The organism is Snodgrassella sp. ESL0323 (assembly GCF_013346865.1).
Taxonomy (GTDB): domain Bacteria; phylum Pseudomonadota; class Gammaproteobacteria; order Burkholderiales; family Neisseriaceae; genus Snodgrassella; species Snodgrassella alvi.
Map to the genome: position 1 here is coordinate 173,014 of NZ_JAAEDT010000020.1, position 57,671 is coordinate 230,684.

Annotated in this window: 50 protein-coding genes and 2 tRNA genes (2 of these 52 only partly in view); 21 read left to right on the forward strand and 31 right to left on the reverse strand. The window is 42.4% G+C overall.

The annotated features are described in order from the left end of the window. The 3 genes from atoS to GY065_RS09455 all read left to right on the forward strand — a co-directional run. On the forward strand, positions 1 to 26 hold the final stretch of the coding sequence (gene atoS, locus GY065_RS09445) for a two-component system sensor histidine kinase AtoS (protein ID WP_174833913.1). Its footprint begins 1,795 nt before the window's first position; the window shows 26 of its 1,821 coding nt (coding positions 1,796-1,821); its start codon lies off the left edge, out of view; its stop codon occupies positions 24 to 26. A 20-nt stretch (positions 27 to 46) separates the two neighbouring features. Beyond that, positions 47 to 1,441 carry a sigma 54-interacting transcriptional regulator gene (locus GY065_RS09450; protein WP_084553761.1) on the forward strand — a complete coding sequence of 465 codons (1,395 nt, stop codon included), beginning with the start codon at positions 47 to 49 and terminating at the stop codon, positions 1,439 to 1,441. A 116-nt stretch (positions 1,442 to 1,557) separates the two neighbouring features. Beyond that, positions 1,558 to 1,746: a hypothetical protein gene (locus GY065_RS09455; protein WP_174833914.1), complete on the forward strand. Its 189-nt coding sequence runs from the start codon at positions 1,558 to 1,560 to the stop codon at positions 1,744 to 1,746. Here GY065_RS09455 and GY065_RS09460 read toward each other — a convergent pair. Beyond that, the gene (locus tag GY065_RS09460) at positions 1,725 to 2,510 is read right to left on the reverse strand and encodes an exodeoxyribonuclease III (protein WP_174833915.1); all 786 of its coding nucleotides are present in this window, start codon (positions 2,508 to 2,510) and stop codon (positions 1,725 to 1,727) included. The genes GY065_RS09455 and GY065_RS09460 overlap by 22 nt on opposite strands. A gap of 76 nt (positions 2,511 to 2,586) precedes the next feature. Here GY065_RS09460 and pyrE point away from each other — a divergent pair, with 76 nt between their 5' ends. Beyond that, positions 2,587 to 3,225 carry an orotate phosphoribosyltransferase gene (pyrE, locus tag GY065_RS09465; protein ID WP_174833916.1) on the forward strand — a complete coding sequence of 213 codons (639 nt, stop codon included), beginning with the start codon at positions 2,587 to 2,589 and terminating at the stop codon, positions 3,223 to 3,225. 90 nt (positions 3,226 to 3,315) lie between these two features. Beyond that, the gene (locus GY065_RS09470; protein WP_084562686.1) at positions 3,316 to 3,879 is read left to right on the forward strand and encodes a DedA family protein; all 564 of its coding nucleotides are present in this window, start codon (positions 3,316 to 3,318) and stop codon (positions 3,877 to 3,879) included. A gap of 177 nt (positions 3,880 to 4,056) precedes the next feature. Here the strand turns inward: GY065_RS09470 and GY065_RS09475 are convergent, their stop codons facing one another. From GY065_RS09475 to GY065_RS09485, 3 genes are all read right to left on the reverse strand, one after another. Next, entirely contained in the window at positions 4,057 to 5,241 is a 1,185-nt protein-coding gene (locus tag GY065_RS09475) for a porin (protein WP_174833917.1), read from the reverse strand. An 831-nt stretch (positions 5,242 to 6,072) separates the two neighbouring features. Further along, the gene (locus tag GY065_RS09480) at positions 6,073 to 7,272 is read right to left on the reverse strand and encodes a porin (RefSeq protein WP_174833918.1); all 1,200 of its coding nucleotides are present in this window, start codon (positions 7,270 to 7,272) and stop codon (positions 6,073 to 6,075) included. Between the two features lie 501 nt (positions 7,273 to 7,773). After that, positions 7,774 to 10,530 (reverse strand): Rne/Rng family ribonuclease, encoded by a 2,757-nt coding sequence (locus GY065_RS09485; protein WP_174833919.1) that lies wholly within the window; start codon positions 10,528 to 10,530, stop codon positions 7,774 to 7,776. Between the two features lie 565 nt (positions 10,531 to 11,095). On the opposite strand from GY065_RS09485, the gene GY065_RS09490 reads away from it, so the two are divergent. After that, on the forward strand, positions 11,096 to 12,088 hold the full coding sequence (locus tag GY065_RS09490; protein WP_174833920.1) for an RluA family pseudouridine synthase: 993 nt from the start codon (positions 11,096 to 11,098) through the stop codon (positions 12,086 to 12,088). 31 nt (positions 12,089 to 12,119) lie between these two features. Here GY065_RS09490 and galU read toward each other — a convergent pair whose 3' ends face one another. Both galU and GY065_RS09500 read right to left on the reverse strand, forming a co-directional pair. After that, positions 12,120 to 13,001, reverse strand: a complete 882-nt coding sequence (galU, locus tag GY065_RS09495) for a UTP--glucose-1-phosphate uridylyltransferase GalU (RefSeq protein ID WP_174833921.1) — start codon at positions 12,999 to 13,001, stop codon at positions 12,120 to 12,122. A 166-nt stretch (positions 13,002 to 13,167) separates the two neighbouring features. Beyond that, complete coding sequence (locus GY065_RS09500) at positions 13,168 to 14,811, reverse strand: dihydroxyacetone kinase subunit DhaK (protein WP_174833922.1); 1,644 nt, start codon at positions 14,809 to 14,811, stop codon at positions 13,168 to 13,170. A 461-nt stretch (positions 14,812 to 15,272) separates the two neighbouring features. Between GY065_RS09500 and sppA the strand changes: the two genes are divergently transcribed. From sppA to cysE, 4 genes are all read left to right on the forward strand, one after another. Next, the gene (gene sppA / locus GY065_RS09505) at positions 15,273 to 16,232 is read left to right on the forward strand and encodes a signal peptide peptidase SppA (RefSeq protein ID WP_174833923.1); all 960 of its coding nucleotides are present in this window, start codon (positions 15,273 to 15,275) and stop codon (positions 16,230 to 16,232) included. A gap of 295 nt (positions 16,233 to 16,527) precedes the next feature. Beyond that, positions 16,528 to 17,598, forward strand: a complete 1,071-nt coding sequence (locus GY065_RS09510) for a quinone-dependent dihydroorotate dehydrogenase (RefSeq protein WP_174833924.1) — start codon at positions 16,528 to 16,530, stop codon at positions 17,596 to 17,598. 217 nt (positions 17,599 to 17,815) lie between these two features. After that, on the forward strand, positions 17,816 to 19,312 hold the full coding sequence (gene rng, locus GY065_RS09515) for a ribonuclease G (RefSeq protein WP_174833925.1): 1,497 nt from the start codon (positions 17,816 to 17,818) through the stop codon (positions 19,310 to 19,312). A gap of 29 nt (positions 19,313 to 19,341) precedes the next feature. Further along, positions 19,342 to 20,136, forward strand: coding sequence for a serine O-acetyltransferase (cysE, locus tag GY065_RS09520; RefSeq protein ID WP_025331328.1), 795 nt, complete (start codon positions 19,342 to 19,344; stop codon positions 20,134 to 20,136). A 230-nt stretch (positions 20,137 to 20,366) separates the two neighbouring features. Here the strand turns inward: cysE and GY065_RS09525 are convergent. After that, a tRNA-Met gene (locus GY065_RS09525) sits at positions 20,367 to 20,443 on the reverse strand. 262 nt (positions 20,444 to 20,705) lie between these two features. On the opposite strand from GY065_RS09525, the gene ychF reads away from it, so the two are divergent. The 3 genes from ychF (at position 20,706) to argG (ending at position 24,909) form a co-directional block, all read left to right on the forward strand. Then, positions 20,706 to 21,797, forward strand: a complete 1,092-nt coding sequence (gene ychF / locus GY065_RS09530; protein ID WP_174833926.1) for a redox-regulated ATPase YchF — start codon at positions 20,706 to 20,708, stop codon at positions 21,795 to 21,797. Between the two features lie 453 nt (positions 21,798 to 22,250). Continuing rightward, the gene (gene tyrS / locus GY065_RS09535; RefSeq protein ID WP_174833927.1) at positions 22,251 to 23,516 is read left to right on the forward strand and encodes a tyrosine--tRNA ligase; all 1,266 of its coding nucleotides are present in this window, start codon (positions 22,251 to 22,253) and stop codon (positions 23,514 to 23,516) included. 40 nt (positions 23,517 to 23,556) lie between these two features. Beyond that, positions 23,557 to 24,909 (forward strand): argininosuccinate synthase, encoded by a 1,353-nt coding sequence (gene argG, locus GY065_RS09540; RefSeq protein WP_037393055.1) that lies wholly within the window; start codon positions 23,557 to 23,559, stop codon positions 24,907 to 24,909. A gap of 377 nt (positions 24,910 to 25,286) precedes the next feature. Here argG and GY065_RS09545 read toward each other — a convergent pair whose 3' ends face one another. After that, on the reverse strand, positions 25,287 to 26,384 hold the full coding sequence (locus tag GY065_RS09545) for a DUF695 domain-containing protein (protein WP_174833928.1): 1,098 nt from the start codon (positions 26,382 to 26,384) through the stop codon (positions 25,287 to 25,289). Between the two features lie 559 nt (positions 26,385 to 26,943). Here GY065_RS09545 and GY065_RS09550 point away from each other — a divergent pair. Further along, complete coding sequence (locus tag GY065_RS09550; protein ID WP_174833929.1) at positions 26,944 to 27,621, forward strand: phytanoyl-CoA dioxygenase family protein; 678 nt, start codon at positions 26,944 to 26,946, stop codon at positions 27,619 to 27,621. A 218-nt stretch (positions 27,622 to 27,839) separates the two neighbouring features. Here GY065_RS09550 and GY065_RS09555 read toward each other — a convergent pair whose 3' ends face one another. Together GY065_RS09555 and GY065_RS09560 are read right to left on the reverse strand one after the other, a co-directional pair. Beyond that, positions 27,840 to 28,637: a YiiX/YebB-like N1pC/P60 family cysteine hydrolase gene (locus tag GY065_RS09555; RefSeq protein ID WP_174833930.1), complete on the reverse strand. Its 798-nt coding sequence runs from the start codon at positions 28,635 to 28,637 to the stop codon at positions 27,840 to 27,842. A 405-nt stretch (positions 28,638 to 29,042) separates the two neighbouring features. Next, complete coding sequence (locus GY065_RS09560; protein ID WP_174833931.1) at positions 29,043 to 29,774, reverse strand: OmpA family protein; 732 nt, start codon at positions 29,772 to 29,774, stop codon at positions 29,043 to 29,045. 467 nt (positions 29,775 to 30,241) lie between these two features. On the opposite strand from GY065_RS09560, the gene GY065_RS09565 reads away from it, so the two are divergent. Continuing rightward, positions 30,242 to 31,192 (forward strand): CysB family HTH-type transcriptional regulator, encoded by a 951-nt coding sequence (locus GY065_RS09565; protein ID WP_037474826.1) that lies wholly within the window; start codon positions 30,242 to 30,244, stop codon positions 31,190 to 31,192. 79 nt (positions 31,193 to 31,271) lie between these two features. Here GY065_RS09565 and fabG read toward each other — a convergent pair whose 3' ends face one another. The 8 genes from fabG to GY065_RS09605 form a co-directional block, all read right to left on the reverse strand. Continuing rightward, positions 31,272 to 32,015, reverse strand: coding sequence for a 3-oxoacyl-ACP reductase FabG (gene fabG / locus GY065_RS09570; protein ID WP_037474829.1), 744 nt, complete (start codon positions 32,013 to 32,015; stop codon positions 31,272 to 31,274). 11 nt (positions 32,016 to 32,026) lie between these two features. Next, positions 32,027 to 32,971: an ACP S-malonyltransferase gene (gene fabD, locus GY065_RS09575; RefSeq protein ID WP_174833932.1), complete on the reverse strand. Its 945-nt coding sequence runs from the start codon at positions 32,969 to 32,971 to the stop codon at positions 32,027 to 32,029. Between the two features lie 38 nt (positions 32,972 to 33,009). After that, a complete protein-coding gene (locus GY065_RS09580; RefSeq protein ID WP_174833933.1) occupies positions 33,010 to 33,873 on the reverse strand; it encodes a hypothetical protein in 864 nt (287 codons plus the stop codon). A 24-nt stretch (positions 33,874 to 33,897) separates the two neighbouring features. Then, positions 33,898 to 34,860, reverse strand: a complete 963-nt coding sequence (locus tag GY065_RS09585; RefSeq protein ID WP_025331341.1) for a beta-ketoacyl-ACP synthase III — start codon at positions 34,858 to 34,860, stop codon at positions 33,898 to 33,900. Between the two features lie 79 nt (positions 34,861 to 34,939). Next, the gene (plsX, locus tag GY065_RS09590) at positions 34,940 to 35,959 is read right to left on the reverse strand and encodes a phosphate acyltransferase PlsX (RefSeq protein WP_037474763.1); all 1,020 of its coding nucleotides are present in this window, start codon (positions 35,957 to 35,959) and stop codon (positions 34,940 to 34,942) included. A gap of 9 nt (positions 35,960 to 35,968) precedes the next feature. Further along, complete coding sequence (locus GY065_RS09595) at positions 35,969 to 36,496, reverse strand: phosphoribosyltransferase (RefSeq protein WP_174833934.1); 528 nt, start codon at positions 36,494 to 36,496, stop codon at positions 35,969 to 35,971. A gap of 163 nt (positions 36,497 to 36,659) precedes the next feature. Further along, on the reverse strand, positions 36,660 to 36,839 hold the full coding sequence (gene rpmF, locus GY065_RS09600) for a 50S ribosomal protein L32 (protein WP_025331343.1): 180 nt from the start codon (positions 36,837 to 36,839) through the stop codon (positions 36,660 to 36,662). A 32-nt stretch (positions 36,840 to 36,871) separates the two neighbouring features. Then, on the reverse strand, positions 36,872 to 37,375 hold the full coding sequence (locus GY065_RS09605) for a DUF177 domain-containing protein (RefSeq protein WP_174833935.1): 504 nt from the start codon (positions 37,373 to 37,375) through the stop codon (positions 36,872 to 36,874). A 51-nt stretch (positions 37,376 to 37,426) separates the two neighbouring features. Here GY065_RS09605 and GY065_RS09610 point away from each other — a divergent pair, with 51 nt between their 5' ends. From GY065_RS09610 to GY065_RS09625, 4 genes are all read left to right on the forward strand, one after another. Continuing rightward, the gene (locus GY065_RS09610) at positions 37,427 to 38,017 is read left to right on the forward strand and encodes a nucleoside triphosphate pyrophosphatase (protein WP_037474754.1); all 591 of its coding nucleotides are present in this window, start codon (positions 37,427 to 37,429) and stop codon (positions 38,015 to 38,017) included. Beyond that, on the forward strand, positions 38,014 to 38,727 hold the full coding sequence (locus GY065_RS09615; protein WP_174833936.1) for an SAM-dependent methyltransferase: 714 nt from the start codon (positions 38,014 to 38,016) through the stop codon (positions 38,725 to 38,727). Before GY065_RS09610 ends, GY065_RS09615 begins: the two co-directional genes overlap by 4 nt. A gap of 82 nt (positions 38,728 to 38,809) precedes the next feature. Further along, positions 38,810 to 38,886: transfer RNA gene (locus tag GY065_RS09620), tRNA-Pro, on the forward strand. A gap of 336 nt (positions 38,887 to 39,222) precedes the next feature. Then, positions 39,223 to 40,509, forward strand: a complete 1,287-nt coding sequence (locus GY065_RS09625) for a dicarboxylate/amino acid:cation symporter (protein WP_078475366.1) — start codon at positions 39,223 to 39,225, stop codon at positions 40,507 to 40,509. 145 nt (positions 40,510 to 40,654) lie between these two features. Here the strand turns inward: GY065_RS09625 and metG are convergent, their stop codons facing one another. From metG to GY065_RS09670, 9 genes are all read right to left on the reverse strand, one after another. Continuing rightward, positions 40,655 to 42,712, reverse strand: coding sequence for a methionine--tRNA ligase (gene metG / locus GY065_RS09630; RefSeq protein WP_174833937.1), 2,058 nt, complete (start codon positions 42,710 to 42,712; stop codon positions 40,655 to 40,657). Positions 42,713 to 42,812: 100 nt separating this feature from the next. Then, on the reverse strand, positions 42,813 to 43,376 hold the full coding sequence (locus GY065_RS09635; protein ID WP_174833938.1) for an SCP2 domain-containing protein: 564 nt from the start codon (positions 43,374 to 43,376) through the stop codon (positions 42,813 to 42,815). After that, complete coding sequence (locus GY065_RS09640; protein WP_025331350.1) at positions 43,370 to 43,975, reverse strand: TIGR00730 family Rossman fold protein; 606 nt, start codon at positions 43,973 to 43,975, stop codon at positions 43,370 to 43,372. The genes GY065_RS09635 and GY065_RS09640 overlap by 7 nt, the downstream gene beginning before the upstream one ends. Before the next feature lie 63 nt (positions 43,976 to 44,038). After that, complete coding sequence (gene pheA, locus GY065_RS09645) at positions 44,039 to 45,115, reverse strand: prephenate dehydratase (RefSeq protein ID WP_037393084.1); 1,077 nt, start codon at positions 45,113 to 45,115, stop codon at positions 44,039 to 44,041. Positions 45,116 to 45,185: 70 nt separating this feature from the next. After that, a complete protein-coding gene (locus GY065_RS09650; protein WP_025331352.1) occupies positions 45,186 to 46,409 on the reverse strand; it encodes a multidrug effflux MFS transporter in 1,224 nt (407 codons plus the stop codon). 35 nt (positions 46,410 to 46,444) lie between these two features. Further along, on the reverse strand, positions 46,445 to 47,443 hold the full coding sequence (argF, locus tag GY065_RS09655) for an ornithine carbamoyltransferase (protein ID WP_370521180.1): 999 nt from the start codon (positions 47,441 to 47,443) through the stop codon (positions 46,445 to 46,447). Positions 47,444 to 47,453: 10 nt separating this feature from the next. Continuing rightward, positions 47,454 to 48,611, reverse strand: a complete 1,158-nt coding sequence (gene dapE / locus GY065_RS09660) for a succinyl-diaminopimelate desuccinylase (RefSeq protein WP_174833939.1) — start codon at positions 48,609 to 48,611, stop codon at positions 47,454 to 47,456. A 120-nt stretch (positions 48,612 to 48,731) separates the two neighbouring features. Continuing rightward, positions 48,732 to 49,790, reverse strand: coding sequence for an alanine racemase (gene alr / locus GY065_RS09665; RefSeq protein ID WP_174834008.1), 1,059 nt, complete (start codon positions 49,788 to 49,790; stop codon positions 48,732 to 48,734). A 257-nt stretch (positions 49,791 to 50,047) separates the two neighbouring features. Next, positions 50,048 to 51,304, reverse strand: a complete 1,257-nt coding sequence (locus GY065_RS09670; protein ID WP_174833940.1) for a D-amino acid dehydrogenase — start codon at positions 51,302 to 51,304, stop codon at positions 50,048 to 50,050. A gap of 177 nt (positions 51,305 to 51,481) precedes the next feature. Here GY065_RS09670 and GY065_RS09675 point away from each other — a divergent pair, with 177 nt between their 5' ends. Further along, positions 51,482 to 51,946 (forward strand): Lrp/AsnC ligand binding domain-containing protein, encoded by a 465-nt coding sequence (locus GY065_RS09675; RefSeq protein WP_037474892.1) that lies wholly within the window; start codon positions 51,482 to 51,484, stop codon positions 51,944 to 51,946. 1,547 nt (positions 51,947 to 53,493) lie between these two features. Here GY065_RS09675 and GY065_RS09680 read toward each other — a convergent pair. Next, positions 53,494 to 54,375, reverse strand: a complete 882-nt coding sequence (locus GY065_RS09680) for a LysR family transcriptional regulator (protein ID WP_174833941.1) — start codon at positions 54,373 to 54,375, stop codon at positions 53,494 to 53,496. A gap of 121 nt (positions 54,376 to 54,496) precedes the next feature. On the opposite strand from GY065_RS09680, the gene GY065_RS09685 reads away from it, so the two are divergent. Beyond that, positions 54,497 to 55,000 carry a phenolic acid decarboxylase gene (locus GY065_RS09685; protein ID WP_084548358.1) on the forward strand — a complete coding sequence of 168 codons (504 nt, stop codon included), beginning with the start codon at positions 54,497 to 54,499 and terminating at the stop codon, positions 54,998 to 55,000. Between the two features lie 292 nt (positions 55,001 to 55,292). Here GY065_RS09685 and GY065_RS09690 read toward each other — a convergent pair whose 3' ends face one another. From GY065_RS09690 to GY065_RS09700, 3 genes are all read right to left on the reverse strand, one after another. Next, a complete protein-coding gene (locus GY065_RS09690) occupies positions 55,293 to 55,703 on the reverse strand; it encodes an ACT domain-containing protein (RefSeq protein WP_194241850.1) in 411 nt (136 codons plus the stop codon). A gap of 587 nt (positions 55,704 to 56,290) precedes the next feature. Further along, on the reverse strand, positions 56,291 to 57,154 hold the full coding sequence (locus GY065_RS09695) for a prephenate dehydrogenase/arogenate dehydrogenase family protein (RefSeq protein WP_100117213.1): 864 nt from the start codon (positions 57,152 to 57,154) through the stop codon (positions 56,291 to 56,293). Between the two features lie 58 nt (positions 57,155 to 57,212). Then, positions 57,213 to 57,671: the 3' portion of a 3'-5' exonuclease gene (locus GY065_RS09700; protein WP_174833942.1), read on the reverse strand. It continues 339 nt past the right edge of the window; 459 of the gene's 798 nt are visible here — the last part of the coding sequence; the start codon falls outside the window, past its right edge — the gene reads right to left on this strand; the stop codon is at positions 57,213 to 57,215.

Consider the following 57,671-nt stretch of genomic DNA (forward strand, 5'->3'; position numbering starts at 1 on the left):
TTGAAGTAGCACTTCCCGTTAACTGATACACAATAATCCGGAATTTATGTCAGAAAAAATCTTAATTGTCGAAGATGAATTAAATCTGCGCAAACTGTTATCTATTTTTTTATCACAGGAACATTATCAGGTTATTGCTGTTGATAATGCAGAAGACGCTATTGAAACCTTAGAGCAGCAATCGGTTGATTTAATTTTAATGGATAATCGCCTGCCTCAGATGAGCGGACTGGAAGCACTGAAAATAATTAAACAGAACTATACGGATATATCCATCATTCTTATGACTGCCTATGCCGGTGTGGATACGGCGGTAGAAGCATTAAAACTCGGTGCAATTGATTATATTGTTAAACCCTTTGACCTGAATGAACTCAAAGCACTGATAAAACGTACCCTGGAGTTGAGCAAAGCTAAAAAAGAGGGAATGGATTTATCGCCAAAAATAGAATTATTCAGCTCGGATAATAAGGGTCATATTCTGACTAACAGCCCGAATATGATGGAACTGTGCCGCAATATTGCCAAAATTTCACAAACCAAAACCACCGTATTGATTACTGGTGAAAGCGGTACGGGTAAAGAATTAGTCGCCAAAACCATTCATTATTACAGTACCCGCTCAACCGGCCCGTTTATCAAAGTAAACTGCGGTGCATTACCGGAAACCTTGCTGGAAAGTACTTTGTTCGGACATGAAAAAGGATCATTTACCGGAGCTTATCAACGCCAGATTGGTTTATTTGAGCGGGCACACCAAGGGACACTTTTTCTGGATGAAGTAGCTGAAATGTCAACCAATCTTCAGGTTAAGCTTCTGCGGGTAATCCAGGAAAGAGAATTCGAACCAATCGGTGGCAGCAGATTAATTAAAACTGATTTCAGGCTGATTGCCGCTACCAATCGTAGCCTTCAGGATATGATCAGCACTGGTGAATTCCGCGAAGATTTATTCTACAGACTGAACGTAATGGAATTAAGCTTACCACCCTTACGTGACCGGAAAAATGATGTCATGCTACTGGCGCGCTATTTTGCCAATCAGTTTTGCCATGAAAATAATAAGGAATTACTGGATTTTTCGATTAGTGCGGTAGAAGTACTTAATCAATACCCATGGCCGGGCAATGTACGTGAATTGTCTAATGCCATCGAACATGCAGTGGTCATGTCCAACGGACTGTTTATCTATCCGCAAGATTTGCCCGCACAAATTATTGCTCATAAAAAAACACCTGATTTTCATCCTGATTTTAGTGAAGATGAACAGCTGGGTGCTACCTTAAAAGAAAAAGTCAAAATTTATGAAAAAGAATTAATCATTAATGAATTGAGGCTGAATAACGGACACCGGGAAAATACCGCCCGCTCACTAGGCGTCAGCAAAAGAACATTATTATATAAAATGCAGGAATACGAGATTGTAGAGACAATTAATTAAATCACATTAACTCAGTTCCATGAATACCGGTTCCTGATATTCCCATATTTATTACCACGGCAAATATCAGTCTGCCATCAGACAATCAATATACAGGCGTTTACTGAACGCTTTAAATGAATACAATTAATGTAGTGATGGGAGATAGAATTTATCATAAGCGGATAGAGCATGCAGCCCTACCCGCTTCTGCCTATTCACTGGTAGCCGGATTAAATATATTACCGGTCATGCAAGCTACCCGCTGTTCAGATTGTTATATGACTGCCGAAAACCAATTGCATTACTTTGTGCACTTTATTTGATAGTCATAATCAACAATCAAAGGCGCATGATCAGAAAATTTTTCTTCTTTATAGATCGTAGCAGTTTGTGCACAGGCAGCCAGTGCCGGCGTAGCCATCTGATAATCAATACGCCAGCCTACATCTTTGGCATAAGCCTGCCCGCGATTACTCCACCAGGTATAACCGGGAATCTCAGGATACAGCGTACGCCAGATATCCACCCAGCCAAGCTCATTGATAATCTGGCTCAGCCATTCACGCTCTTCCGGCAAAAAACCGGAATTTTTCAGATTGCCGCGCCAGTTTTTTAAATCAATATTCTGGTGCGCTATATTCCAGTCGCCACAGATTACGATATCGCGCTGTAAGGCCTGCAATTCACGCAGAACCGGTAAAAATTTATCCAGAAAACAGAATTTAGCCTGCTGCCGTTCTTCCGAACTGCTTCCGGACGGCAGATATACTGAAATAACACTGAGCTTGCCAAAATCAGCACGTACATAGCGGCCTTCATGATCAAAATCTTCCCATCCTAAGCCGATTTGCACATCATCAGGCTGCTGTTTACTGTAAATTGCCACACCACTATAGCCACGTTTCACTGCGGTATGCCACGCACCATACATACCCAGCGGATGCTTCATCTGCTCTGTCAAATCCGCTTCCTGGGCTTTTAACTCCTGAACACACACAATATCAGCCTGTGCCTGCGCCAGATAATCAATAAAACCCTTACTGGTAGCTGAACGTATTCCATTTACATTGGCTGAAATAATGCGCATCCGCATGTCCTTTCGATTAATGATAAAATTTACATCTTAAAATTTTTAATCTGCCATTTTACCATTAAGGATCATTATGTCTGATTTCCGTCAGGATTTTCTGCACTTCGCTCTGCAACAACATGTTTTAAAATTTGGCCAGTTCACAACCAAAGCCGGCAGACAATCACCTTATTTTTTCAATGCCGGACTGTTTAACGATGGCTATAGTATTCTGCAACTGGCACGTTTTTATGCACGCTCGATTCTTGCCAGCGGTATTGAATTTGATATGCTGTTCGGACCGGCCTATAAAGGCATTATTCTGGCCGCAGCAACAGCCATGATGCTGGCGGAAGAAGGGCGTAATGTACCATATGCCTATAACCGTAAAGAAGCAAAAGACCATGGCGAAGGTGGCGTACTGGTTGGTGCACCGCTTAAAGGTCGTGTACTGATTATAGATGATGTTATTTCAGCCGGTACTTCCGTACGTGAATCGGTTGCCATCATTCAGCGTGAAGGCGCGGTTACCGCAGGTGTAGCCATTGCACTTGACCGCATGGAAAAAGGTCAGGGAAATCAATCCGCCGTTCAGGAAGTCGAACAACAGTATCAAATACCGGTAACGGCCATTGCCACATTGGAAGATTTACTGCTGTTATTAGAAAATGACTCAACACTGGCTGATTATCGCCAGCCGGTAGCAGAATACCGTAAACAATATGGCGTGTAAATTTTGTCTGGTTCTGGCAAAACAGATTGCCAGAACGGTTTAAACAACCTTATGTTTAACAAATGATTTCTTTCTAACTCTATTAAACAGATGAATGTTGAGCAATTACTGAATCACTATGGCTACCTGGCTATATTTATCGGCAGCATTCTTGAAGGTGAAACCATACTGACCCTGGCCGGCTTTTTCGTACACAAAGGCTATTTATTATTTGTGCCTTCAATCCTGTGTGCGGCAGCCGGCGGGATGCTGGGTGACCAGATATGTTTTTTGCTCGGCCGTTATTATGGTAAACACCTATTGCAGCATTTCCCTAAACTGGATCCGATGGTAGCCAAAACTGATCGTTTGCTGTGTAAACACAGCTCTGTCATTATTATCGGAGTACGCTTCATGTATGGTTTGCGTATTGCCGGCCCGATTGCCATCGGTATGAGTAAAGTAACATTCCATCGGTTTCTGTTATTTAATGCATTGGGCGCTTTACTCTGGGCAACCATTATCGTTAGTTTTGGTTATCTGTTCGGACAATCAGCGCAATGGCTGTTTGCAGAGTTTCAACAATATACGAAACTGCTCTTTGTTGTTATTCTGATAGTAGCTGTATTTGCTTTGCTGATATACTGGTATATCAAACGGCATCGTAATAAATAAAACAGAAACAAAAACGGCTTTTAAGCAAAATCAGTAATTAAATAATTATGCAAATATGATTGCAAATACAAAGTACAGATGTATTTTATTTTAATAATTAACTGGTTAGATTTACCGGATATAAAAAATAAACCCCGCTGCTGCGGGGTTTTTTCCAAAATCAGCTACAAAGCCTGATTAGAAAGTATGTTTCAGACCAACACCAAATGCAGTAGTTTTGGTTTTACCTTTACCCACCATGATGGGCTCGTTGTTCGGTCCTATATCCCCACTAATATCATCGGGACCGTTACCTTCACGCAACCAGCCGGCCTGTACATTTGCAGTAGTACGTTTAGAGAAGGAATAATCAGCACCGATTACGATCTGATCGTATTTGGTATTTTTATCTTTACTACCGTCAGTTTTAACATCCCAGCCATGAGCATAAGTCAGTTTCGGGAAAATATTACCAAAGTGATAACCAACAGTTAAAACAGCTTCCTGCCCACTATTATCTGTGACTACATTATGATCTCCAACTGGAGCGATTGCCTCAATGCCAGTCTGATCTGCATTTAGACGAGAAGGGTGAATACCATTTACATATTCACTATATGAACCTGTATTTTTGCTATATTGATAACCCACACCTACAAACAGATTATTAGCATCATAACCAGCTTCAATACGATGTACCTGACCATCTTTAAATTCATTTATACCTTCTTCATTAAGCAAAACAGCTGAATTTTTCAAGTAATCAAAACCATATTTTGCGTAATATCCGGCATTGTGATAATTCAGACCAAGACTGTATTTATCACCTGCACCCATGTTATAGTCATACTCTTTATTCCGCTCACCAGCATTAACATTATCGCGCGGAGAATATAATACGTTGAAGTTGAAACCAGACCATTCCGGAGAATCATAGGCAATACCTACATAACGCTGACCAGTGCGGGTAAATTTACCCAAACCCAGTGCTTCGTTGTTGTATTGCCATGGATCAACAGTATCCATATTGGCCTTCATCTGGTTACTGATGCGACCGGCGCGAAACTTACCATATGGAGTTTCCAAACCTATGAAAGAGTCACGGTTAGCCCAGCTATCACCCTTATCATTGCTGTTACCCAAATGAATAGCAGATTCAACCTGCCAGATGACTTTCAAGCCATGTTCCAGATCTTCAGAACCCTTTAAGCCGATACGTGAACCATAGTCGGCAATACCATTCTGGTACGGACCACGGCTGTCACTACCGTATTTCGTAGAAGAAGCTTCATAGCCTGCTTTCATTTGACCATACAAAACAACCTCAGCCATAGAAGCAACCGGCAGAGCGGTTAAGGCCAAAGCAATCAGGGTTTTTTTCATTATAGTATTCCTTGTCTAAACATCAAAAATACAAACCTCAAAACTTTAATGCAGCGCTTTTGAAGTTTACATCAATCGTCATATGACGGACTCTAAAAATATACTGGTTGGGTAATAAAAAAGCAAACAATGACTTTTGATTAATCAATCCGGGAAATTTCTATTATTAAAGATTAGGTTAAATAAGCATCAGAAACGTATTTAAATGCAGATTAAATACTTTATTTTGATTATAAAAACCATTTAAATATACATATTTTAACAAATCTTAATAATTTTCTTTATTAAAGGATATTTATTTAAATTTTCGAAATTATTATTAAATGAAGTTATTTACAACAACAAAAATAAATGCGTATGGATAATCTTGACAGAATCAACAATCAGAATTTGGGTTATTTATTTTATGATTTTAGAATTTAAACATATTGTATTTATATTTTCAAATATTGCTTAATTCTTATTTTATTAACATTTTTGTAATATATTAAAAAAGTAATTTATAGATATTTTATTTTAATCCAGTAGTATTACTATTTTTAATATCTTCCACAATTTCTCTTTATTCAAGTCTCTTAATACAGATATTATGGGTAGTCATTCCACAGCATAGATATATGTGCAGATCATCTAATCTGCTTTACTCTTTAAGAGCCTGAGCACACAACCTTACTAAGGTCGTTGTCCAAATAATTCAATTTTAAATCAACACCGCTTACATTTTATCTTATTATACAGACATCATGTTTTCGCTATAAAATAATCCCTGATTGAATTGTTATTCAATCAGGGATTAAATTTAAATTCTAATTAATCAGAATTAAGCGCTAATTAGAAAGTGTGTTTCAGACCAACACCGAAAGCGGTAGTTTTTGTTTTACCATTATTGTAAAACTCATCCTTCACGCTGTCATACTCGTAACCACGACCTTCACGCAACCAGCCTGCCTGTACATTTGCAGTAGTACGTTTAGAGAAAGCATAATCAGCACCAATTACGATCTGATCGTATTTGGTATTTTTCTCTTTAGTACCATTTATTTTAGCATCCCATCCGTGAGCATAGGAAATTTTCGGGAAGATGTTACCAAAATGGTAGCCAACAGTCAGAGCAGCTTCCTGACCTTGATTAGAGATACCCATTTTATGGTCACCAGCCACTAAATCTCCAGGGTGGGCGCCGGCAATTACAGCAAGTGACCCTGCAATTTCATCACCAATTTCATTCACATATCTATTATAAGAGCTAGCATTTTTAGTGTATTGATATCCAACACCTACAAACCAGTTATTGGCATCATAACCGCCTTCAAAACGATGTACCTGACCATCCTTGCGGCTAGTATTAATTAGCAAATCACCAGTATTAGGCTCTTGGGTGATACTGTTGACATGGATAGCAGAATTTTTCAGGTAGTCAAAACCGTATTTAGCAAACCAGCCAGAGTTTTTGTAGTTCAAACCCAAGCTGTATTTATCACCAGAGTGAATAAAGTATTCACTATCACGATCGCGACCATTTACATTATCGCGAGGAGAGTATAATAAGTTGAAGCTGAAACCTGCCCATTCCGGAGAATCATAAGCGATACCTACATAACGGGCATCAGTACGGGTGAATTTACCCAAGCCCAATGCTTCATTGTTATATTCCCAGGTATCAATATCATCCATATTAGCATTCATCTGGTTGCTGATGCGACCAGCACGAACCTTACCATATGGAGTTTCCAAACCTATGAAAGAGTCACGGGTTGCCCAGCTATCCCCTCTATCATTGCTGTTACCCAAATGAACAGCAGATTCAACCTGCCAGATAACTTTCAAACCATGTCCCAGATCTTCAGAACCTTTGACACCGATACGTGAACCATAGTCGGCGATACCATTCAGGTAGGGATCACGGCTTTCACCAGTGTCTTTAGTAGAAGAAACTTCATAGCCAGCTTTCATTTGGCCATATAAAACAACCTCAGCCATAGCGGCAACCGGCAAAGTGGTCAAAGCCAAAGCAATCAGGGTTTTTTTCATTGCTGTATTCCTTTTCTATGTCGAAAAAACAAACTTCAAAAACCTAATAAGCATTTAAAGTTTTGCATTAATCGCCGCGTTAGCGATTTCATGGCTGTTAATATAATGCTTCAGTTGCAAAAAAACAAATTCATTTGCAAACACACAACACTTTTCAACAACCTTTCAGCGGCAATCAATGGATAAATAAAAATATTTATTAAAAAATTCAATGCATTATAAAATAAATAATACATTAATATAAAATACATTCTGCGTTTAAATGTGTTGTAGTTTTTCAACACAATAACTGAATTCAATAATCAACCAGAACAATCACTACAACAGAATTAATCGGTTAGCAATTATATCAAGCTTTTTACAAATTCGTTCTGACCGGTTCTCTGTATTAAACGATATCATTTTAAAATTAACGCATTCTATAAACATTAAACACTGTTTTTAATTCAGCAAATATCCGAATCAAAAATACGGATTACGATCAGACATAAATCAATCTTGCTATATCCTGGTTTCAATCTGTTCCAATGCTGCAGGTGTGATTATTGTATTATCTGCTTTGTCCGGCACAATATCCTTACGCCGCAATTTAGGCTGTTCCTGCACTGTATCAATGGCATTAGTGGTAAATACTGCTTTATCTGCATTGGTTTCAACCAGTATCAACCCGCCTTGACGGGCAATATGGCTTAGATTGATATCTGCCACTGCCTCCGTAACCGCCGCTTCTGACGAAGTTATATCTGATTCTCTGGTCTGGATAACAGCCTCTGTATCCACAACGATTGCTTTATCAACAGCAGCTGTCTGCAGCGCCTGCTCTGACTGTGCAAGAACCCGGGCAATAGCCTGTTCTGCCAGTGCTACTGCTTGTTGCACCATCATATCATCAGTTTCAGGGATCGGTTCAGAATATGGTGCAGCAATGTTATTGAGTTTTTTTTCAGGATTCAGTACATGCTCTGCAGTCAGTTGTATTTGAGCAGTGATGGTCCGGATATCAATATTCCGGCTGATTTTCCTGGCAGAGATAATGTAACTGCGTTTTTTCTTGCCATTCTGCCGGCGACTGTTTTTGTCATGCCGTGTTTTATGCCGTTCATTTTTCGACTCAGTATCCGCCAGGGTAATAATCAGAGGATCATTAACCTGAACTCCGTCAGTGGCACTAATGGTATTTACATTCTGCACCGGAGTGTCATTTTTACCTGATGCCCGCTGACGACGTCTGCGCGAAGTATTCTGTTCCTGTTTAAAGCTACTTTTTTCCTGAGCAGCATCAGCCGACATATCTAATTGAGCATTCGCATATCTGTCGGCACGCTTTTCTTCACGCCGGTTGCGGTTTTCACTGGCTGACCGGTTGGTGAGTGCTGAATCGGCCGGTGTTTTAGCTTCATTTACAGTCTGAGCTTTTTGCGCTGAGTTGTTATTTTTAGCCAGCCGGCCGGCACGTGCCTGACGGCGTTCCTGTGTCTGGGATTTCTGATTTTTTTTCTGATGCGTGGTTTTGATGGTTTTTTCTGCCGCCGCACGATCTGCCGTGGCAGATTCAACCGCTTTTCCGCCCAGCAGATTACCCAGCCAGCCGGTCAGTTTTTTCCACATACCCGCTGATTCGGTTTTACCTGCAGTGGTCTTCTCAATAACCGGGGCAGGCTGAGTATGATGAATCCCTTTAACAGCAGCCTCTGGCTTAACTGGTTTATTCTGACCAATAGAAAAAGGCAGTTCGCCAATATTTTCCGGTTCCTGTACCTGATGGTAGCTGGGAACGGTATTTTCTTCCACATTATCGGTACGTACACGGGTCACGCTGTAATGCGGATTTTCCAGATGAATATTCGGAATCAGCAATACACATACATCCAGACGCTCTTCCAGACCAAACAGTTCAGCACGTTTTTCATTCAGCAGAAAAGTAGCCACATCCACCGGTACCTGTACCCGTACTTCGGCTGTGTTGTCTTTCATTGATTCTTCCTGAATGATGCGCAGGATATGTAATGCAGTTGATTCAATACTGCGGATAAAACCAGTGCCGGCACAGCGAGGGCAAATGGTATGACTGCTTTCTCCCAATGATGGTTTCAGGCGCTGTCTGGATAATTCCATTAAACCAAAGCGGGACAATTTAGCCATTTGTACCCGGGCACGGTCTTTTTTCAGTGCTTCACGCAGGGTGATTTCTACATCACGCTGATTTTTACTGTTCTCCATATCAATGAAGTCAATAACCACCAGTCCGCCCAGGTCACGCACACGCATCTGTCGTGCAACCTCTTCTGCGGCCTCCATATTGGTTTTGAAAGCAGTATCTTCAATATCTGCACCACGGGTTGCTCTGGCAGAGTTCACATCTATGGATACCAGCGCTTCGGTGTGGTCGATAACTATCGCTCCTCCGGATGGCAGGGCGACTTCTCGTGAAAATGCAGATTCGATCTGCTGCTCTATCTGAAAACGGGAAAACAGTGGGATATGATCGGTATAATGCCGCAGCCGGTTGATATAGGCAGGCATCACGTAAGACATAAATTCACGGATCTGATCATAAACTTCCTGAGAATCAATCAGAATTTCCCCGATATCTGGCTGGAAATAATCGCGAATGGCACGAATAAGTAAGGAACTTTCCATAAACAGCAGGTAAGGTTCACTATGCTGCTGCGCCGCCTGCTCAATTGCCCGCCACAACTGAATCAGATAATTAAGATCCCACTGTAATTCTTCGGTACTGCGGCCAATACCGGCTGTACGAGCAATCAGACTCATTCCGCGCGGTGTATCCAGCTCACTCATTGCCTGCTTGAGTTCCTGCCGGTCCTCCCCTTCAATACGGCGGGAAACACCGCCGCCACGCGGATTGTTCGGCATCAGTACCAGATAGCGCCCGGCCAGACTGATAAAAGTGGTCAGAGCTGCGCCTTTATTACCGCGCTCATCTTTTTCCACCTGTACAATGACTTCTATACCTTCTGTAAGTACATCCTGAATCCGGACACGACCGCCTTCATAATTCTGAAAATAGCTGCGTGAGATTTCTTTAAATGGTAAAAAACCATGACGATCTGTGCCATAGTCTACAAAACATGCTTCCAGAGAAGGTTCGATACGGGTAATGACACCTTTATAGATATTACCTTTACGCTGCTCTTTTCCCAGCGTTTCGATGTCAAGGTCAAGCAGACTTTGCCCATCCACAATAGCCACACGCAGCTCTTCTGCCTGTGTAGCGTTGAATAACATTCGTTTCATGAGAACCTCGTTATGTGCACTGACGAGGCGTGGTAATTAGTATTTGACACCCATAGCCCTGCCTGACTAAATCATTCGCGGCAAACTTAAAGGCTTTCATCATAAAGAAGGTGTAAAGATCATATCCGCTATTCAGCATCACACGATACCTGCTAAACAGCGTGTGTCCGGTATCCGATCAGTATGGACCGGACACTTAACTGGGGTAGCCATTCTTCTGTTATTCTGCCAGGTGCTCGGGCACAGTAGCGGCTGCGTTTTCAGGTTTTGTCCTGCCTGATCACGTCTGAAGCCGTGGCTTGCCACCTGATGGAGTCAAACTTAATCACTAACCCTTGCTGCTGACGGCTGGTCAGCAACACGGGGAAATACGCCTGCAACAGTGCGTTTTTCCGGTAAATACGTTAACATTTCATTATTTACAGCCAAATTGCGCTTTCAGGCACTTTTCAGCTTCGGGCAAAATGCGGCCATTTTTGGTTCAGTTCAGTCTGCCAACACGATATTTGGTCATGACCACTGATGACTTTTATTTATTTATAAAAGCTTACGGATTATAAGCAATATGACGGTTTTAAGCAAAGATTCAGTGCAGTTTTTATCTGTCTGTGCAGAAAGTGCCGGTCAGAGACTGGATAATTATTTAATAAGGGAATTAAAAGGAGTACCGAAAAGTCATATTCAGCGCATTATCCGTAACGGAGAAGTCCGTCTGAACAAAAAGCGCTGTAAAGGAACAGACCGGATTCAGGTCAATGATGAAATTCGTTTACCCCCGATTCGTACTGCTGCCAGATACCCATCCGCAACAACTTTGACTATTCCTGCTCAGGAATTTACGGTTGTGTATGAAGATGATGTATTACTTGTGATTAACAAACCGGCCGGTATTGCGGTACATGGCGGCAGTGGTATTAGTTTTGGCGTTATTGAGCAACTGCGCCGCGCCCGCCCTGAATCCCGTTATCTGGAGCTGGTTCACAGGCTGGATAAAGATACCAGCGGCTTGCTGATGATAGCCAAAAAACGCAGTGCACTGGTCAAACTGCATGAATCAATTCGCCAGAATCATCCGCATAAAGTGTATCTGGCTCTGGCCATTGGCAACTGGCCGGAAAATATACGGCAAGTTAAACTTCCGCTACTGAAATATACCGGTGCACAAGGGGAAAAGATGGTACGTATCGCCGGCAACACGCAGGAAGGACAACGGGCGCATACGCAGTTCCGGATACTGCAGCGTTATGCAGGTGAGCAATTACACCATATGGGAATCAGAGCATTGACACTTATGGAAGCGACACTTAAAACAGGCCGTACCCACCAAATACGTGTCCATATGCAATCACAGTCATGCCCTATTGCCGGAGATGAGCGTTATGGTGATTATCAGATAAATAAGCGCCTGCAAAAAGCCGGGCTGAAAAGAATGTTTTTACATGCTGCTGAATTAACGCTGGCTCATCCGGTTAGTGGCGATATTTTACAGCTTACCGCTCCTTTACCGGATGATCTGCAGCTATTCCTGAGTCATTTACCAATAGTACCCTGCAAATGATAATTGATGCTTATATCCGTATTTGCCTGCATTAGAATGCTTGCTTTTGCAGCCACTGTTTGAGTTGAGAACCACACTGATGATGGCGCAGACTATATTCAATGAATGTTTTCATATAGCCAAGTTTGTCTCCGCAATCATGTGAACAGCCCTGAATCACAAAAGCATCTACAGCTTCATGCTGCATCAGGGCAGCAATGGCATCAGTAAGCTGAATCTCGCCTCCTGCACCGGGTAAGGTTTTTTCCAGCAAAGGCCAGATAGCAGCTGAAAGCACATAGCGGCCAACCACAGCCAGATCAGATGGAGCCTGTCCGGTCGCCGGTTTTTCCACAATAGCACTCATACTGATGCTGTTTCCGGAATCAGCCTGCTGACTATTACAATCGACAATGCCATATTTATTAACCTCACTCATCGGCACACGTTCAACCATAATCTGGCTGCGCTGTGTATTCCGGAACTGTTTTAGCATTGCTGCCAGATTATCTGTGGACAGATTACAGGTATTTTCATCGATCAGTACATCAGACAGCAATACCGCAAATGGTTCATCACCAATCACAGAACGTGCACACAAGATAGCATGTCCCAAACCTTTAGCTTCACTCTGACGTACCTGAATGATTTGCATTCCATTGGGCAATACACTACGCGTTTCACTCAGTAAAGCCGTTTTACCTTTACTCTGTAACTGTGTTTCCAGCTCAAAAGCCGTATCAAAATGGTTTTCTATAACAGTTTTAGATGCATGATTAACGAGAACAATTTCATTAATTCCTGCTGCCGCACATTCTTGAACGATATATTGAATTAAAGGTTTATCGGCTACGGTCAGCATTTCTTTAGGAATGGCTTTTGTGGCCGGTAACATACGTGTGCCAAAACCAGCCACAGGAATCACAGCTTTCATTTAATTTTTTCCATTCTGTTGAAATCGTTATACAAATATAAAATATATGTAATATAAAAAATAAATGCAGATAATTATCCGATTAACTTGACTGACAATCCATCAGGGATATTATCGATTTATTATTCCTAATAAAAATAAATTTAAAAGTAACAATCTGATGTTCTTAAGCTTGCAGCTTACTCAGTGCAGTCAATACCTCAGCTACCGCTACTGCACCCGGATCAGCCACTCCGGCGAGATTTTGCTGATTAACATAAGATGAGCGCCCTGCTCCGGCTTTATGCATATCAGCAGTTTTTTCCGCACCCTCTCTGGCTGCCGGTATTGCTGCGGAAAAACCCTGTTTCTGCCATGCAATTAATGCCGGTTGCAGTGCATCGATTAAAGTTCGGTCACCTATATCTGCACCGCCATAATGTTTCATTTGAGCCAGCCCGGTTAATAATGCTTCTGCCAGTGTACCGCCTGTCTGTAATTTCTGACCGGCAGCAGTGAAAAAAATCGACATCAATACCCCGCTTGAACCACCCATGACAACAGACAGTCGCTCGCCAATACACAACAACAGTTGAGGTAAATCATTTAACGGTAAATGTTTTTGTGCTAGCTGCCGGGCAATAGCATGCGCAGCATGAGCAAATGTACTTCCGGTATCGCCATCACCTACTTTTGCATCGAGAGCATTAAGCTGATTTTCTAGCCGGATCAGTGTATCTGTAATGACTGTGATACATTCTGCTGCCTGAGCGTTTTCAGACGGAATATAAGCAGACTGTTTATATTCGGTTTCACATACTACGGTTTTTAAGGGCTGTAAAACCACGGGTTTCTGCCATCCCTGTGTTTCTACGGGCGCATTCAGCGCCTTGCTGAAGTAATCGTTCAGCTTAAGCAACGAAAGTGAAAAACCTTTCATATCCAATGAGGTAACCAGTGAGGCAGGACCAATCAGTAAATCAGTTTGTTTACTAATGGCTGAATGCGCTAGCTCGCGTGTCAGTACGGCCATTTCCAGGGCAGATACACCACCCAGATTATTAATTAAAACAGCAAAACGACCTGATCCGGCTGACTTCGATAATGCCTGAACCAGTGTATCGATCAGCATTCTGCTGTTGTGCGTATCCACTATTGAAGCGCCCGGCTCACCATGAATACCCAGTCCCAGTTCAACCTGTCCGGCTTTAATTCGCTTTTCTTCCGTATTGTCCGGCAAATTACAGGTCTGCATAGCGACACCCAAACTATACAGATTGTCACAGGCTTGCTGTGCTATCTCGCGTACCTGAGTCAGGGATTTACCTTCTTCTGCTGCATAACCTGCTATTTTATGCACTAGTACTGTACCGGCAATACCGCGGGGCTGTCTGTTTTCCGGCAATGAAATATCATCGGCAACGATTACCATCTCTACGTTTAGCCCATGACTTTTAGCCTTTTCTGCCGCCAGCCCGAAATTCAGCCGGTCTCCGGTATAATTTTTGACAATTAATAAACAGCCTTGTTCCCCCGTTACCGCCACAATTGCATTAAATACTGCATCGACGCTGGGCGAAGCAAATAAATCTCCGCACACAGCTGCTGTTAACATACCTTTGCCAACAAAACCGGCATGTGCGGGTTCATGACCGGAGCCTCCGCCGGAAATAACGGCTACCCGGCTTTTATCCCAGTCACTACGCATCACTACCCGTATTGCCGGATCTGTATCCAGTCTGACAAGATTGCCCTGAGGCGCGGAAATGACTAAACCCTCAATCGCTTCATTGACCAGTTGTTTACGGTCATTAAAAAAGAATCTGGACATGATTTTCCAAGTTTTAATTAACAAATGAGAAACATAAATAATGCTGAATATCAACTATACACATCAACCGGGTTAGTCGATTTAATCTTTAAAGTAACTGAAAATCTGCACAAACAACCTGCTTTTAAATTTTCTGCACAATGTATAAATTCAATCTATAAATTAAAAGACTAGTCTCTGATACAACATGACCCATCATTTTTGTATTATTTTATTCTATTACTCGCTGCATAATTTACTGATACTGGCAGGCTGATGACTGCACTATTATAATTATAATGTAGACGCTGATACGGATAAAGCTTGACCCGAATTCTTAATCGATAAGAACATACATAAATATTAATTCAGATATAATTTGATTGTGGCCTGATTTCAGATATAAACCAGTTTGCAAAATAAGCAAAGTTGGCAGAATCAGATTTGCCGGATATCAAAACTAAAAGCAGAGAATAAACCAAATGACAATCAAAATTAATAAATCAGAACCGGCAAATGGTAATCCCGAGGAAAATAGCAATTGGGAACGTAGCATGCTGGAGAAGCTGTTACTTGAGGTATACCGCGAACAACGGCGCAATCGAATCTGGCGCTGGGCCTGGCGGTTACTCTGGCTGTGCATTATTGTCTTTATTATTATAGCAGCGATGGGATCTTCAACCACCGATAGTCCGCATACCGCAGTTATTGATCTGGATGGCGTAATCAGTAGTGAGAATAATCAGGCAGAATTATTACGTAAAAGCCTGAATGCAGCTTATGAGAATAAAAATGTTAAAGGCATTATCATTCGTGCCAACAGCCCGGGCGGTTCACCGGTGATTTCCAGTATTGCCTATGAAGAAATCCGTTATCTGAAAGCAGAACATCCGAAGATACCTTTATATGTTGTAACTGAGGATATGTGTGCCTCCGGTTGTTATTATATTGCCAGTGCTGCCGATAAAATTTATGCAGATCCATCCAGCCTTGTCGGTAGTATCGGTGTTATTGGCAGCAGTTTTGACTTTACAGGTCTGATTGACAAACTTGGAATTAAACGCCGGGTAAAAATAGCCGGCAACAATAAAGATATGGGCGATCCATTTGTGCCGGAAACCCCGGAACAGGCGGAAATCTGGCAACAAATGTTAAGCAGTATTCATAAACAATTCATTCAGGCGGTGCAGCAGGGGCGTGGCGACCGGTTAAAAGTTGCTGACAATCCAGACATATTCAGCGGTCGTGCCTATACCGGTGAAGAAGCCAAAACAGTCGGACTAGTAGATGATTTTGGCAATATTTACACAGTTGCCCGCGATGTTATTGAAGCTCCGGAACTGGTAGATTACACTGCTGAAACCAGCTGGAAACGCTTCGGACGAAGCATAGGCAGCACATTACAACAGAATTTTCAGGGTATGGCTGACAAACCATGGTGATATCCGGCTATAACCGCAATAATGAACAGATTTTCTGATTATTATGCCCGTTTATATTTCCTGCTCTAAATTACGGAATCATAAACGGGTATATTGTTATATAGCATTAGGTGAAAACACTGGTAGTACAAAACACAAAATATTCTGCAGCAGCGGCTTTAATTAATTTGTGTATTCTGTACCATTTTTAATTAAATGATTTATTTCACCTGCACATACCGAATTTAATGATTTTCCATTCGATTTGACCATGTTGTTGGTTATAATATTTCACCCTTTTCCCAATATCAACATCATGTATCCTATTATTAAACCATTATTATTCAGACTGGATCCTGAAACAGCCCATTACCTGACTTTAAAATCGCTGCTATGGTTACATCGTTATCATTGTGGTTTTTTACTGGGATGCAAACCAAACTTCTCATTCATGCAGAAAAATACCAATGGTATTTTGCCTGACAACAATATCAACAATACCACAACACTGATGGGACTAACGCTCCCCAATCCTGTAGGACTGGCTGCCGGTCTGGATAAAAATGGTGAATATATTGATGCACTTGCTATGCTGGGATTTGGCTTTATAGAAGTAGGCACTGTGACACCACTACCTCAGGCAGGTAATCCTAAGCCACGATTATTCAGATTACCAAAGCAACAGGCAATTATTAATCGTATGGGCTTTAACAATTATGGTATTGATACTTTAATCAATAATATTGCAAATAGTAGATATCGCGGCATATTGGGAATTAATATTGGCAAAAATGCTGCCACACCGATTGAAAAAGCAGTGGATGATTATCTGATTTGTCTGGAAAAAGCCTATCCGCATGCCAGTTATGTCACTGTTAACATTTCTTCACCTAACACACGTGATTTACGCAGTCTGCAAAGTGCCGGAGAGCTGGACAGATTATTGAACCATCTGAAAAACCGTCAAGCTCAGCTGGCTACTCAGCAAAGCCGCTATGTGCCTATTGCCATCAAAATTGCTCCCGATCTGGATGAAGAGCAAATTGAAGCCATTGCAGAGGTTGCACTGAATACACAAATAGACGGAATTATTGCCACTAATACCACTATAGACAGAACTACTCTGGGTACGCATAAATTTGCTCAGGAAACTGGCGGGTTGTCTGGTCATCCCGTACAGACACAGAGTAATTATGTTCTGAATCAGTTATCTGCACACATTAATTCGCAAATTCCACTTATCGGTACAGGGGGTATTATAACCGGAGCGGATGCCGCAGAAAAAATCCGTCTTGGTGCTGCCGCCGTCCAGTTATATTCAGGTCTGATTTTTCGTGGTCCTCAGTTAGTTGCCGAATGTATCAAGAGCTGCTCACGGTTAAAATAACGGGTGTGCTATTACATAAATACTACTAATTTAAGTTTTTATATTTATTAGCAGACTACTTTGTCAGAAAACTTTATGCAACTGCGTTTGGCAGGGAACTCTTGCCTGCGCTATGATGTCAGTCGCACTATACAAACAGACCAGATTACTTTGTACAGTTTTTATCTGTACAGACGGAGACTACACAAAGTGATTTGATTAAATTGAAAGCTCCATCATGCATAACAGCGACATATCGCTGCCGAAGGATATTCAGCGGCCGGCTGAAACGGTACTGGTAAATATTACTCCGCAAGAAACCAGAGTAGCCGTAATAGAAGAAAATACGTTGTGTGAAATTCATATTGAACGTAATTGCGGCCATGGTCTGGTAGGCAATATTTATCTGGGTGTGGTGCGCCGTGTATTACCCGGGATGCAAAGTGCCTTTATTGATATCGGGCTGGAACGTGCCGCTTTTCTGCATATTGTCGATGTACTCGAGCAGCGTCAGCAACCAGAGCAGATTCAGCGTATTGAACACACGCTGCATGAAGGACAGCCAATTGTTGTACAGGTCATCAAAGACCCGATTAATACTAAAGGCGCACGTCTGTCTACGCAGATATCACTGGCAGGCCGTTTTCTCGTATATCTGCCCCAGGATGAGCATATCGGCATCTCACAGCGTATTGAAGACGAAGAGGAACGCAACCAGTTACGTGAGCGGCTGGAAAATCTGTTACCGGCAGATGCTGCACATGGCTATATTATCCGTACCAGTGCCGAAAATGCGACTGATGCAGAATTGCAGGCTGATATCAATTATCTGACCAAGCGATGGCAGCATATTCAGCAACTATCCAAAACCTGTCCGCCTGAAACATTACTGTATCAGGATTTACCCCTGAGTTTACGTGTATTGCGTGATATGTACAGTGACAATATCAATCACATTATTGTGGATTCAACCAGCCATTATCAACGCATGCACGAATTTGCCACGAATTATTCTCAGGGTGCACTGGATAAATTGCAATTATTTAAGGATGATTGTCCGTTATTTGAAAAATACAATATCGAAGCCAAAATTAACCGCTCTCTGCAACCACGGGTGAATCTGGATTTTGGCGGTTATATTATTATTGAGCCGACAGAAGCTATGACTACCATTGATGTAAATACGGGCGGTTTTGTCGGCGCACGCAATTTTGAAGAAACTATCTTTAAAACCAATCTGGAAGCCTGCCATGTGATTGCACGTGAACTGCGTTTACGCAATCTGGGGGGAATTATCATTATTGATTTTATCGATATGACCAACGAAACACACCAGCAGGAAATTCTGACCGAGCTGGCTCAAGCGCTGGCCTACGACCGTACCCGCGTTACACTTAACGGTTTTACCAGTTTAGGTCTGGTAGAGCTAACACGCAAACGTACCCGGGAAAATCTGACCCAGATACTGTGTGAACCCTGTCCTGTCTGTCAGGGGCGTGGTCGCATCAAAACAGCACAAACTATGTGCTATGAGATTTTGCGCGAAATAGTATGCGAATCACGTCGTCCTGATATTAAGCAATTGCGCATACTAGCCTCTCCCAGCGTCATAGATTTATTTCTGGATGAGGAAGCCGATTCTTTGAAAATGCTAAGTGATTTTATTGACAAGCCGATTGCTCTGGCAGTAGAAACCACTTACACTCAGGAACAATATGATATTGTGATTCAATAAATTTAATCTGCAAACGAGAAATTAAACATATGAATTTACCTGATGCTGCTCAGGCTGAAAACCTGTGGCAAACCATTCGTCATGAAACCGAAATAGCAGTCAGCAATGAACCTATACTGGCCAGCTTTCTGCACTTGAGTGTATTACGCCATAAAAATTTTGCCCGCATGCTGGCCTTTCATCTGTCTACCAAAATGTCCAGTGCTGTAATGGATGCGCGGGCATTATTCGAGATTTATCTGGAGGCCTTACATCAGGATACTTCTATTATTCATGCAGCCCTGGCAGATATTGTTGCCTATTATGAACGCGATCCCGCCTGTGAAACCTATAGTTTACCATTATTGTATTACAAAGGTTTTCACGCCATACAGACCCATCGCATTAACCACTGGCTCTGGCAACAGAATCGCCATACTCTAGCCTATTTTTTACAAAATCGTGCTTCAGAAGTTTTAGGAGTTGATATCCATCCGGCTGCTTCAATGGGCTATGGAATTATGATTGACCACGGTACGGGTGTGGTTATTGGCGAAACAGCGGTGCTGGGTAATAATATTTCGCTGTTACACGGTGTTACTCTGGGTGGCTCCGGTAAACAAAGCGGTGACAGGCATCCGAAAATCAGTGACGGTGTCATGATCGGAGCCAATGCCTCCGTATTAGGCAATATTCGTGTACATACCTGCGCCAAAGTAGGTGCCGGCAGTGTCGTAGTTAATGATGTTCCGGAATATTCAACAGTAGTAGGCGTACCTGCGCGCGTTATCAGCAAAACAGATAATCATGAAAGTCCTGCTCAGGAAATGGATCAAAGAATTTAATTTGAATAAGCAGAAGTACACAATAGTTAATGTTAACCAGAAAATTCAACATAAATCTGTATTTAAGATCACAGGCAGCAAAATAAACAGCTGCCTGTATTTTACAGTTTACTAATAAATCCGGAAAATATCTGCGCAGAAAACTGTCAGGACAATCAAATTATATGCTATACAAATAAAATTACACAGATAATAAAAAACGCAAACTCAACTAGAGCTTGCGATTTATTTGGTGGCGAATCAGGGATTCGAACCCCGGACACAAGGATTATGATTCCTCTGCTCTAACCGACTGAGCTAATTCGCCGTATCTCATTTCAAGAGAGACGCAATTATACGATATTTTTCTGCTTATGCAAGTACTCAAAAAGAAAAATTTTTTATTTTATTGTTTTTATAAATCATTTTATATGACTTCAATCCATATGATACTTATCTGCCGTTTAAAGAGCGATAAATGCGTATTTAAAGGGGAATAACACAGTGTTTTACCGGTTTGGCACAGGTATCTACATGTTTTATGATACAATTCAGCCATTTTTAAATATCGCCTGTTTTCAAGGAATATCATGAGTTTGAAATGTGGCATTGTGGGTTTGCCCAATGTAGGTAAATCTACCCTGTTTAACGCCCTTACCCAGTCTGGTATTGAAGCTGCCAATTATTCTTTCTGTACTATTGAGCCTAATGTCGGTATTGTTGAAGTACCGGATGAACGCATGGAAGAACTGGCTAAAATCGTTAATCCCAAACGAATGCAGCCGGCCATCGTTGAGTTTATCGATATTGCCGGGCTGGTAGCCGGGGCAAGTAAAGGTGAAGGACGGGGTAATCAGTTTCTCGCCAATATCCGTGAAACTGATGCCATCGTAAACGTTGTGCGCTGCTTTGATGATGATAGCATTGAGCATTTTTACGGAAAGGTAGATCCGATTTCGGATATTGAAGTCATTGGTACTGAGCTGGCACTTGCAGATCTGGCCAGCGTAGAAAAAACCATCATACGCGAAAGCAAGAAAGCCAAATCCGGTGATAAAGAAGCACAAAAACTGGTGGCCATTCTGGAACGCTTACAGCAACATCTGCTTGAAGGTAAACCCGTACGCTCGGCAGGACTGGATCAGGATGAGCTGGCTCTGATTAAACCTTTATGTCTGCTTACTGTAAAACCGGCGATGTATGTAGCCAATGTAGCTGAAGACGGTTTTGATAACAATCCGCATCTGGAACGTCTGCAACAACTGGCAGCACAGGAAAATGCACCTGTTGTTGCACTGTGTGCGGCAATGGAAAGCGAAATTGCTGATCTGGATGAGGCTGATAAAGCCGAATTTCTACAAGAAATGGGTTTAAAAGAACCAGGTCTGAATCGACTGATTCGCGCCGGCTACGATTTACTCGGTTTGCAAACCTATTTTACTGCCGGCGTTCAGGAAGTCAGAGCATGGACTATTCATAAAGGTGATACAGCCCCTCAGGCTGCCGGTGTTATTCATACCGATTTTGAGCGTGGTTTCATCCGTGCTCAGGTTATTGCTTACGAAGATTTCATTGCCTGCGGAGGTGAAGCCAAAGCAAAAGAAGCCGGTAAAATGCGTGCTGAAGGCAAGGGATACATCGTAAATGATGGTGATGTAATTCATTTCCTGTTTAACGTATAACCATTAATCTCTTTAAACCAGCTATATTCTTATCCAGAATGTAGCTGGTTTATGCATTCCGGTTAATAATAAATTTATTTTTAAGCCTGACATATCGAATCCTCTCGGTTCGGTTAGCTAAACCATCTGCCGGCAACCAATAAATATCAGCTTTGATATTGGTTATCCATATGATTTACCTATTATAAATATCACCATACCAATTTATAAACAGAAACTGAAAAAGTATTTCCGGCCACTACCAAACTAATGAATTATCTATTTATTACAACCACAAATGCAACAATAAACAAATCGTGTAAAATAATGCATCATTATTATTAGGCGGTAAAACAGACTAACCACCCAAAACCAGCAAAAATATGATATTGCTATTTTGTTTTTATGAGCAGTCTGAGCCAGACAAACTTTATTTTAGCCAATTTATTTAATTTGAAAGAACAAAATCCAACCATGACCAGCGTTGTTCACGACTTACAGCAACGAGGCCTGATAGCTCAAACCACTGATGCTCAGGCTCTTGATACATTATTAAACGAAAAGAAAATTACTCTGTACTGTGGTTTCGACCCGACAGCCGACAGTCTGCATATCGGTCACCTGTTACCTATTCTGGTTTTACGCCGCTTTCAACTGGCCGGACATACACCAATTGCGCTGGTAGGAGGTGCTACCGGTATGATTGGTGATCCGAGCTTCAAGGCACAGGAACGTTCACTCAACACTTTAGAAACAGTACAGGACTGGGTAGCCAAAATACGCGCGCAGCTACAACCTTTCCTTAGCTTCAGTGGTAACAATGCCGCCATTATGGCAAATAATTTTGACTGGTTCGGCAGCATGAATTGTCTGGATTTTCTGCGCGATATCGGCAAACATTTTTCTGTAAATGCCATGCTGAATAAAGAATCAGTAAAACAGCGTCTAAGCCGTGATGATGTAGGTATTTCATTTACCGAATTTGCCTATGCTCTGCTTCAAGGTTACGATTTTGCTGAACTGTATCGCCGCCACGGTGCTGTATTGCAAATCGGCGGTTCGGATCAGTGGGGTAATATCACCGGAGGGATTGACCTCTCCCGCCGGCTGCATCAGGCTACTGTTTATGGTTTGACACTGCCACTGGTAACTAAAGCTGACGGAACTAAATTTGGTAAAACCGAAGGTGGTGCAGTCTGGCTGAGTGCAGAAAAAACCTCTCCTTACCAGTTCTATCAGTTCTGGTTAAAAGTTGCTGATGCGGATGTATATAAATTCCTAAAATATTTTACTTTCCTCAGTGTAGCAGAGATAGAGGCCATTGAAGCCAGCGATCAGGCCAGTGGTAGTAAGCCACAGGCACAGCGCATTCTGGCAGAGGAAATGACCCGCCTGATTCATGGTGAAAAAGCTCTGGCTGCAGCACAGCGTATTTCTGCCAGCCTGTTTGCCGAAGATCAGAGTGCACTTACTGAAAGCGATTTTCAGCAATTATCTCTGGATGGCTTACCTGCATTTCCGGTTACCGAATCCATCAATATCGTGCAGGCCTTAACCACTGCGTCACTGGCCAAATCCAATAATGAAGCACGTGGCTTTATCAGTCAGGGAGCAGTCATGGTTAACGGGCAAAAAATTGACAGTGCTGATTATGTATTCAGCAGCGATGACAAACGTTTCGGGCACTACACCATTTTGCGTCGCGGTAAACGCAACCATGCACTACTGGTATGGCAATAAATTTTCATATTTTGCAAATACATCACTCAAGGGAGTTAATATGAGTAACCACAGCACTATTCTGCAACACCTGCCCGTTGGCGAAAAAGTTGGCATTGCTTTTTCCGGCGGACTGGATACCTCTACAGCATTACTCTGGATGAAACTGAAGGGCGCTTTACCTTATGCCTATACAGCTAATCTGGGACAGCCTGATGAAGATGATTATGATGCTATTCCGCAAAAAGCACTCGAATACGGTGCTCAAAAAGCCCGTCTGATTGATTGTCGCACACAGCTGGCGCATGAAGGTATTGCTGCAATACAAAGCGGAGCATTCCATGTACATACGGGTGGTATGCCTTATTTTAATACTACCCCGCTGGGACGGGCTGTTACCGGCACAATGCTGGTAGCCGCAATGAAAGAAGATGATGTACATATATGGGGTGATGGCTCCACCTATAAAGGCAATGATATTGAACGCTTCTATCGCTACGGACTGTTAACTAATCCGGCTTTACGCATCTACAAGCCATGGTTGGATCAACAGTTTATTGATGAGCTGGGCGGACGTCATGAAATGTCTGAATTTCTGATTGCTCAGGGTTTTGACTATAAAATGTCTGTTGAAAAAGCCTACTCAACCGACTCTAATATGCTCGGTGCTACTCATGAAGCTAAAGATCTGGAAATGCTCAATAGCAGCATGAAAATCGTACAGCCGATTATGGGCGTTGCTTTCTGGGATGAACATGTAACCATTCCGGCTGAAGAAGTAAGTGTGCGGTTTGCAGAAGGTGTACCGGTGGCTTTAAATGGTGTTGAATACCATGATCCGGTAGAGCTGATTCTGGAAGCCAACCGTATTGGCGGCCGACATGGTCTTGGCATGACAGATCAGATTGAAAATCGTATTATTGAGGCTAAATCACGCGGTATTTATGAAGCACCGGCAATGGCATTGCTGCATATTGCCTATGAACGCCTGCTTACCGGCATCCATAACGAGGATACGATTGAACAGTACCGCATTAATGGTCTGCGTCTGGGCAGACTGCTGTATCAGGGACGCTGGTTTGATTCACAGGCGCTCATGCTGCGTGAAACTGCGCAACGCTGGGTAGCCAAAGCTATTACCGGTGAAGTTACGCTGGAATTACGCCGCGGTAATGATTACTCTATTCTCAATACCGAATCATCCAATCTTACTTATCAGCCGGAGCGGTTAAGCATGGAAAAAGTAGATAATGCTGCCTTTTCCCCTGCTGACCGTATCGGCCAACTTACCATGCGTAATCTGGATATTATCGATACCCGCAACAAATTGGGTATATATACTCAGAGCGGGCTATTATCAGTAAGTCAGGATGCACTGCTACCTCAGTTAACTGATAAAAAAGATATCTTATAAAAATCTATCATTTCTAGAACCGGATAATACTAATTTATTATCCGGTTTTTTTATTTTATTCAAAAATGAATTGCAACAATAAATAATACGTATTTAAATATTTATCAAAGAACAAACCCATAGCAATAGTAGCCTCGGCTGTATCAGAGTCAATATATGCTAAATGATCATCAGATCGTAAAATCAATGCCTTTTCAATACTATTTCTTTTTTACTATAGCTTGTTCCGCTAACTCCTGCTCGTCGCGAAATAGCTTCAACCAGCCCATCAGGCTTTTTATATTGTTAAATATTTGTTAATTTATTCTTTTTTTGGAATGAGAAGAAATATAAAATTTTCAAAGAAAACCAATAAAAAAATAAAACTATTGTTATCTTTATTTTTCTACCCAACTTAAATATTGTGACCAGCCCGGATCAAATTCGCACTCAATTTTAACTGAAAGGGTTTTATACTGGTCTGCCAGACGTTGTGCTAATGTCATAGCTGATTGTTTATCCTGCACATGCCATAACATGGTTCTTACACCCTGATAAAGGATATTTTGACAATGAATGCCCTGTTTATTAAATCGTAGAGCCGGATTAATAGTATCTTCTAGCTCATAAACCAGAGATAAATTTTCCTTACTATCCACATCGGCTGTTATAGTTAAAGCATAGCAATAATTGAAATCACCTACCAATACATCGGCTGTCTCATTTCTTTGCACAAATCTTTTGTTATCAGGATCATTTTGATCACTGATTTCAAATACATTCCATCTATCCTCTTTATCAGAAAGAGGAAAAATACCTGTATGCTTTAATTTATCTTGCCATAACTGATCAAACACCGTTACAAATTCATTAAGAGGTACTGCGGTTGCCTCTTTGGGAATTTCTAAAAAGTTGACACAATCGATTTTAATAGAAAAATCATATTCTCCTAATGCATGATCAAGCAAGATAAATGCAGTCGACTGGGCGATTTGCTTCATCTCTTCAGGAATAGTTTTACCAAACGCAATTTCCAAAGAGATTTTACGATATTCTTCATGATGATAAATCAATAAATCAGCCGGGCTCAATGAAAGAGAATGATCATGATGCGTTATAGAGAATACATCCAGATTTTCAACCCGCGTCCTAAATGCTTCTATTTCAAAAAAATTCAGATCCGGTGCATGTTTAACGATTCGTTTCACTAGTTCAAACTGCTCAATTCGGCCTTCAGCCGTAAAAATTATTTTATGATTTTTTTTATCTCCTCGTGTAAGCTCAGCAATAACATTTAATTGATTATCTATTAAAAGATTATTGAGATTTTCCATGATAGAGATTGGTTCTAGCGTATTAAATGTCTGCTCAGATGCTTTTACCTGTGTCCAAAATGTTTGAATAGCGAGAGATATTTTATCTTGAGCGATTGGTTTATCTTGTACCGATTGAATATCAGAATTTGATTTTTTTCTCCAGAATTTTTTAAAAAACATAAAGCTCCCCCTTAATTGATTGATAAAAACCATACCAGATAAGTGCCTGAGTATAAGTTAAAAATTGGTCATATTTTTCTTTTATCATAATTTTTATGATATATATCAGGTTATAAATAAATTTTCATTTATACAATATCTTAATGATGAATGATAGTTTATAACATCTATAAATCATATATTTGTCTGAATTCAATCCACAAACGAGCAAAAAAATACAGATAAATTCAAGTTTTTTAGCCGTATGAAGACATGAATACAGATTTTGACAGGCTTAGCACTACCAGTCTTTAACATGACAGCATAAAAATTTGATATAGTGTCTGGGGCTATTTTATGAGATACAGAAATTAATCAATTTAATTTTATTAAGAAAGAAATTGACTATTGTAAAGAGTATATATTCTGCTTACCTTGAAAAACTATAGTATAGATAAATATTACAAATAAATTATTTTAAATATTAATATATTATCTTATAAATAGGATCTACTTAATCCTAATAGAATTGGAATATATTAATATTAGTTCAGATAAACAGATACAAACGGAAAATATAATGAAGATACGTGATTGTTTTGAACATAATGGTTATGCTGTTATCAATGATTTAATTACTCCTCAGCAACTAACAGATATAGAACAACAATTAGAACAGATTAATTTAACTACTGCCGGCAGTCGTGAGCTTCTGACACAACCATGGTGTCAGATACTTGCTAACAATTTGAAAAATAATACTCAGCTTACTCCCTTGCTCCCAGTAAACCCGGTGGCTATCCAATGTACATTATTCAAAAAATCAGCCGATAAAAACTGGCTGGTACCTTTACATCAGGATTTAAGCATAGCAGTCAGACATCAGTTTTCTGATCCTCAGTTTACCGGCTGGTCACATAAACAAAATATGCTATTTGTACAACCACCGGCACAATATATGCAGCAACTGGTAGCTGTGAGGCTACACATAGATAATTGCCAGCACGAGCATGGTCCACTTAAAGTAGTTGCCGGTACTCATCAATATGGAAGAATCAATGAATCAACGCTACCGCAGCTTCGAGACCAAAAAGGCGAGCAGGAATGTACCCTGTCTAAAGGAGGAGCTGTTATTATGCGACCACTTATTGTGCATTCTTCGTCAAAAGCTATTCAGACTAATGGCAGACGTGTACTACACTTTTTATATGCACCCGGAAATTTAGCTGAAATTATTCCTTTTCAATTCTGTATTTGATTTTCTCAGCAGAACTACTCAGAATTCAGATATAACTCATTTCAAAACGAATACTATTAATTTTTTACAATAAACTTAATCTATTGACCGCCAAAAATACATATTTATTATTAATAAATTAATTCAAACATGTTTTAATTGACCTAATTTATTTGATAAGTAATTTGATCATATCCTGCTGATTGATACATCGGGCTGATATCTGAATTTTATCAATATCAGATATCTGCCAGGGAACAATTGCGCTGCCATAAAGAAGTTTTACAGCGTAAATGACCAATATACTGTAATGGATATACTGGTACAACTGAAGGAATATCACCGGCACGCATATGTAATAAATCCCCTGGAGCAACCCATTCAGCCGGGGTTTTGGTTAAAGGCAATCCTGCATAATTATAGGCAGCGACAACCAGTTGTGAACAAAAGTAACGATCTGAAGAAAAAGGTGTTACCTGCACCACAGCCATGGTATTCAGGCACAAATGGCGAAAAGCCCGCGGAATAACCGGCAATTCACACACTTTTCGGGTAACTGTATAAGGCGTCTGCTTGATAATCCCCATATAATTGTACTTCCCGCCAGCCTCAGCTCTGGCAAATTCACGGATTTTTTCAGCCTGTAATTCATTTAACTGTGGATGGCGATAAACGACCAGTAACGGGTTTTCGTCAATACTTTCAGTCAGCGGCATAATATGTACACCACTTCCCACAGCCTCAGCCACTTCACCATCTCCCAGGTATAAAAAAGCATGGCTTACTGAAGTATTACCAAATAAACGTAAAATACGTGAATTGAGGCTAGAATTAGCAGAAAACAAAATATCGCCACTTTGTAATTCCATCGGCTGCACCAATACAACCCCTGCTTGAGGCGCAGTATTTTGTCGCTGAAATTTTACTGTTACATGTTTTTTCTTGCCAGAACCATTAGAAACCCGCTGAAACTGGGCAGTGCAGGCTACTAATAAATAGCTACATAATACCAAAAACAGCAATTTAGAATATTTCATACTGAAATAAGATTAAATTTTATTAAATATTTATTTTGAAGTTAGATTTGAATTTGTTTAAATAACACAAGATTTTTTTAGTTTAATTAGTTAGTGAATACTGTACCCATATGTTTTAAAATAGATTTTACTAAGATAGTAACAAAACATAAGGCATAATATTATCCTTTCAACAGACTTGTATCTTAACACTAAAATAGCTTTTTTACTTTTTAAAATTTATAAACTAATCTGACTATTTGTTGTTTATATAAAGTATTAATTCAAATTAACTTTCTTATTGACAAATAATATTATCCTAGAAATAAACTATTCTAATTTACCTATAAATATGTTTCTGTTTTTTTAGGGTAAAAATAAAAACCCTGCTCAAAGCAGGGCTTTAATTAATATAAATTAGAAAATTTATCTAACTCTCTTAGATACCAGAGTGCGGATTTTAACATCTACACGACGATCAGGTTCGATACATGCGATCAAAGCAGTACGTTTCTTGGCAGCTGAAACTTTTTTACCCAGTTGAGCAACTTCACGCTGACAATATTCGGTCATGCGGGCTTCAGATTTGCCCAAGCCGACTGCAGAAACTTTCCCAGCAGGAACACCTTTAGAAATCAGATACTGTGCAACAGTGTTAGCACGACGATCAGACAAAGTCTGGTTATAAGCATCTGAACCTTTAAAGTCGGTGTGACCTTCAATACGTACAGACTGTACACTGCTGTCAGTCAGCTTAGCAGCCAAATCATCCAGAGTACTGATTGCTTGTGGGCGCAGAGTAAATTTATCAAAGCCAAACAGGAATTTAGCAGCCAGAGGTACTGTTTCGTCAACATATCTAGGTGTTTCAGGAACAGCCCGTGCTACTTCGGGGTGACCACAGTTGTTACCCAAAGTCGGTTCATTATCATCGTTATAGCCGTTTTTCACACATTCAGGTGTACCATCGGCACCATTTTCGCGGGTGACGATAATTTCGCCAGTTCCTTTTTCAGGAGCAGAACTGGTAGTATAGCCATTGTAAGCACCAGCAGGTTCACCGGTCCAGTCGGGCCCCGGTAGAACACCATTGGCAAAAGCGGCAGTTGAAGCAGCCATAGCAACGATCAATGCGCTCAATTTTAGCTGTTTGGTCATGTTATTCCCTCATCAAAAAATTTGTTATGTGCTGATTCAGCCTGAAATTCGCCTGATCAAAACACAAATACCATTTACAGGCCGCTCAAACCGGGCGGGTAGCTTGGTAAATCACAAGTCTATACTATAAAAACGCAGCATAAACTGTCAATATGCAAACCACCAAGGCGAAGCTGCTAGACGACCCGCTTCCTATCTGTGCATGATGCCTAAAAAAAAGCCTTGTGTCACTTATTTACAACTAAATTCACGACTTCACCCTAATTAAGTTGTATGAAAACAACAGATAAGCTGCACTTATCATACTCATCCGCTGCCGGCAGATTAAGGTAAAAAGATGTTATGCTAAAAGTTAAAGTGTTCCATGTCAGAATGAGTAAATTGAGTTATGATACAGATAAAGAAGCTTTTTTGTTGTATTTGAGCGACAGTTAAAATTATTCCAAACTTAAAGGGGCTGAAACAATATGAAGCTGCAACAGTTGCGCTATGCGGTTGAAGTTTATCGCCAGAATTTAAATGTCTCAGAAGCAGCTGAAGTACTGTTTACTTCTCAGCCGGGTATTTCCAAGCAAATACGCATGCTGGAGGAAGAACTGGGCGTACCGTTATTTATTCGCCATGGCAAACGCATGGTTGCGGTGACAGCTCCGGGAAAAGTTGTTCTGGAAACTGCCGAGCGGATTTTACGTGAAGTACAGAATATTAAACGTATCGGTACAGAATTTGCTGACCAGAATATTGGATCCCTGACCATTGCCACAACACATACACTGGCCCGGTATGCTCTGCCAAAAGTTATCTCAGCGTTTGTTGAATGTTATCCGCAGGTACAGCTGAGCATCCATACCGCCAGCCCTAAAGCCATTAGTCACATGGTACTGGACGGAGAGGTAGATTTTGCCATTGGTATGGAAATGGAAAGTGAGCATCCTGAATTACGCAAATTGGGCTGTAAAGCCTGGAATCGCAGTATCGTAGTTCCAGATAATCATCCTCTACTTGATTTAAAGCGGCCATTACGGCTCGAAGACATAACAGCTTATCCGCTCATCACTTATGATATTGCTTTCAGTGAGCAATCTAAAATCGCCCGTGCTTTTACTCAGGAAAGCTGTCAATTACCCAGAGTAACTCTGGCTTCAGCTGATACCGATGTCATTAAAACTTATGTTGCTCAGGGACTGGGTATCGGATTGCTGGCCACCATGGCTTTTGACAGTAAACAAGATGAAGGTTTACAGCTGATTAGTGCAGAACATCTGTTTGAACCTTCTTTTACCCAGATAATACTCAGACAGGATGTTTATCTGCGTGGTTTTGGCTATGAATTTCTGGCCTTATTTGCTCCCGGGTTAACACGGTCGCGGATTGAATCTGCCTTGTATTCTTCTTACGAAGAAGATTTTTCAATTTAACAGTCTTTATTTCCAATACAAAACAAAGCCATTTTCATCCGGTGATAAAAATGGCTTTGTAACTTCTTTAACTCTGATATCAGGGCATCAGCATTCCGCCGTTTACATGCAGCGTTTGTCCGGTAATGTAACGTGCTTCTTCACTGGCCAGAAACAAAACTGCGGCTGCCACATCTTCTACAGTTCCAAAATGATTCAATGCCGTTTGCCCAGCAAAAAAATCACGCTGTTCTTGTGGTAAAACTTTTGTCATATCGGTTTCGATAAAACCAGGAGCTACACAATTTACGGTAATCCCGCGCGAGCCTACTTCACGCGCCATTGATTTACTGAATCCAACTAATCCGGCCTTGGCAGCAGCATAATTAGCCTGGCCGGCATTACCAATAAAACCGACTACAGAAGTTATATTAATAATCCGGCCCCAGCGTGCCTTCATCATACTGCGAGTGACTGCCTTACTGGCACGGAAGGCAGATTTCAGATTAATTTGCATGATTTCATCCCATTCTGATTCTTTCATGCGCATTAGCAAATTATCACGGGTAATACCGGCATTATTAACCAGTATGGCAATATTACCGATATTACTTTCAATGTCGGCAATCAGATTTTCAATACTGTTTTCTTCAGCGATACGTAATTCCCGCCCTTCTCCGCCAAAATCAGCCAGTGCTTCATTGATACTGATCACACCGGCAGCAGAAGTGGCTGTACCGATTACTTTAGCACCTTTTTCTGCCAGAAAACGGGCAATAGCGGCGCCAATTCCACGGGTAGCACCAGTTACCAGCGCAATTTTACCTGTTAAATCCTGATTCATAACTTATTCCTTTAGCTCTCAGCATATGCAGCAATAAAATTTTCTATGCTTTGCACACTGGTTAATGCAACGCAACTGGCGCTCTTATCAATTCTTTTAGCCAGTCCGGCCAGCACTTTACCCGGACCGCATTCAGCAAATTCTGTTATCCCGTCAGATACCAGTTTGCTTACTGTTTCAGTCCAGCGCACAGGTGAATATAACTGCTGTACCAGAGCCTGTTTAATTGTTTCCGGTTCTGAATGCACCGCAACATCAACATTATGCAATACCGGAATTTGTGGTTTTGAAATATTGATCTGTTCCATGGCCGCAGCCAGTTTAGCTGCAGCTGGTTTCATCAAACAGCAGTGTGAAGGCACGGATACAGGTAACGGCAGTGCACGCTTGGCACCGGCCGCTTTAGCCAGCTCACAGGCACGATTAATGGCAACAGTAGTTCCGGCAATCACTACCTGACCGGGTGAGTTGTAATTTACGGCTTCGGCCACTGTACCGGATAGTTCGTTTTGTGCCTGTAAACATACCTGACGCACGATATCATCATCCAGTCCCAGTATTGCGGCCATGGCACCCTCTCCGGCCGGTACAGCTTCCTGCATTAATTGCGCACGCAGACGAACCAGTTTCACAGCATCATGAAATGCCAGGCTGCCGGCAGCGACCAGCGCAGTGTATTCTCCTAAACTGTGTCCGGCCAGCATCACAGGTAATTGACCAAGCAATTGCTGATATACACGCCATGTGGCAATACCGGCAGTCAGCATCAGGGGCTGAGTATTAATGGTTTCATTCAGGGCTGTGCTGTCTTCCCCATTCATCAATGTCCATAAATCCTGATTAAGTGCTTCTGATGCCTGTTCAAATGTTTCTTTAACAACTGGCATATCATTAAAGCCGGACATCATATTGAGACTTTGTGACCCCTGTCCGGGAAAGAAAAAAGCAGTACTCATGATCTTCCTTGAATTGAATAAAACTAATGTCCGGACATTTATTGTGCCGGAGACTGATTGGTCTGTAATGGCTGTTCGTGGTGCAGAAACATTTTTGCACCTGCCGGGGCACCTATTGCGTAAGCAAGATTGGCTTCCAGTGACCGGGCAAAAGGCCCCTGATAGATTTTGTTACCCATATGGGTCAGGTCAGAGCGTGCATCAACATAAATCTTACCGCCTAACTGATTCCATAAGCGGCAAAAACTAAAATCTTCAGATAAATAACGCTTCGTCACCGGATCAACAAGACAATCGTAAAAGCGATAGTGATATCCCCTATCAGTAACACCGATAGAATCAGGCTGATATTGCAACTCAGGATAAGCTTCCATCAGCCGGATAAATACTTCCCGCTTGATAACCATAAATCCGGTTGGTGCTTCCGGCAGCTCAATAAAGCCTTCATCATCTACCTGTACATGCACCTCATGATTAGTATCTGCCTTACTGATATTGATGGTATAGCGAGTATAAGCGGCATTAAACTGCTGCTGGGTCATATGCTCAGGAATACCTTCGTCCGGCCATGACTCACGCTTGAGCGGATAAACACCTGCAACAATATCGCGATCTGCCAGCAGCAGACGCTGAAAAGCTTCCGGTGAAAAACCGATATCAGTATCAATCCAGCATAAGTGCGTCCATTCCGGATGCGACAGAAATTCTGCAACACAGTTATTCCGTGCACGGGTAATCAGACTTTCACCCTGATGCATAAATACCTGTATTGGAAAACCTGCACTGGTATGCGCAGCAACTAAAGCCAGCAATGACTGTACATAATTACCAAAATACCGCCCGTCATGACTGGGCGACATTACAACCGGATACATATTGGCTAACGCAGATTGAGATAGCATAATCCGATCCTGATAGGAACAATATTAATATTTTAAGGTAACCGCACCCCAGGCAAAACCACCTCCGATACCTTCAAGCAACAAGGTCTGACCGCGCCTGATCCGACCGGATTTAATTCCCTCATCCAGTGCCAGCGGAATAGAGGCAGCAGAAGTATTGCCCTGCTCAGCAAGGGTAACAATAACTTTATCCATTGATACACCAAGATGGCGTGCAGTAGATTCGATAATGCGCAGATTGGCCTGATGCGGAATAATCCAGTCTATATCAGACGGCTGTAAACCGGATTGATCAATGACTTCTTTTGCAATATTGGCCAGCGCTTTTACTGCAAACTTATAGACAGCCTGCCCGTCCATATACAGATAGGGTGAACCTTCAATTTTTCCTGCTGCAATTTTTCCCGGTGTTTGCAGAATATGACTGTAATTACCATCAGCCTGTAATTTGGTATGGATGATACCGCCTTCCTGTTCGGAAGCCCCCAGAATAACTGCACCGGCACCGTCACCAAACAACACACAGGTACGCCGGTCACTCCAGTCAAGCAGACGACTGAATGTTTCCGCACCGATAACCAGTGCCTTACTGGCCATACCGCTTTTAATATAAGCATTGGCAGTAGCCATGGCATACATGAATCCGGCACAGACTGCCTGAACATCAAATGCCGGACAGCCGGAAATGCCCAGTTTATTCTGCACAATGCAGGCAGTAGCAGGAAATGTCATATCCGCAGTTGAGGTAGCCACAATAATGAGATCAATTTCATTGGCATCAATGCCTGCGTCGGCCAGCGCAATCTGTGCTGCAGAAACAGCCATATCACTGGTCTGTTCATTTTCTGCGGCAATATGCCGTGCTTTGATACCGGTACGCGTTGCAATCCACTCATCCGAGGTATCAACAAATTTGCTCAGGTCATCATTAGTCAGGCGGCGTGCAGGCAGGTAACTGCCTGTACCCAGAATATGGGCATTCAGCATGGCATAATCTTTAATTTACGGCAAAGAGCATATTTTAAAACAAAGTCGTTTGACTTGTCTGCCTTTGCAACAAGGTGATTTATTCTTCCAGTGCAGCCAGCTGACGTACAACACCGGCCTGGATTTTAGTGATTGAATCTGCCTTAATGGCTTTATAAGCTTCCTGCAGGGCAAAACAGAAACCTGTAGCATCCGTACCGCCATGGCTTTTAATTACGACACCACGTAATCCCAGAAAAATGGCACCATTAAAACGCCGCGGATCAAGACGCCGCTTAAATCCCTTTAATGTTGGTAATGCAATTAATGCGGCCAGTTTATTAAACCAGCTGCGGGTAAACTCTTCTTTAACAACTGAACCAGCAAATTTTACCGCTCCTTCGATACTTTTGAGCATTGCATTACCGGTAAAACCATCAACTACCAGCACATCAACTTCAGCTGTAAAAATAGAATTACCTTCAACATTGCCGACAAAATTCAGATCACTGCGTTGTAAAAGCTGATGAGTTTCTTTAGCAGCCGCATTACCCTTGATGTCTTCGGTACCGACATTAAGTAAACCTACTCTTGGCTGCGTATTTTCAGGAAACAGTGCCGCCACCTGCTGGCTACCAACAATAGCAAACTGCAAAAGCTGGGTGCTGCTGCAATCGACGTTGGCACCCAGATCCAGTACCAGTGTCATATGATTATTGCGTCCGGGCAGGAATTTAGCAATTGCCGGACGATCAACACCATCAATGGTTTTCAATACAAAGCGGGCAGTTGCCATCAGTGCTCCGGTATTGCCGGCCGATACAGCTGCCTGTGCCAGACCTTCTTTAATCTGGTTGATGGCCACACGCATCGAAGAATCTTTTTTATTCTTGAGCGCAGAAGTCGGTTCTTCATCCATGCCTACCACTTCACTGGCCGGACAAATGGTAATCCGCTCCATGGAAGCATTAGCTTTTTTTAATGCATTTCTGATTTTGGTTTCATCACCAACCAGAATCAGTGCAGCGTCAGTTTGCTGCTGTAAAAATGTCAGCGCTCCCGGAATGGTTATATCCAGACCGAAATCGCCGCCCATGGCATCTACAGCAATAGTTTTCAGGGTCATAGATCATGCCTCTGATGTAGCTTGGGCTGCAACATGCTCATAGTGCTCATCAATATCAAGCGCATCCCAAGGATAGTTAATCCACCAGTCATCAACCTGTATTGCACTATAAAAAGGTAAATCTGCCGGCAATACCCCTTTTTTGGGTTTGCGCTTTTCATGCAGTACTGCTACCCCGAGATGCTGGAATCCTTCATACTGTAATTCGCGAATACAGTATTCGAGCGTAGCCCGGCTGTCATCCACTTCATCAACAATCAGTAGTTTTTTGTTTTTTAATTTTTCGTCAAAACCATTGGTCCACTGTATTTTCTGCGGCTGGTCAGTCGGGCAGTCGTTAACATCATAATAAGACAAAGTAACGGTATATACAGGAATATTCAAAAAGCTACGCAATATACGTGCCGGAATAAATCCACCACCACCGATAGCGATCATTGCATCAAATGAATGCTCTGATTTCTGAATTTTTTCTGCCAGCTGTTTAATGGCACGATGTATGTCTTCGTAGTTATACCAGATTTTTTTCATGGGAAACCCGAGTCAGTGTAAAGCAGGCCATTGAGGCTGCCGGGAAAGTGGAAGCAGTTTATTTTAGCAGGATAATGACTCTGCTAATATTGGATACAAAAAAGCCAGTGATTGCAGATGCAATGTCTGGCTTTCATACGTATTGAATAATCAAAGGTGTGAATTATTCACCTTTGGCTTTGACTACTTTACGTCCGCGGTACATACCGTTTGGAGAGATGTGGTGACGCAGGTGTACTTCACCGGTAGTGGTATCAGTAGAAACCTGTACAGCGGTCAGACCATCATGTGAACGGTGCATACCACGTTTTGAAGGGGATTTTTTGTTTTGTTGTACTGCCATGTTAAAGCTCCTGGGTAATGTAAGTTAATTCGTTAGTGGCCGCTTTTCAGTCCTGCCAGTCTGGCAAAAGGATTACCTGAGTCTTGATTGGTTTGGGTTGCCAGAGTGTGATCACAGTCTTCATGTCGCGGTGCAACCGGAATAGCCATTAAAATCTGCTCTTCCAGCAGTGCAGTAAGGTTATATTCTGCACTCCATACCGCGCCTTCAAGCGTTTCATCAGCGGCCATGGCCTCGTCCAGCAACTGTTCGCTGGTAAACAGCACTACACGCGATTGGTCATTCAGCGCCCAGGAAACGGCCTGTAAACAGCGCTGACACACCAGCTCCAGCTGACCTTCCACACTGATATCGAGAAAAGGACGCTGCCAGCGGTCAATACCACCACTAACCTGATACCGGATAATGCCTTCGCGTTGCGCTAAAAGCTCATGCGACCAAACCCGCCGGTCAAGTGCCTGAAGCTGCAATTGACCGCTGCGTTGCTGCCGTTCACATGTGAACGTGGCCGTGTCAATCAAAATAGGGTCTAACATAAACGGCGGATGATATAATTTAAACTTTATAATGTCAATGAGTTCGCACTTATGCCGAGAGAGAGAAAGTTGATTCTGGCTTCCAGCTCCCGTTTTCGCCAGCAACAGCTTCAGCAGTTAAATATCCCTTTTGAAGCGGTTAAACCTGATTTTGAGGAAACACCGCTTCCTGCAGAAACCGCACCACAAACAGCATTGCGTCTGGCCAGCGGCAAAGCATACTCCCTAACCGGTCTTTATCCGAATGCTCTGATTATTGGTTGCGATCAGGTTGCGTTATGTCGCGAGCAGCAACTGGGCAAACCATTAACCGTAACAAAAGCACAACAGATGTTACACTATCTGAGTGGTCAGCAAGTGATATTTTACAGTGCACTTACGGTACTGAACGCTGCTGAAAACTGCATGCATCAGCATGTTGATGAAACACGCGTCATAATGCGTTCGCTGACTGATGCGCAGATTAAGCATTATCTGAGTCGTGAACCGGATGCTGTACATTGTGCCGGCGCGGCAAAAAGTGAAGGATTGGGCGCTTTACTAATTAAACGCATCGAAAGCACCGATCCGAATGCACTGATTGGTTTACCGGTTTTTCGTCTGGTGGATTTTTTGCTGGCAGAAGGAATGAATATTTTATGAGCAGTCCTATACTCTATCTTATCCCGACACCACTGGGAAATGCAGATACACCCTGTCTACTTGCGCATGAACAAAAATGCATTGTTAACCTGACCGACTTTGTTGTTGAAGCAGAAAAAACAGCACGGGCTCATTTAAAAGCCTTCGGTGTGCAAACACCGATTCGTGAGCTGAATCTGTGCACTTTAAATGAACACACTCCTGAGCAGGATATTGCTAAGTTATTACAACCTTTGCAGGCCGGTCGCAACATGGGATTACTCAGCGAAGCCGGCTGTCCGGCTGTTGCAGACCCGGGAGCCCAGCTGGTGGCACTGGCACATCAGGCCGGGTTCACTGTCATGCCGCTCGTGGGACCGTCCAGTATCATGTTAGCGCTGATGGCTTCTGGCGCCAACGGACAGTGTTTTGCTTTCAAGGGTTATCTGCCTGCTGAAAAAAACGCACGTATTGAATGTTTGCATACTCTGGAAAAGCGCTCACGACAGGAAAATGAAACCCAGCTTTTTATTGAAACGCCTTACCGTAATGATGCTTTACTGGCTGATGCCATAGCAACTTTACATTCTGAAACCCGTTTGTGTATTGCCGCAGATTTAACTATGCCGACCCAGACTATTATCAGCCAGAATATTGCAGCATGGCGAAAAATACCGGCATTGCCACAGCTGAAAAAAAGACCATGTCTGTTTGTGGTTTATGCCGGATAATTGTAACTGATATTTTTTGAAATTAATTTGCGCTTCACTCTTGTCAATGTCCTCGCCGCTGCCTATAATGCACAACTTCTTTCGGAGTGTAGCGCAGCCCGGTAGCGCACCTCGTTCGGGACGAGGGGGTCGAAGGTTCGAATCCTTTCACTCCGACCATATTTTAAAAACCGTCTGCTTATTTCAAGCAGACGGTTTTTTATAACTAAAATAAATTTATTTTGAATGAAATTATTTTAAATTAAATAATATAAATTATTTTTTACTTCTAAAAACACGATAGAAAATTATCGTCAATTCCTAATACAACCATCTATTTTTCTATAAAAAATTTTCTTATCATACATCCTTTTGTCTCATGGTTCTTATTTAGTAATTAATAATGCTTTTCTGTTAAGTTATGTAGGCTTTATAATCAGCCAATTATGTTACATCCTACTACATAATAACGTTAAAAAACTGTAGCCTTTAAACACAACCCATTGAAAGGTAAACATGTTACCACTCGAAATTGAGGAAATGAATCCACCACCGAAAAAACAGCGCTGGTATCAGATCCTATATGTACAGGTAATTATTGCCATTATTATTGGTATCTTACTTGGCAACTTTTTCCCTACTGTTGGCGAAAGCATGAAACCTTTAGGTGATGCATTCATCAAATTAGTGAAAATGATCATCTCCCCAGTTATTTTTCTTACCGTGGTAACCGGCATCGCCGAGATGACCAATATGAAAACCATGGGGCGGGTCGCTGGCAAGGCTATGGTTTACTTTCTTACTTTCTCTACTCTGGCACTGGCTATCGGGCTGGTCGTGGCCAATATTGCCCAGCCGGGACATGGTCTGAATATTGACCCGAGCTCACTGCAAAGTGCCAAGGTACACGAATATGTGCAGAAATCCCATGAATCCAGCCTGACCGGCTTTCTGATGGATATTATTCCGACTACAGCCATGAGCCCGCTAACTAATGGCAATATTCTGCAAACTCTGTTTATTGCTATTCTGTTCGGTATTTCACTGGCACTGATTGGTGAAAAAGCCCGCCCGCTGATTAATATTTTTCAGGATTTATCGGCGCCTGTTTTCAAAATGGTATCTATTCTGATGCGTGCAGCCCCGATAGGTGCATTTGGCGCCATGGCTTTTACCATAGGTAAATACGGTATTAGTTCTATTGGTAATCTGCTCTATCTGATTCTGACTTTTTATATTTCTTCCGTTCTGTTTATTCTGATTGTTCTGGGTGCTGTAGCCCGTTATAACGGTTTTTCGATTATCAAGCTGGTCAAATACATTAAGGAAGAGCTGTTACTGGTACTGGGTACTAGTTCATCTGAAGCCGCTCTGCCCACACTGATGCAGAAAATGGAAAAAGCCGGCTGCAAGAAATCAATTGTCGGACTGGTAGTACCAACCGGTTATTCGTTTAATTTAGACGGTACCAATATTTACATGACCATGGCGGCGTTATTTATTGCACAAGCATGTAATATTGATCTGACACTGGAACAGCAAATACTGCTGTTACTGGTTGCCATGTTAAGTTCAAAAGGCGCCGCAGGTGTAACAGGAGCAGGATTTATCACCCTGGCTGCGACCTTATCGGTAGTACCTTCTGTACCGGTGGAAGGAATGGCGCTGATTCTGGGTATTGACCGATTCATGTCTGAGTGTCGTGCTTTGACTAATCTGGTAGGTAATGCCTGTGCCACTATTGTGGTTGCGCGCTGGGAAAAAAGCCTTGATGAAGAACGTTTACATGAAGTACTGAAATAAGCACTTCATACAGCTTCAAATTCTGCTTACAGAAATCTGATTTCCTTATACCAAGTGATGAGATTAACCATCTCATCACTTTTTTGATTCATAAATAAAAAACCAGACCAGCAATATTAGCTGGTCTGGTTTTTCAGCAAGATAATCAGCCGACTTTCATACCCGGTTCAGCCCCACTATCCACATCCAGTAAAAATAGTTTGCCATTACCGGCAGCTGAAGTAATCATTCCTTCAGACATGCCAAATTTTGCCATTTTACGCGGCGCAAAATTGGCTACCACAATGACCATTCTTCCGGCCAGTTTTTCTGGTTTAGGATAGCTGGCGGCAATACCAGAGAATATTGTGCGCTGCTCAAAACCAAGATCAAGCTGAAATTTAAGCAGTTTGCTACTGCCTTCGACTTTTTCGCATGTCAACACTTTGGCAACACGCATATCGATTTTCATAAAATCATCAAATGAAGCCGTATCTGCCACAGGCTCATACTTTGTTTCAGCAGCAGTCTCAACTGTCTGAATATTCTGTTGATTCGCGGCAATCAGGTCATCAATTTGTTTCTGTTCCACCCGGTGCATCAGATGCTGATATGCATTGATGTGATGACCTTCAGGTAATAAGGTTGTACTATCAGCCCAGCTTAATGGCACTACATTCAGAAAAGCGGCTGCTTCTGCAGCAAGCTTCGGCAATACTGGAGACATATATACGGTCAGAATACGGAAAGCATTAATCAGCTCACTGCATACTTGCTGTAAACGTGCCTCTTGTCCTTCCTGTCGTGCAAGCTCCCATGGTTTGTTGGCATCGACATACTCATTGACCACATCAGCTAATGCCATGATTTCACGTAAGGCACGCGCATACTCACGTGCTTCAAAGCTGGCAGCAATATTTTCACTTTGTGCCTGTAGCTGTGGCAATAGCTCGCTGTTGCTAACATCAGCCAGTGTTCCCTGAAAGCGTTTGCTGATGAATCCGGCAGCACGTGCGGCGATATTTATGTATTTACCAACTAAATCACTGTTAACCCGGGCGATAAAATCATTCAGATTTAAATCCAGATCTTCAATTCTGCTATTGAGTTTGGCTGCAAAATAATAACGCAGCCATTCGGGATTCAGTCGTTGCTCAAGATAGGAACGGGCTGTGATAAAAGTACCGCGTGATTTAGACATTTTCTGTCCGTCTACCGTGAGAAAACCGTGTGCAAATATGCCTGTTGGTGTCCGCAGATTGGCGTATTGCAAAGTAGCCGGCCAGAATAATGCATGAAAATATAAAATATCCTTACCAATGAAATGATACATTTCAGTATCAGTATCTGCACAAAACCACTGATCAAAATCAATGCCCAGACGTTCACACAGGTTTTTAAATGATGCCATGTAGCCGATAGGTGCATCCAGCCACACATAAAAATATTTACCGGGAGCATCCGGAATTTCAAAGCCGAAATAAGGCGCATCACGACTGATATCCCAGTCACTCAGGCTATCATTCTGCAACCATTCATTCATTTTATTCAGGGCTTCTGCCTGTAAATGCGGCTGCTCACGACCATTTTTCAGCCGGGTGCTGCCGGCAGTCCACTGTTTCAGATAATCCGCACATTCTCCGAGTTTAAAGAAGAAATGCTCAGATTCTTTCAGCACAGGAGTAGCGCCGGAAATAGCAGAATACGGTTTAATCAGTTCGGTAGGACTATAAGTAGTGCCACATACTTCACAATTATCACCATACTGATCCTGTGCATGACATTTCGGACATTCACCTTTAACAAAACGATCGGGCAGAAACAGATTCTTTTCCGGATCAAATAATTGCTCAATAGTACGGCTTTCAATTTTTCCATTGGCTTTTAAAGCCAGATAAATGCTGCGTGATAAAGCTTCATTTTCAGGTGAGTGTGTACTGTAATAATTATCATAGCCAATACCAAAGCCGGTAAAATCGGCCAGATGATTCTGACGTACCTGAGTAATCATTTCTTCCGGTGTTATTCCCTGTTTCTGTGCCGCCAGCATGACCGGCGTACCATGCGTATCATCTGCACAGACATAATAGCATTCATGTCCGCGGGCTTTCTGGAAACGCACCCAGATATCAGTCTGAATATGTTCAACCATATGTCCCAGATGAATATTACCGTTTGCATAGGGCAAGGCTGAAGTAACCAGTATTTTGCGTTGTTTTGTCATGATTGATGTATCGTTAGAATCTAGTAAAAATCGTTGAAATTATACCAGAGCCGTTTCTCTGCTACAGTAACGGCTCATAAACCACTCACGTGCCGGAATATTAGTCAGTTTTCTGCTGCAAGCGGGAAATTCGGGCGGCCAGTCGGGCTGTATCATCACGTAATGTCTCGACCTGAGCAGAAAAACGTTGTAATTGCTTCTGCCCGACCACAATCGCATCACTTTCCTGTGCATAATCTGTAACCTGTGCTGCAATATTCTGACCAATAGCGTAGCCTTGCTGATAGAGACTCTCCAGTTCCAGCGCCACTTTTCCGCCCACAGCATCACCAAGCAGTCTGGCCAGATCGTCACGCCAGTCATACTGCAATGCCTGTATAAGCGGCAAAATCGCCATACCCAGGGTACGGTCACCAGTAATTTGTACGTCACCTACTCCCGGCTGTACACCACTGAGCATTTTAGTCAGAGCTGTCGGAGCGATAATAATGGTGGCTTCAGCTTCTGCAGAATCTTCCTGCCAGAATCCTTGATCATCAATGCGCCCTTTAAGAGTCAGCATAGGCAACACCAGCACTACAACCCGTTGCCGGTATTGCTGCCAGCGCACTTTAAGTTCCACATTCTGCTGGATAAGGTGATTAAGAACAGCTAAGGTCAGCATAAAGTTTCTCTGGTTTGCTGCGCCCATTGGGGAGTAACCCATTTAACTGCATCACGCGGCTGCCAGAGGCGCATTTGTTCCAGCAGCTCCGCTGGTTTGGCGGACTGACAAAGTAAATCCATGTTTTCCGGCGGCATAAAACCGGCAGTGACTGTATTTTGCAGCATTTGAATTAAGGGATCAAAGAAACCGGCTACATTCAGAATTCCTATAGGATGAGGATGCAGTTTCAGCTGAGCTTGTGAGAGAACTTCAAACAGTTCTTCATAAGTTCCCAGTCCGCCGGGCATGGCAATAAAGCCGTTAGCCAGTTCAATCATTTTATTTTTGCGCTCGGTCATATTGGTGGTTTCATACAATTCGGTTAACCCCGGATGCGCACCTTCCAGATTTTTCAGAAAACTCGGAATAACACCAATAACTTCACCACCATGTTCTAGTACAGCAGTAGCAATCGTACCCATCAGACCAATATTGCCGCCACCATAAACCAGACGGTATCCCTGCTGAGCCATTTCCTGTCCCAGCTGCTGAGCTGCGTCGAAATAAGCTTTGTTCTGCCCCAGATTAGAACCACAATATACAACAATATTTTTCATATTTGTTTTATCTCCATGCCAGCAGTCAATGGTATCTGCTTCAGATAAATATTAACTTTGCATTTAAATCACAGCCTGCGGATAAGAACCAATTATTTTCAGAAAAGCTGAACGCTGTTGCAAGACAGCCAATGCAGCTGCCACATCCTCATTCTGCTGATGACCTTCAATATCGATAAAAAACACATATTCCCACAAACCACCACGGCTGGGGCGACTTTCTAGTTTTGTCATAGATACCTGATGATCTGCAAAAGGCTGAAGTAAATCATGCATGGCACCAGCTTTATTTGGCGCAGCCACAACCAGTGACGTTTTATCTTTACCGCTGCTGGTCGTGATATTCCGTCCTAATACCAGAAAACGGGTAGTATTATTTGGTTCATCTTCGATATTCTGAGCCAGTATCTGTAGCTGATAGTAATCGGCAGCCATCAGTGAGGCAATGGCTGCAGCACTACTGTCTGCGGCAGCCAGTCGTGCTGCTTCTGCATTACTGGCAACAGCTATCCGGGCTACCTGCTCCGGCAGGTTTTTATCCAGCCAGTTCCGGCATTGTGATAGTGCCTGAGCATGTGCATAAACCTTAGTGATATCCTGTTGCGATGCTACAGCACGCAGTAGCTGATGATGAATGCGCAGATTGACTTCACCACAAGCTTTCAAAGGCGTGGTTAATAACAGGTCGAGACTGCGCCCCACCGACCCCTCAGTAGAGTTTTCGACAGGTGTAACCACATAATCGGCCTGCTGCGCTTCGACCAGACGGAAACATTCATCAATTGAAGTACACGGATGTGTCTGTGCAGCCTGACCGAAATGTTTAATAGCAGCCTGTTCGGTAAATGTACCCTTAGGTCCGAGATAAGCGACAGTTAACGGTCGTTCCAGTGCCAGACATTCACTCATAATCGCCCGCTGTAAACGTGCAACTGCCTGACCGGACAACGGCCCCGGATTTTGTTCCTGAATCCGGCGTAAAACAACTGCTTCACGTTCAGGACGGTACACTATGCCTTCCCCCTTTAATGTACCAATGGCCTGAGCATGAGTGGCTCGCTGGTTTAATAAGCGCAGAATTTCACTGTCAATCCGGTCTATAGCATCGCGGTGTGGTTTGAGTTTATCGTTATCAGACATAATTAGTAGTGTTATTAATAGTTTATTCAGAAAAACAAGAAAAAGGCAGCCTACTGCGGGCTGCCCGTTATTATTTATGTTTTTTTTGCCATGCGGTATGTGATAAAGCCCATAATAATACGGCACCACAACTGGTGGAAATCAGCATCATTGTCGGCATCACATGTGTCGAACCATTATGCAGCAGTGTAGTCAGCCAGCCTACAGTAGCGGCAATCAGAAACTGCATTGTTCCCAGTACAGCATTGGCACTGCCACCGATTTTACGAAAATAGCTCATGAAACACGCCTGAGTATTGGAACCAATCAAACCCTGTGAACCAATGGAAAACATAATCAGCAACAGTAACAGGAAGAAAGGCGGACGATCCATACTCCATACCACAATGGTTAATAATAAATTACAGCTTAACTGCAACAGCACACCGCCAAGCAAAATGTTGCGAGCCGGCGTAGTACGCAGACGATAGGCTGTTACCCGGTTAAACAGCATCATAGTAATCACATTGGCACCAAAAGCCCATGAATACTGATGCGGGCTAAGACCATATATATTCATGTACAAAAAGGAAGATTCAGTCAGAAATACAAACATAGCTGCAAAAGCAGCAGTTTGGAAAAACATGAATCCCAACGCTTCGCGTTCATGAAAAACCACTGAAAAATTTTCTTTTATCTTGCGAAAAACTTTGCTATCCAATGGCTGAATATCCATTTTAACCTGTGGCATAAACCGCCATACACAAATCAGTACGGCCAGAGCATATACCAGCAGAAATATAAAGATAACCCGCCAGCCGCCAAGAGCAGCCAGTGCTGTACCCAGCATAGGCGCAGCCAGTGGTGCAGCCAGAGTAATAATACCAATGGTGGCAAACATTTTCGCGGCTTCATTGCCATGAAAGAAATCACGTACAGTTGCACCAACTGTAACAGTGGCCATACCGCCGCCCAGTGCCTGAATCCAGCGCCAGAACAGCAACTCTCCGGCTGAGTGAATAAAGACAATAGCAATAGCTGACACCAGATAGACACTCAGACCAATCATAGCAATGATTTTGCGCCCCTTAATATCGGATATTGCCCCCCCAAGCAATTGTCCGAGCGCAACACCAAACATGAAACTGGCCAGACTGCGTTCAATCTGATCAATCGGTGCATGTAAAGAAGTCGCCATTTCCGGTACAGAAGATAAATAAATATCTGTGGAAAACGGCATAATAGCCACCATTACTGACAACAATAATGCCAGATAATGCGGATTAATAGGTAACTGATTGGGGGATGTTTTCATAACTATTCTTTCCATTTACTACAGGCCTGCCCCGGTCAGGTAGTTAATAATGCTACCAATACTGCTTTAATGGTATGCATCCGGTTTTCTGCCTGTTCAAAAACAATAGAAGCAACACTTTCAAATACTTCTTCACTTACTTCGGCGCCATCCAGAGAAAACTCATCAAAAAGCCACTGTCCTACCTGAGTATCGCGGTTATGAATTGCCGGCAGACAATGCATGAATTTCACTTCAGGATTATTGCTGGCAGCCATCAGACGCGCATCAACACGGTAAGGTCTGAGCTGCTCAATCCGTTCTTTCCAGGTTTCTTTCGCTTCTCCCATTGATACCCATACATCGGTATGAATAAAATCAGCCTGATTAACAGCTGCGGCTGCATCTTCAGTTAATGTAATCCGTGCACCGGTCTGCTTTGCAATTGAGCGGCACTGTTCTACCAGAGCGTCATTCGGCCAGAAAGCCCGCGGTGCACCAATACGTACATCCATACCCATTTTGGCACCGGCAACCAGCAAAGAATTACCCATGTTGTAACGGGCATCACCCACATAAGCATAGGCAATCTGATTCAAAGGCTTTTTGCTGTTTTCCTTCATGGTAAGCAAATCAGCAAGCATTTGCGTCGGATGGTATTCATTGGTCAGACCATTAATCACCGGAACACCGGCATATTCAGCCAGCTGCTCGACAATTTCCTGTCCGTAACCACGATACTCAATCGCGTCATACATGCGTCCCAGAACCCGTGCAGTATCACGGATACTTTCTTTATGCCCTATCTGGCTGCCACTGCTGTCCAGATAAGTCACATGCGCACCCTGATCATGCGCAGCCACTTCAAAAGCACAACGGGTACGGGTAGATGTTTTTTCAAATATCAGAGCAATATTTTTACCAGTCAGACGCGGCTGCTCCGCTGCATTTTTCTTTTCAGCTTTCAGGCTGGCGGCCAGATCAAGCAGCGTCTGAATTTCTGCCGGCGTATAATCCAGCAGTTTTAAAAAATGTTTCTGTTTCAGCATCCCCATTAGTTTCTCCTTATGCAGTATGAGTAAAATCAGCCTGTGCCAGCTGTTGCAGCATATTCTCATAAATAGCCGATAACTGAGCTATTGCGGCAATATCCACACACTCATCTATCTGATGAATCGTGGCATTAACCGGACCCAGTTCTATTAATTCGCTGGCGATAGCCTTAATAAAGCGACCGTCTGACGTACCGCCCGTAGTAGATAATTGAGCATTCACACCACAAACACGCTCAATGGCAGCCTGTGCTACCGTTGTCAGACGTCCTGCAGCAGTCAGGAACGGTTCTCCGGACAAAACCCACTGCAAATCATAGTTTAAATTATGTTTATCCAGAATGGCATGTACCTGCCGGCGCAGACTTTCCGCTGTCGATTCCGTTGAGAACCGGAAATTAAACTGTACGGTAAGCTCTCCGGGAATCACATTAGTAGCCCCCGTACCGGCGTGAATATTAGAAATCTGAAATCCGGTAGGCGGAAAATAAGCATTTCCGTCATCCCAGTGCGTGGCAGTTAGCTCAGCCAGTGCCGCAGCAGCCAGATGTACCGGATTAGCAGCCAGATGAGGATAAGCGATGTGTCCCTGACGTCCGTGCACCTGCAGCGTACCCGACAAAGAACCACGTCGTCCGTTTTTTATCATGTCACCCAGTGTATCAACTGCTGTAGGCTCCCCCACAATGCAGTAATCAATATGCTCTCCCCGCTCTTTTAAAACCTCGACCACACGTTTGGTACCATCGTGTCCGTCACCCTCTTCATCAGAAGTAATCAGCAAAGCCAGACGCAACGGCAATTCAGGTTGCTGAGCCAGCAAGCGTTCGCAAGCAGTCACAAAAGCTGCAATACTGCTTTTCATATCGGCAGCACCACGCCCATACAGGTATCCATCACGCTCTACAGGTGTAAACGGAGGCGAAGTCCAGCGACTTTCATCGCCGGTTGGTACCACATCAGTATGTCCGGCGAAACAAACCAGCGGCCCCTGCCGGCCGTAAACGGCATAAAAATTATCCGTTTCCCCGAATCTGAAGGTTTCAATATTGAATCCCAGTGCTGTCAGACGGCTCATCAGCAGCGGCTGACAACCATGATCATCCGGCGTGACAGATGGCTGTGCTATTAAATCTTTGGCCAGTTTCAGTGTTTCTATTTCCATTATCATAAACTCAAAAAAAAATAACTTCAGGCAGCTTGAAAGGCTGCCTGAGAACATATTACATCTTTATAAACCAATTTTTCTGTCTTGCCAAACATTTACCCAACAATTGACAATCCATACCATTTATTCATACACCATTTCAGCACGTTTAACATTACACAGCAGCTCATAGGAAATGGTTCCGGCGGCAGCGGCTACTTCATTTACATTAACAACATCGCCCCATAATTCCACTTCACTGCCGAGTGACTGCCGGTGGTCATCCAACTGAACTGTCATCATATCCATGGAAACCCGACCGAGAACACAACTGCGTACCCCGTCAATTGCCACCGGCGTGCCTGTTGCCGCACGGCGTGGATAGCCGTCAGCATAGCCGCAGGCCACCAGCCCGACACGGGTTGAACGGGTAGTGACATAACTGGCACCATAACCAATCGGTTCTCCCATCTGCAAAACCCGTTCTCCGAATACTTTACTTACCAGCCGCATTACCGGCTTGAAACGGCTATCAGCACCACCCATCGGCGAAATACCATAAAGAGCCAGCCCCGCCCGTCCCCAGCCGCACTGTGTTTGCGGATAGGCCATTATGCCAGCTGAATTAGCCAGACTTATTTCACCGGGCAAATTGGCACAGGTCAGCTCAAAAGTACGAATCTGTTCAGCCGTCATGGTTTTCATCGGCTCATCTGCACAGGCAAAATGGGTCATTTTCACCACATCAGCTACCTTACTGCTTTGAATCAGAGCCTGATAGGCAGGTGCATAATCATGAGGGAAAAAGCCGGTTCGGTGCATACCGGAATCCATTTTCAGCCATACTGTTACCGGTTTCTGCCAGTCATAATCCAGTAAGCTTTCCAGCTGCCATAAATTACCTACTACAGGCCACAACTGGTAACGGTCTGCCAGCGCATATTCTTCAGCAGCAAAAACCCCTTCCAGCATGATGATCGGTAATTGTATACCTGCTTCACGCAACTGCACTGCCTCACTGATACAGGCTACCGCAAAACCATCAGCTATATCAGCCAGTGCCTGCGCGCAACGCACAGCGCCATGTCCATAAGCATTGGCCTTAACCACGGCCAGCATTTTTCCGCTGCCATGCATCTGCTTTAAAGCCAGAAAATTATCACGCAAGTGATTCAAACGAATCTGCGCAACTAACGGACGCATCATTGCTCCCCTGTTATCCTGATTATCAAATTTCATTATTTAAGCAAAGCCGCCATGCAGCAACAGCTTTCAGTAATAAAATTTTATCATTATTTCTATCTGAATTTCATATATCACCTTAAATGCCTGCCGTATCAGATAAATTAATAATATATTAATATTATGATAAAAAATTTTACCGTTTCTGTCTGCCCTGACAAACGGGACAAAATAAGCGCCGATAAGAGCAAAACTTACCCGAACCGTTCTGAACTTGCTTAAACATAACGAGCCAGCGATAAATCACTGGTTTCAATTTCCGGTTTAACACCACTAATCAAATCAGCCAGAATTCTTCCCGAACCCAGCCCCATTGTCCAGCCCAGCGTACCGTGTCCGGTATTGATAGACAGATTCACAAAACGGCTGGTGCCAATAATCGGCGTACTGTCCGGTGTCATCGGGCGCAGACCGCTCCAGAAAAAAGCTTCCGAAGTCCGGCAGCTATCCGGAAATAAATCATTCACCACCAAATCCAGTGTTGCTTTACGTTTGGGGTTCAGATGAATACGATAACCAGACAACTCAGCCATACCACCGGCACGGATACGTTTATCAAAACGCGTTACCGCCACTTTATAAGTTTCATCAATCACAGTAGAAACCGGTGCTTTTGCTTCATCGGCAATCGGAATAGTGAGTGAATAACCTTTAACCGGATATACCGGCAAATTAATTCCCAGTCCGCTCAGCATACTGCGACTAAAACAGCCCAGAGCACAAACATAATGGTCGGCAGTAAAGTACTGACCATTGGCCATAACACCCTTAATACTGCATTTATCCTGCTGTATTTCAGTAATAGCATGTCTGTAGAGGAATTTTACACCGAGATCTTCACATTTTCTGGCCAGCTCAGTAGTAAATAAATGGCAGTCACCCGTGCCGTCCTGTGGTAAATACAGGGCACCGGCCAGCCTTCCGGTCATATGTGCCAGTGCGGGCTCGTATTGGACACATTCGGCAACACTGCTGAGCTCCTGTAAAGGCACACCGAATTCCTGTAAAACAGCTATATCAGAACGGGAATCGATAACCTCTTTTTCTGTACGGAAAATCTGTAAAGTACCTTTGCTGCGACCTTCAAACTGAATATTTTCTTCTGCCTGCAATTGCTGTAACATCGCACGGCTGTACTCAGAAATCCGCACCATGCGTTCTTTATTGGTGGCATAGCTTCGGGCATTACAATTACGGTACATCTGCCAGAGCCATTGCAGCTGAAACAGACTGCCATCAGGACGAAACAGCAAAGGGGAATGTTCTTTAAACAGCCATTTCCATGCTTTGGCCGGAATATTGGGTGCTGCCCACGGAGTGGTATAACCATATGATAATTGACCGGCATTGGCAAAACTGGTTTCCATAGCGGCCTGATCAGCGCGCTCCAGCACAGTGACTTCATGTCCTGCTTTAGCCAGATACCATGCAGTACTTACCCCCACAATACCGGCTCCCATAATCAGCACTTTCATAATATCCTCTCTCTGGTACTTAACCGGAATAACCTATTGGTTTAACCACAAATTTCACAAATATCTTAATTCAGTTACTTTCCCTAGTGTAAACAAAGCCTGATAGTGAATTTCACTTTATTTATACAAAAAAATGGAGTATTTTAATAAATACTCACATTAATACTATCAAAAACCATGCACCATATAGATAAAGTGGACATGAAAATCTTGTCCCTGCTTCAGAAAAATGCTCGGATGACCATGACCGAGCTGGCCGATAAGGTTGGTCTTTCCACCACACCAGTTACCGAACGGGTACGGCGGCTCGAGCGGGAAAACATTATTACCGGCTATCACGCCCGCCTCAATCCTCGCGCTCTGAATCAGAGCCTGCTGGTATTTGTTGAAATTAAACTACGCTCTAAATCCGGCAATATTTTTGAAGATTTCCGGCGTGAAGTTCTGACTATTCCGCATGTGCTCGAATGTCATCTGATTTCCGGTGAATACGACTACCTGATAAAAGTTCGCCTGCCGAATATGCACGCTTACCGCAATATGCTGGGTAACATTCTGTTACAGTTGCCCGCAGCAGCCGAAAGCCGCAGTTATGTGGTTATGGAAGAAGTGAAGGAAGAGCAGATGTTGCATCTGGAATAAATCTCCAGGTGTATTATGTCCGGTACCATTACAGCGCGACTGTATACTTAAGCAAGATGAATAATTGATTATAAAGCAGTTAATATTAATTTAATCAGAGTGTAACCATATTTAATTAGATGAGATTTTTATAGGTTAACTACGATGTTAACTTAAATTTTTTAGGATTGATTATGCCAAAAATTATTAAATATTTATCTAAGGATAAATTATAGATCTGTCTTTTTAGAGTTATTTATTTGACATTTATAATTACTTTTAATATTTTTTCATTAAAAAGCAAATTTTATATTAGTCATGTAACTGCACACATCCTTCTGATAATATTTTGTATAACAATGGTATTTGAAATTATTTTTTTCTAACACAATTAATAAATTATTTATTATCCCTAAAAAACATGTATTAACTTCTTTTTTAAGATTATTTTGTGGATTAGTTTTTTTGCTGGTTTGGCATTTTAAATCTTTATTTTAGTTATGGTCTTGATGATTTAGAATTTATTATTACGATATTTATTCCTGCGCTCAGTTGCTTTTTAGGTTACATTATTTTAGTTTTAATTAAAATTTTAAGATGTTTATGTTGTTTTCTCCTTGTTAAACAAGCCAATGATTTTTATCCGTAAAGTAAAATATATTAAGACAGTCTTTAAAAAAATCAGCTAAATTTTATTGAATATTAGCCAGTTATTTCATATTGATTGCGCTTCTTTTTACAATTTTCATTTGCAAATTGCTCATAAGAATCTATTATTATCAATTTAAAATAAGATAGCATTACGTTGCTGTTATTATCGAGTATTTAAGCTTAAAAATCTAAATTTTTTATATTTTAAAGCTATTTTAGCAAAGATATTGAGAGTTTATTCAATCTTGGCTTGATTTTTGCATCAATCAGCATTTATATATTACGGTAACAAGCAAATCGGCTTATTATTTATAACATTTTACTGGAGGAATTTATAATGATGGTACAAAAATTTGCTTCATATGGTAGTAATATATCTGCAGGCGATTATACTTATAAATGCGCTGATTGTGGCTATGTATATTCAGACCAAAGTAAAAAATTGTTACCCCCTTGTCCTGATCGTTACAACAAGCCGCATAGGAAGAATGGTTGGTATATGATTAGTGGTCGAGGTGATTCATTTAAATGATCCTTATCCTACTAACTAAAAAAATAGCATTAATAATTTTATGTTGTAACTTTGAAAGGTAATACTTAGTGTTACCTTTTTGCTAATTAGTCATCATCATTAAATTTTATTTTCGAATTTTTGGATTTTGCCAATAAGTTTTTTTCAAATTGTAATCTTTATCACGTCGAAAAATAAAAGCAATGTTTCATCCATTGCTAACTCTACCTTTCGTTATTACCTATGGCTAATTGAGAAAAACTTGATTTATAGTAACAAAAATTATTTGTAATCAATTTCAGCCAAATATATGTCTTTCACTACAAAGCAAATTCAGTCATTTTTTGGCAATTTAGCGATTCTAATAAACTGCAAAGAAGATCATAATTCCATCAATATTTGATGCTTATACTAATTCAGCATCCTGAATATACTTTACCAGCAATGCAGTTTCATCATCCAGCTGTTCTTCATCCTGATTGAGAAATAAATAAACCGGCGTTGCACGGCGCATACCCTGGCGCAATGGCAATAATTTTAATTCTCCGCAGGCCAGTTGATTTTTAATCCGTTCTTCCGGCAACCAGCCATAACCCACCCCCTGACTGACTGCCTCAATAGCTGTTTCAATCGTCGTGAATGTCCAGTTTTCTGATGCAGTAATCTGCCTGTAAGGCAGTTGCTGTTGTTCACGACTAACAATTTCAATCAGCGGGTAACGCATCAGAACATCCTGACTCAATGGTGCCGGTAAATCCAGTAAAGGGTGCGAATGCCGCACAACTGCTACAAAATTCACCTCCAGCAATAGCTTACCCTGCCTCATCATCTCAGCACTTGGGGTGATAATATAAACATCCGCTTGCCGTTGTTGTAAAACAGTACAACTTTCACTGCGCAATACCTCTGTGAGATGTATCTGAGTAGACGGATAAGCCTGCTGAAAACAGCGCAATGCTGAAAACAGGCGATCTTTAGGAAAAATACTGTCTACTACCAAGTCTAATCTTGCCCGCTCTCCGCGTTTCAGAGCCCGGGAACGATTTTCCAGCGCTTCAAATCCCTGCAACAGTGGTAATGCCTGTGCCAGCAACTGCTGTCCGGATGCCGTCAGTTCTGCACGACGGCCAACAATAGTTAATAGCGTTACCCCCAGACGCTTCTGCATCAGCGTCAGCTGATAACTTAGCGAAGACTGGCTGCGATTAAAAGCTTCAGCTGCACGGGCAAAACTGCCGTAACTGACTACGGCCTGCAATAACTGCCATTGCTCCAGCGTTGTTTTCATTACTTAATCAATCGAAATTTTGGAACGGTTTAAACCAATATTAGCGTTATTCATCAGATAAATACAGGTTTACACTTCATTTGTTTTTATTCAGATTAATTTCAATTCAAAAGGTGAAAAAATGCCTGCATTTGATACTGCCGATTTAAGTAACATTCTTGGTAAACATCTGGTTTATACCTACGACAATGGCTGGAACTACGAAGTTTATGTTAAAAATGCCACTACCATCGATTATCGTATTCATAGCGGTCTGGTGGGTAACCGCTGGGTAAAAGATCAGAAAGTTTATCTGGTACGCGTAGCAGCCGGCGTATATAAAATTTCATGGACAGAACCTACCGGTACAGATGTCAGCCTGATTATCAATCTGGAAGACAAATTATTTCACGGCACCATCTTTTTCCCGCGCTGGGTAATGAATAATCCCGAACATACTGTTTGTTTCCAGAACGAGCATATTGCACAAATGGAAGCTTATCGTGAAGCGGGCCCGGTTTATCCGACAGAAGTTATTGACGAATTTGCTACCATTACTTTTATTGAAGATTGCGGCGAAAATGATGAAAACGTTATTAACTGTCCGGCCAGTGAATTACCGGCAGACTTTCCGCATCACCATTAATTACTTATCCTGAACCACAGGGCAGACAATAAATTGTCTGCCCTGTTCTGTTTATTCTGCAAAAATCCCAGTTTTTAAATACAGAAAGACAACTATAGTAGCGTTAACACTTAGCATGGTTATTTTTTTGCTGACCGGTAAAATTATATGTACTGATAAGACCCTGAATACCTGTACTTGGTTTCAGCAAAGCATAGAAACAGTCAAAATTATTTTCTTTCTCCGCTCAACAAAACCACCAACACCGTTATTGAATATCATCATTCATGGTTTTATCTATCGCATAAGCTAACTATGATGCCTGACCCAGATTATTCAGAATAACCAAAGCCTGCTGCACATCATCATCAGCCACAAAAATATGATCATGATAATAACCGGCTATAACATTACAACTGATATTCTGTTGTGCCAGTGCATGCGCAAAAGCAGCAGTCAGCCCGACAGCCGCCAGCGAAGAATGCACCATTAATGTAATCCAGCCAGCAATATATTCATAATTCAGCTGATACTCATCAGCAACTGCCTGCGGTAAAACCAACGTAGTACCCTCGTTTTCCTGCATAATCGCCACAGCAGCGGTCAGCAATGCTGGTGCAGGCTGCTGTACAGTACAAAATACATATTTGCCCGGATTATGCTGCGGAGAAGCAGATTTCAACAAAATTTGCAGATTACTTTCACCAGAGATTTTAGCGTCCATATCAAAGTACCCTCAGAAACAATCAGACCGGTCATCTAATGACTAAATTGGTCAAAAGAATTTATCCTAGCATTAATTCTATTTGCATGACAGCACCGAATACCTTTGATTGTCAGTATTCATATCTGTCTGGAAAATTCACTTACTCAAGCCATAATGAACAATTCTGTCACCGAAGCTGAAAGCAACTACACATCAGACTATATTTATTTACTCAGCCATCAAAAAAATACTAATACAGACCATCAGCTTTAAAATTCCATTAGCATAAAGAAAAAGGAATAAAAAAATGCGCACACGATTAAGTGTGCGCCAAGTCTACAAAGGAGAAATAGAGGAGAAACTGTTAAACCAACTAGGAGCTGATTTAACGAAGCGAATTATGCCTCAACTACGCATGCATAGCAAGTCATATTTTGTATTAATTCGACAAAATATAGTTATTTTATTTAAAAATACCGCAAAATTCATTAACTGCACATATCTTTCTCAGGAAGCAATCCACAAAAACATTATATCTAACCATAACTTAGCCTGAACAATATAGTCATCAGGCATACTTACCGCAGACTTCGGTTGCCGGAATACTAATTATTCCAGTCTTCGCGTATTTTCTGTGCTTTTGCAAAAAAAGCAGTCAATTTTTGTACATCGCCTTGTTGCAGACAGTCCTGTAAATATGCCAGTTCATGCTGCTGCTGCTGGAGTAAACCAGCCAGTACCTGACGATTAGCCAGACAGATATCTGTCCAAATCTGCGGATTACTGGCTGCAATGCGGGTGAAATCCCGAAAACCGCTGCCGGCAAATTGCAACAATTCATCGGCATTTGCTGCTTCGGCCAACTGGTGTACATATGCATAAGCCAGCATATGCGGTAAATGACTGACAGCAGCAAAAATTGCATCATGTCGCGCCGCATCCAGATGATAAATCTGCGCCTGTACAGCCTGCCACATAGCAACAACTGTGTGTAATGCAGCTTCGTCCTGCTGTTCATGAGCGCAAACAATACATTTTTTTCCGGCAAATAAACCAAACTGCGCCGCCAGTGCACCATGCCGGTCTGAACCGGCAATCGGGTGAGCGGCCACACAGCGCGGATAATGATGCGGTAATTCAGCAGCAAAGGCCTTTAATGCCAGCTGCTTGGTACTGCCCACATCAGTAACAATACAATGCTCAGATAAATAGGGAACTAGCTGACGGCAAATTGCCGGTAAAGTATTCACCGGAGTGGCTATCAGCACCATATCGGCTTCTGCCACACTCTCTGCATTAATCTGCGTATAGGTATAATCAACTACCCGCCGTTCCAGTGCACGAGTCAGATTATCGGCATCGATATCAATGCCGGCTACTTCAGTAACCAGTCCGGCACGTTTTAAATCCAGAGCCAGCGAACCGCCAATCAGCCCCACTCCGACCAGCACCAGCCTGCGCATACTCATCTCAGAAAACATCTCATACAAATCATCATTTCAGTTTTCGGCTAATTTGTTTTGATAATCAGACCGATCTGCCCCATGCACTCAGAAACTCCTGCCAGTGTGCCGCCTGTTGCGTACTCAGATAACCTTTAAGACAACGAATCTCGTGCTCATATTCGTCTGCATCCAGGAAACCGCGTAACAGATTAAAGCGCAGATACATTAAATAAGTATTGGCTGCATCGGTTTCGCAATAATGTCTGATCTGTGCCAGCTCGCCTTGCTGATAAGCTGCCCAGACTTTGCTACCGTCCATACCCAGCTTTCCCGGAAAGCCGCATAGTTTGGCCATATCATCCAGAGGTACACAAGCACGGGACTGATATAAAGCCAGTAAATCCATTAAGTCACAATGGCGTGCATGATAGCGGCTGATATAGTTATTCCACTTAAAATCACGACTGTCACCAAAATCACCCTCGCCCATATCCCAGTAGCGTGCCGCACTGATGCCATAAATCAAAGCACGATAATGTAA

Coding starts and splice junctions, on each gene's coding strand:
- GY065_RS09510 (WP_174833924.1), top strand. CDS start 16,528: ATGTATCCTATTATTAAACCATTATTATTCAGACTGGATCCTGAAACA.
- GY065_RS09690 (WP_194241850.1), bottom strand. CDS start 55,703: ATGGACGCTAAAATCTCTGGTGAAAGTAATCTGCAAATTTTGTTGAAA.
- GY065_RS09635 (WP_174833938.1), bottom strand. CDS start 43,376: ATGCTGACCTTAGCTGTTCTTAATCACCTTATCCAGCAGAATGTGGAA.
- GY065_RS09580 (WP_174833933.1), bottom strand. CDS start 33,873: ATGCTATCTCAATCTGCGTTAGCCAATATGTATCCGGTTGTAATGTCG.
- GY065_RS09615 (WP_174833936.1), top strand. CDS start 38,014: ATGAGCAGTCCTATACTCTATCTTATCCCGACACCACTGGGAAATGCA.
- GY065_RS09490 (WP_174833920.1), top strand. CDS start 11,096: ATGACGGTTTTAAGCAAAGATTCAGTGCAGTTTTTATCTGTCTGTGCA.
- GY065_RS09565 (WP_037474826.1), top strand. CDS start 30,242: ATGAAGCTGCAACAGTTGCGCTATGCGGTTGAAGTTTATCGCCAGAAT.
- GY065_RS09545 (WP_174833928.1), bottom strand. CDS start 26,384: ATGTTTTTTAAAAAATTCTGGAGAAAAAAATCAAATTCTGATATTCAA.
- GY065_RS09680 (WP_174833941.1), bottom strand. CDS start 54,375: ATGAAAACAACGCTGGAGCAATGGCAGTTATTGCAGGCCGTAGTCAGT.
- GY065_RS09650 (WP_025331352.1), bottom strand. CDS start 46,409: ATGAAAACATCCCCCAATCAGTTACCTATTAATCCGCATTATCTGGCA.
- alr (WP_174834008.1), bottom strand. CDS start 49,790: ATGCGTCCGTTAGTTGCGCAGATTCGTTTGAATCACTTGCGTGATAAT.
- GY065_RS09685 (WP_084548358.1), top strand. CDS start 54,497: ATGCCTGCATTTGATACTGCCGATTTAAGTAACATTCTTGGTAAACAT.
- GY065_RS09470 (WP_084562686.1), top strand. CDS start 3,316: ATGAATGTTGAGCAATTACTGAATCACTATGGCTACCTGGCTATATTT.
- GY065_RS09555 (WP_174833930.1), bottom strand. CDS start 28,637: ATGAAATATTCTAAATTGCTGTTTTTGGTATTATGTAGCTATTTATTA.
- tyrS (WP_174833927.1), top strand. CDS start 22,251: ATGACCAGCGTTGTTCACGACTTACAGCAACGAGGCCTGATAGCTCAA.
- GY065_RS09605 (WP_174833935.1), bottom strand. CDS start 37,375: ATGTTAGACCCTATTTTGATTGACACGGCCACGTTCACATGTGAACGG.
- GY065_RS09550 (WP_174833929.1), top strand. CDS start 26,944: ATGAAGATACGTGATTGTTTTGAACATAATGGTTATGCTGTTATCAAT.
- GY065_RS09640 (WP_025331350.1), bottom strand. CDS start 43,975: ATGAAAAATATTGTTGTATATTGTGGTTCTAATCTGGGGCAGAACAAA.
- argG (WP_037393055.1), top strand. CDS start 23,557: ATGAGTAACCACAGCACTATTCTGCAACACCTGCCCGTTGGCGAAAAA.
- GY065_RS09475 (WP_174833917.1), bottom strand. CDS start 5,241: ATGAAAAAAACCCTGATTGCTTTGGCCTTAACCGCTCTGCCGGTTGCT.
- fabD (WP_174833932.1), bottom strand. CDS start 32,971: ATGAGTACTGCTTTTTTCTTTCCCGGACAGGGGTCACAAAGTCTCAAT.
- GY065_RS09455 (WP_174833914.1), top strand. CDS start 1,558: ATGAATACAATTAATGTAGTGATGGGAGATAGAATTTATCATAAGCGG.
- GY065_RS09460 (WP_174833915.1), bottom strand. CDS start 2,510: ATGCGCATTATTTCAGCCAATGTAAATGGAATACGTTCAGCTACCAGT.
- GY065_RS09675 (WP_037474892.1), top strand. CDS start 51,482: ATGCACCATATAGATAAAGTGGACATGAAAATCTTGTCCCTGCTTCAG.
- rpmF (WP_025331343.1), bottom strand. CDS start 36,839: ATGGCAGTACAACAAAACAAAAAATCCCCTTCAAAACGTGGTATGCAC.
- argF (WP_370521180.1), bottom strand. CDS start 47,443: ATGGGGATGCTGAAACAGAAACATTTTTTAAAACTGCTGGATTATACG.
- GY065_RS09585 (WP_025331341.1), bottom strand. CDS start 34,860: ATGCTGAATGCCCATATTCTGGGTACAGGCAGTTACCTGCCTGCACGC.
- metG (WP_174833937.1), bottom strand. CDS start 42,712: ATGACAAAACAACGCAAAATACTGGTTACTTCAGCCTTGCCCTATGCA.
- fabG (WP_037474829.1), bottom strand. CDS start 32,015: ATGAATCAGGATTTAACAGGTAAAATTGCGCTGGTAACTGGTGCTACC.
- GY065_RS09695 (WP_100117213.1), bottom strand. CDS start 57,154: ATGAGTATGCGCAGGCTGGTGCTGGTCGGAGTGGGGCTGATTGGCGGT.
- GY065_RS09500 (WP_174833922.1), bottom strand. CDS start 14,811: ATGTCCAGATTCTTTTTTAATGACCGTAAACAACTGGTCAATGAAGCG.
- GY065_RS09595 (WP_174833934.1), bottom strand. CDS start 36,496: ATGAAAAAAATCTGGTATAACTACGAAGACATACATCGTGCCATTAAA.
- sppA (WP_174833923.1), top strand. CDS start 15,273: ATGACAATCAAAATTAATAAATCAGAACCGGCAAATGGTAATCCCGAG.
- cysE (WP_025331328.1), top strand. CDS start 19,342: ATGAATTTACCTGATGCTGCTCAGGCTGAAAACCTGTGGCAAACCATT.
- GY065_RS09610 (WP_037474754.1), top strand. CDS start 37,427: ATGCCGAGAGAGAGAAAGTTGATTCTGGCTTCCAGCTCCCGTTTTCGC.
- GY065_RS09560 (WP_174833931.1), bottom strand. CDS start 29,774: ATGACCAAACAGCTAAAATTGAGCGCATTGATCGTTGCTATGGCTGCT.
- pyrE (WP_174833916.1), top strand. CDS start 2,587: ATGTCTGATTTCCGTCAGGATTTTCTGCACTTCGCTCTGCAACAACAT.
- rng (WP_174833925.1), top strand. CDS start 17,816: ATGCATAACAGCGACATATCGCTGCCGAAGGATATTCAGCGGCCGGCT.
- GY065_RS09480 (WP_174833918.1), bottom strand. CDS start 7,272: ATGAAAAAAACCCTGATTGCTTTGGCTTTGACCACTTTGCCGGTTGCC.
- GY065_RS09450 (WP_084553761.1), top strand. CDS start 47: ATGTCAGAAAAAATCTTAATTGTCGAAGATGAATTAAATCTGCGCAAA.
- galU (WP_174833921.1), bottom strand. CDS start 13,001: ATGAAAGCTGTGATTCCTGTGGCTGGTTTTGGCACACGTATGTTACCG.
- ychF (WP_174833926.1), top strand. CDS start 20,706: ATGAGTTTGAAATGTGGCATTGTGGGTTTGCCCAATGTAGGTAAATCT.
- GY065_RS09485 (WP_174833919.1), bottom strand. CDS start 10,530: ATGAAACGAATGTTATTCAACGCTACACAGGCAGAAGAGCTGCGTGTG.
- dapE (WP_174833939.1), bottom strand. CDS start 48,611: ATGATAATGGAAATAGAAACACTGAAACTGGCCAAAGATTTAATAGCA.
- pheA (WP_037393084.1), bottom strand. CDS start 45,115: ATGTCTGATAACGATAAACTCAAACCACACCGCGATGCTATAGACCGG.
- GY065_RS09625 (WP_078475366.1), top strand. CDS start 39,223: ATGTTACCACTCGAAATTGAGGAAATGAATCCACCACCGAAAAAACAG.
- GY065_RS09670 (WP_174833940.1), bottom strand. CDS start 51,304: ATGAAAGTGCTGATTATGGGAGCCGGTATTGTGGGGGTAAGTACTGCA.